Genomic DNA, 55970 nt, shown 5'->3' with positions numbered 1-55970 from the left:
ACGGGCGGGGGCATGGCCATGTCCAGCCGGAGCGTGGTGGCGAGCTCGGTGGTGGCGTGGATGGTGCCGACGGGACGCCCGGTGACCGGATTGATCTCGTGGTGCGTGAAGCGGACGACCAGCGGCAGCGCGGTCACGCCCGGCGGCCCGGCCAGCGCCAGAGGACCGCGTGCCCGTACGGTCGTCGGCGCCTGGACGACCCGGCCCTCGACGGCGCGGAACGCCCCGGCGAGAGCGGCGGCGTCCAGCGCCGGAAGGCCAGGGTCCGTGCGCAGCACCTCGGCCTTGCTGACGACGACACCGCCACCGGTCGGCCGCAGCTCCACGTCGGGCAACTGCACGGCCGACAGCGGTCCGAGCAGGGTGAATCCGCCACCGCGGGCGTCCGCCACACAGGACGGCCCCGAGGCTATGAAGCGGGCGTGCAGTCCCATGGCGTCTCCGTGGATCAGGCCTTGCGCAGGGCGTCGGGCGGTGGGGCGGGGCTCTTGACGGTGGACACGCGCGCGCCCTGGGGCGCCCCGGAGTGCGGTGACGGACGGGGCAGGGGCATCGCTTCCAGGCGCGCGGCCAGGTCGAGGGGCACGGCGCCCTGGGCCGCGCCGTCGGCCCGCAGCCCGGACAGGAGCAGCTCGGGCGTGTCCGTGGCGTTCACGAACCGCTCGCCCTGCGCCAGGGCCTTGCCCGCCTGGCGTGCGAACTCCGCCTGGTGCACCGCCAGATGGCCGTGCACCAGGTCCACGAGCGCGGCCACCAGCTCGCGCCGCATCCGGACGACGTGCGCGACGTGGCGCTCCAGCGGGTCACGGTCCTCGGGCTGGTCCGGATGCCAGGGGAAGCAGCGGTCGAGGCGCAGCGGGAACCCGGCGTCGACGTCCGCCGGGTCCGGCTGCGGGGGCACCGTCTGCCGCAGCTCGGCGCGGTACCACTCCGGGTTGGTCGTCGCGATCAGCGCGCCGAGCCGGTCCCGGCGCGGCGGCGGCAGCCTCCCGCGCCGCTGCTCCTCGGCGGTGATCTCGATCCAGCCGCGCCGCAACTCCTCCAACACCCCGGCGTGGTCGTCGAGCCGCTCCTCGTACGCGGCCCGGATCCGGTCGTGGACGAGGGCCAGGAGCGCCTCGTGGGAGGCGCGGAACGCCACCAGAAGCTCCTCGGGTCCGTCCGGAATGCCGGGCGCCGGATCGCTCTCCGCGGCGGGCTCCTGGGTGAAGAGACCGAGAAGCGCCAGCTCGTCCTGGATGTGCTGGGCGAAGTCCGCGTCGCCCTCGGTGGCGTGCGGCACCACGACCAGGTGCCGCTCCCGGTCCACCGCGGCGAACAGCTCCTTCCACTGCGGCCACGCGGCGACCGCCGTGGCGGCCTCGTCGACCAGGTACCGGCGCAGCGCGTCGTCGCCGCGCGCCCCGTCCGTGGCCCGCTCCAGGACAAGCACCTCGCGCAGCGCGGCCAGCGCCTGCCGCGTGGCGTGCAGGGCCCGTTGGATCTCCTGGTACGCGGGCGGGTACTCCACCTCCGGATACGCCGAGCGCTCCGCGGTGATCAGCGCGAGCCGGGCCCGGTCCACCGCTGCGGCCCGGCGGCGCACCGCGCTGGCCTTGAGGGTGCCGCCGTGCTCCCGGGCGTGCCCGATGAGTTCACCGCAGAGCAGCCGCAGCCCGCCGTCGTGGGCGTACTCCCGCAACGCCCGGATCAGCTGGCTGCCCGGGGCATCGGCTTCGAGCCGGTCGGCGACGCGCGCCCACAGGCCCGTCAGCGCCGGCTGCCCGGCGCCGCCGTCGGCCTCGCGCACGCGGGCGCGCGCCCCGCCCGCCCCCTCGCCGCCGAGGACGCCGGAGGCGCGCAGCGCGGCGAGGCCCACCATGGGCGAGACCAGGATGAGCTGCTTGTGCTGCCCGGCGGGCAGCAGCGACTGCGCGGCCTCGACGACGGTGTCGAGCATCGCGGTGTCCGGCTGGCCGCGCAGCCGTCGCTCCGTCAGCCGCTCGGGCGAGTCCAGGAGCGCGGCCCGCAGCCCGGCCGGGTCGTCGACCGGCAGCTGGTCGAAGCGCCCGCCCGCGACCAGGATGCTCTCGCGCAGTTCCTCGTCCGACCTGCGCTCGCGCCCGTCCGCCGTGGGCTCGCGCAGCATGTCGAAGAAGTCCTGCTCACTGCCCACGGGCCCGCGCTGGGCGTTCATCAGGACCAGCACGGTGTGGATGTCCCGCAGCTCGCGGCGGCTCAGGAACCGGTCCCGCTCACCCGACATCTGGCTGTTCAGTCCGGGGAAGTCGAGGAGCGTGAGCGCGCCGACGTCCGCCAGGTCCCACACGGCCCGCGGCACCCGCACCCGCAGCTCGATCTTCCTGATCAGCGGTACGCACGCGGCGAGCACGTCGTCCGGGATCCGGCCGCCCCGGGCCACCGTGTCGCGCCGGTCCCAGCCGCCGCCCGGGTCCGTCGGCGCGTCAGGGAGCGACATGGCCCGCTTGGCCTGCGCGTCGGACAGGTCGTAGCGCCGCCCGAGCAGTGGCGCGCCCTCTGCGTACGCCTCCTGCAGCCGTAGGGTCTCCGCGGCCACCGCGGTCATCTTCGAGCCCTGCGCGGAACGGCCGTGGCGATGACACCAGTCGACCAGCGGCTGCCATCCCTCGGCCCCCGGCCGCGCCGCGCGCAGCGCGTCGAGCTCCCGCTCGCCCAGGCCTTCCAGACCCGCCAACTCCCCGATCCTGCGGTGCAGATGCGCCATCAGCTCGGCGGTCTCGAGCCCCGTGCAGTACACGACCGAACGTTCCTGGAGGGTCGGCCCCGGCTCGTCGTCGCCCGACTGGTCGATGCGGATGGCCGTCACGTTGCCCGTGGTCGGCACATGGCTCACCGACAGGAGACCCGGCATCCCGAGCAGCGCCTCGATCAGCAGCGACTTGCCCGCGCTGAACTCGCCGACGATCCCGATCGACAGCGGATCGCGCGCCTCGCCCAGCAGATGCGCGACGGCCGAGCGGAACTCCGCCCGCCGGGAGGCGAGGGCGCCCTCGTCCCTCTCGTGCGCCGGAGCGCGCTCCAGGGCCTCGAGCATGCCGACCGCCCACTGGGCGTACGTGTCCGTGCTGGCGCCCATGACAGCGGACCTCCCCCCTGCGCCGCCCCCACGCGTGGTGCCGCAGGCCCCCTGGGTACCGCGACAAACCCGCCGCGGTCGGCGCTCAGGGCAATGTCCCGCGAAACGCCCCCGTCGGGCAACAGGATGTGTCAATTTCCCTGAATTCGCACGGAGTTGTACTCAGCGGGACTTCACCTGGCGCCCTCGGGCCATGGCCGACACCTACCTGGGGGACGCCCTCGCCCGGACCCAGGCCCAGCCCCAGGCGTGACAGCAGTGCGCACACCGACTGCCCGAGAGGGGGCAGGCCCGTCGAGCCTGCCAGTCCGTCATGCCCGCAGGTGGCGGATCACCGCGAGCACCCGACGGTTGTGGTCGTGTGACGGGGGCAGCCCCAGCTTGTCGAAGACCGACGCCACGTGCTTCTCCACCGTGCCCGCCGACACGACGAGGGCCTGCGCGATCGCCGCGTTCGACCGGCCCTCCGCCATCAGCTTCAGCACCTCCCGCTCCCGCTCGGTCAACGACGCCAGCTCCGCCGCCCGATGGCTCGCCCCCGCGAGCTGAGTGACGACCTCCGGGTCCAGGGCGGTACCGCCCGCCGCCACGCGCTCCAGGGCGTCGGTGAACTCCGCGATGTTGGCGACCCGGTCCTTGAGCAGATAGCCCACCCCCGCCGAGCCGTCCGCGAGCAGCCGCGTGGCGTACTTCGTCTCCACATACTGGGAGAAGAGCAGCACCCCGGTGCCCGGGTGGGTGCGGCGGATGTCGATGGCGGCCCGCAGGCCCTCGTCGGTGTGCGACGGCGGCATCCGGATGTCGACGACGGTGACGTCCGGCCGGTGCTCGGCCACCGCCCCGCGCAGCGCGTCCGCGTCACCGACGGTGGCACACACCTCATGGCCCCGCTCCATGAGCATCTGGGCCAGCAATTCCCGCAGTACAGCGGCGTCCTCGGCGATCACTACACGCATGGCGGCATGCTCTCACGCGTGCATCGGCAGCTCGACGACGGCTGTCGTCGGTCCGCCCTCGGGGCTGTGGACCAGCAGTCGGCCGTCGACGGGCCGTACCCGCTGGACGAGGCCGGTGAGCCCGCTGCCCGCTCCGATCGTCGCACCGCCCCGGCCGTCGTCGACGACTTGGAGCCGCAACATCCCGTCGTGGCACTCGTCCACCGTCAGGATCGCCTGCGTGGCCCCGCTGTGCTTGATCACATTGGTGAGCAGCTCGGCCGCGCAGAAGTACGCGATGGTCTCGATGGCGGGGGTGGGGCGTCGGGGCACATCGGTGGTCAGCTCGACGGGGATGCTGCTGCGGGCGGCAAGCGTGGCGAGTGCGTCCGGCAGGCCGTCGTCGAGCGCGGGCGGGTGCAGCCCCCGGGCGAGGTCGCGCAGCTCGGTGAGTGCCTCCGTGGCGTTCCGATGGGCCCCGTCCACGAGTTGCCGTACGCGGACCAGGTCGATGGAGTCGCCGTCGCCGGAGGGAGCCGGTCCGTCGTCCGTGCCCGGCGGGCCGAGGCGCTCCTTGATCATGTCGAGGCTCATGGCCACCGCGACGAGCCGGACCTGTGCCCCGTCGTGTAGGTCGCGCTCCAGGCGGCGCAGCAGCGCCACCGAGTCGTCGACCGCGAGGGCACGGGTTTCCTCCAGGTCACGCACCCGGTCGGCGAGTTGACTCGTGCCCAGCAGGGCGCGCAGCAGCCAACGGTCCGCCCCTACCACCAGACGTGTCGGCCAGGGCGCGAGCAAGAGCAGCACCACGCCGAGCGCCAGGGCCCCGAACGTCCCGGCGAAGGTGTCCACGGTGAGCCCACCGGCCGGAATGGGCGTGAGGACGGGCATGCCGTCGTCGCCGGGGCCCGGCTGCTGTCCGAAGACCGCCCACCGCAGCGGGGCCGTGACATTGACCAGACCGGTCAGCCACCACAGCACCGCGTACATCCCGAGTGCGCTCACCGGCAGCTTCACCAGGACGTAGGACACGGCCCGCCATCCCGCGCCGTCCCGCAGCCCCGCGTCGAGCCGTCCGAAGAGCCCCGTGCCCGCGAGCGGCCGCTCCAGCGTCGGCAGCCGCTCGCCGAGGAACGCGGAGGCCATGCGCCGATGCACCCCGCCGAGAGTCCGTGCCAGCCGTACCCCCGTGACGAGGATCAGGACGCCGACGACCGCGCCCAGCAGCGACACCGTCAGGCCCGCGCCCAGGGCGAGCAGCACGGTCAGGACCACCCCGCCCGCCAGACCGAGCGGGAAGGCGAGCAGGCAGTACGCGACTTCTCTCCAGGCGCGCCGGGTCAGCGGTGCCCGCAGCACCATGAGGAGGAAGGAACGCGCTGGGGTGGCGGGGGAGGGCGAGCGGGAAGGGGGCTTGCTGGAGTCGTGCATAGTGATCATTTTCCCTGTCAGGCGTCGCGTCGGGCCAGCAGCCGCGCGCCCACGCCGAGGACGACGGCTGTGTACAGACACAGAACGGCGAACCCGGTCCATGGCGCGAGCATGTCGGAGACGGGCTTGGCGACCGCCAGGGAGTTACCGGCGATCATGGTTGGGAAGTACTTGGCGACGGTGGGGCCCGATATGCCGCCGATGAGCGCGGGCAGGACGAACGTGACGCCGACGAGCGAGGCGATGGCGCTCGCGGTGTGCCGGGTGATCGCGCCGATTCCCACGCCCATCAGGCCGATCATCCCCAGATAGGCGCCGGACATCAGCACGGCCCGCAGCACCCCGGAGTCCCCGACGCCCGGACTCGGCACCCCCTCGGCGAGCGCGGCACGCCCCGCGAAGAACGTCAGGAAGGCGACGGCCTCGCCCACCAGGAGCACCACTCCGCCGTACACGGACGCCTTGGCGGTCAGCAGGAGCCGACGGTCCGGGATGGCGGCGAGCGTGGAGCGTATGGACCCGGAGGAGTACTCCCCGGTGACGATGAGGACACCGAGGACGCCGATGAGCAACTGGCCGAGGGCGACCCCCGCGAGGACATTGTTCGTCGGGTCGAACGCGGCGGCCTTGTCCGGCGACGGCGCCCTGGTGTGGGCCATGGTGACCACGCCGATCGCGACCATGCCGATCACGGTGAGCAGCAGCGCGTAGAACGTCGAGCGCAGGGTCCGCAGTTTGACCCACTCCATGCGGGCGGCCTGCCGGAAGCCGTAACGTGGGGCGACGTGGGCGGTGGTCATCGCGGGTTCCTCTCGGTGTCGGTGGGCTTGGTGACACCGCGGAACGGGTCGGGATGTGCGGGGTCGGTGGCACGCTGGTGCCGCCCGGTGACGGTGTGGGTGGTGACGCCGCGGTACTCGGCGGAGCCGCTGGTCAGCGCGAAGAATGCCTCTTCGAGCGAGTGTCCGTCCGCGGTGAGCTCCCGCACCGAGGTGTCGGCGAGGAGCCGCCCCTGCCCGATCACCACCAGGTGGTCGGCGGTGAGTGCCATCTCGCTGATGAGATGGCTCGACAGCAGGACGGTGCGGCCCTCGGCGGCCAGGGAGCGCATCAACTCCCGGATCCAGCGCACACCCTCCGGATCGAGGCCGTTCACCGGCTCGTCGAAGAGGAGGACCTCCGGATCGCCCAGGAGCGCGGCCGCGATCCCCAGCCGCTGGGCCATGCCCAGCGAGAACGTCCCCGCACGCCGCCCGGCGACCTCGCTCAGGCCGACGACACCCAGCACTTCGTCCACCCGCGTCCGCGCGATGCCACCACCCGCGGCGAGCGCCGTCAGATGCGCCCGCGCGCTGCGGCCCGGATGGAACGTGCGCGCCTCCAGGAGCGCCCCCACTTCGCGCAGGGGCCAGCTCAGCTCCTCGTACGTGCGTCCGGATATCCGGGCCCAGCCGGTGTCGGGCTTGTCCAGGCCCATGATCATGCGCATCGTGGTCGACTTGCCCGAGCCGTTCGGCCCGAGGAAGCCTGTCACGGCTCCGGGGCGCACCTCGAAACTCAAGGCGTCCACGGCAGTGGTGAGCCCGTACCGTTTGGTGAGCCCTTGGACCTCGATCATCACAACTCCTGCGGGAAGCCCGGCCTGCGCCCGGCGTGGTCAACACACCTCACGCTAGGCCGCCCACCAGCACCGCAGTAACGGTGATTTCCTCCGACTGACCTGGGGGTTTTCCCCCAGACGCCGACCACGGCGGCGGCGACCACGGCGGCGACCAGGGTGGAGCGGCGGCGACCAGGGCGGCCCCGACCACGCGCGCGGTGAGCATCGCGCCAGCGACCACCGCTGCCACCACGACGGCCGCACCCACCGACTCCGCCGTCACACCCCCCACAATCCGGCCAACGAGCCCCCTGCGCGCCGCTCCCGCTCGTGTGGGTGATGGACGGGCGTACGGCGTGGACCTCACGATCCGGAGGTGTCCGGACGAGTATCGGCGAGCACCTGGGCGTGCTCGCGGCAACGTGCTCGCGACACGAGGAGTGGAACCATGACGTACCCCAAGACCGCCCTGCGTATCGCTCTGACCTGCGTGCTCGCGCTGGGTCTCACCGGGATCGCGCAGACGGGCGGCGCGACCGGGTCGAAAGCGGCGGCCGAGGCCCGAGAACCCGCCTGTCCGCCGCCGGGCGGCGGAAGCTGCTACTTCGAGTACTACGACGACAACGGCATGCGCACCATCGAGTTCGACCCGGAGGTCGGTGCCTGCTACAACACGTCCTCGGCGGGCGCCGTCCGTGGGACGAACAAGACCAACCGCACGGTCCACCTGTGGCCCACCAGTAACTGCTCCGGCAGCGCGACCGCCCTGGTCAAGCCGGGCTTCTCCTGGAACGACCCGTCCCACCACTACTACTCGTTCCGGCCGATCCGCTGACGCCGGGACCGGGCGGGCGCGGGGCACGGCAAAAGCCGCGGCCCCGCGCCCGCCCGGGCTGTCTCAGCCGAACTGGCCGACCTGGTAGTCACCTCCAGGGTTCGCGGTGATGACGTTCAGGCGGTTGAAGGCGTTGATGAGGGCTATCTCCGCCACCAGCGCGGCCAGTTGGTCCTCGTCGTAGTGCTTGGCCGCGTTGGCCCAGGCCTCGTCGGTGACCCCGCCCGCCGCGTCGGCGATGCGGGTGCCCTGCTCCGCGAGCTCCAGGGCGGCACGCTCAGCCTCGGTGTACACCGAGGCGTCCCGCCAGGTCGCGAGCAGGTTGAGGCGCGTGGGGGTCTCCCCGGCGTGCGTGGCCTCCTTGGTGTGGATGTCGGCGCAGAAGCCGCAGCCGTTGATCTGGCTGGCGCGCAGTGCCACCAGCTCGCGGGTCGCGGCGGGCAGTGCCGAGTCGGCGAGCGCCCTGCCCGCCGCGGAGAGGTGCTTGAGGGCTTTGCCCGAGATCGGGTTGGTGAGGAAGTTGAGACGGGGTTCCATGGTGATCTCCTGGGTAGGCGCGGCCGAGGCATGGCCGCGCTGAGTCGATGAGCCGCAGCTCACGGGACCGAACGCGTCCCGCGGAGACGAGCCGTGCTCGCTCCACACCTCCGACGAGGCAGCCCCTGGAAATGTCAGGCCCCGAGCCGATCTCACATTTCGACGTGCTGTTTCGTCGTATGGATGACAGCGGAGACGGCCAAAGGAGCGGCGACACCATGAGCACCCCGAGCAGCCAGAGCAGCGACACCACGGGGACCCCGTACGCGTCCCAGGACGACCGGCTTGACCCGGGCTTGAGCGCGATCATGAGCGAGCGGCGTCAGCTGATCAATGTCGCGTACCGGTTGCTCGGCTCCCTCGCCGACGCCGAGGACGTCGTACAGGAGACGTACGCCCGCTGGTACGCGATGTCACGGGAGCAGCGGGACGAGATCGCGTCGCCCGGGGGCTGGCTGACGAGGGTCGCGAGCCGCATCTGCCTCGATCTGCTCGGCTCGGCGCGGGCCCGGCGCGAGAGCTATGTGGGCCAGTGGCTTCCGGAGCCGGTGCCGGACCACAGGGAGTGGGCGGACGCGCGGTCAGGCAGCAGGGCGGCCGATCCGGCCGACCGGGTCACCCTCGACGAGTCGGTGAACATGGCGTTCCTCGTGGTCCTGGAGTCGATGACTCCGGCCGAGCGCGTGGCGTTCATCCTGCACGACGTCTTCCGCTACTCCTTCGCCGAGGTTTCCGAGATCGTCGGCAGGACACCGGCGGCGTGCCGCCAGCTGGCCTCGTCGGCCCGTCGCCGCATCCGCGCCGCGGACGCGCCCACGCCGACCCCGGCCGCACAACGCGCGGCCGTCGTCAGGAGCTTCAAGGAAGCCTGGGAGGCCAAGGACATCGGCGCCCTCGTCGGGCTCCTTGACCCCGACGCCGTGGGTGTCGCCGACGGCGGAGGCCTGGTCAGCGCCCTGCCGCTCACCGTGGGGAGCGAACACGTCGCGCGTCAGCTCGTCATGATCATCAACCGGGCGCCGGACCTGACGATCCTGGAGCGGACGGTCAACGGCGAGCCCGGCCTGGTCATCGAACACGAAGGCGCCGTCGCGTCGGTGGTGGCGTTCGACTTCGCGGGCGACCGGATCCGGCGCTTCTGGTCGGTGCGGAACCCCGAGAAGCTCCGGCCCTGGACGACGGGCTGAGGCAGGCGGGCGCCCGGCGGCGGCTCCGCGCTCGGTCAGGCTCAGGGCTCGGTCAGGCTCAGGGCTCGATTGAGCTCAGTGCTCGATCGAGTCGATCAGCTCTCGCGCCCCCTGCCGCAGCAGGGTCACGGCCACCGAGGTGCCGAGCGTCGCGGGGTCGAGGGGGCCCGCCCACTCGTGGGCGTTGAGGACCCGCTTGCCGTCGGGGGTGAAGACCCGTGCGCGCAGCGACAGTTCGCCTCCCGCGTCGCAGCGGGCGTATCCGGCGATCGGCGAGTTGCAGTGCCCCTGGAGGACGTGCAGGAACATCCGCTCGGCCGTGGCCTCGCGCCAGGCGTCACGGTCCCCGAGCCCGCTCACCAGGTCGATGGTCGCGACGTCGTCCTCGCGGCACTGGAGCGCGAGGATCCCGGCGCCGATCGGCGGGCACATCGTCTCCACGGACAGCACCTCGGACGCCAGGTGCATCGAGTCCAGCCGCTCCAGGCCGGACACGGCGAGCATCAGGGCGTCGGCCTCGCCCGCCGCGAGCTTCTGCAGCCGACGGCCCGCGTTGCCGCGCATCGGTACGCACGTCAGATGCGGGTGGGACGCGGCGAGCTGGGCGATGCGGCGCACCGACGACGTGCCGATGCGGCTGCCCTGCGGCAGTTGGTCGAGCGTGAGCCCGTCCGGGTGGATGAGCGCGTCGCGGATGTCGTCGCGCTTGAGGAACGCGGCGAACGTCGTGCCCTGCGGCAGCGGCCGGTCCGCGGGCACGTCCTTCACACAGTGCACGGCGAGGTCCGCCTCACCGGCAAGCAGCGCCGCGTCGACCTCCTTGGTGAACGCGCCCTTCCCGCCGAGCTGTGCGAGGTCGCCCATCCAGCGGTCCCCGGAGGTGGTCACGGGCAGGACCTCGGTACGGACTCCGGGGTGCAGGGCGGCGAGTTCGGTGCGTACGCGCTCGACCTGGGCCAGGGCCATGGGGGAGGAGCGGGAGACGATGCGGATCAGCTCGGGAGCGGACATGACGTACACGATAGGCCCTCGTGGACACGCCCCCGGCACCGGCGCGTCATCTAACTGGGCTACGGCACCTGGCGATTGACGGACGCGAACCGTCCGCTCTCGCGGTGCCGGGCGCCCGGACCCGGCCACTTTGAGGGCCGGGCCCCGCGCCGAAGAACCATCCAGGTGGCGGACAGGTCCGGCGCCGTGGGGACGCGGCCCGCGACGCCCCCAAGGAGGCCGGTGGCTCGGCCCCGTAGTCATAAGGGAAGTCGGCAAGGGAAGCCCGCGAGGCCCCTCCGCCCGCCGTCGGGGAAGGCCGGGACCTCGCCGTCCCGCGCGATCTCTGTCCGGATCCCGTACGCGGTTCGGTGTCAGCCGCCCGTCTCACGTGCGCCGTGCCCGTCGCCCTCGCCGCCGCACACGCCCGGCTCCAGCGGGGGTGCCGACACCGCTACATTGGCCTTGCAGTGCGGTGCGTTGCCCGCCTCGGCGTGCCAGTCCGCGGGGCGCGGCCGGACGAAGGCCACCGCCGCGAGCGCCGCGAGGACGAAGAGGCCCGCGCAGCCCCACGCCGCCTTGCCGAAGGCCGTGTCCAGCGCGTCGGGATCCGTGTACGCCGTGCCGCTCAGGCCCACGGCGAGCGGCAGGGCCGCGACCACGAGGAGTTGGGCGATGCGCGCGGCCGTGTTGTTGACGCCGCTGGCGAGCCCGGCCCGGGAGGCGTCGACCGAGGCGAGGACCGTCGCCGTCAGGGGCGCCACGAACACGCTCATGCCCACGCCGAGGACGACGACCGCGGGCAGCACGTCGGTGGCGTACGAGGAGTGGGGGCCGATCCGCAGCATCAGCAGGACCCCGGCGGCCGCGACGAGCGGGCCCAGGGTGAGGGGCAGGCGCGGTCCGACGCGCCGGGCCAGGTCGCCTGCCGACGCCGAGAGGAGCAGCATCAGGACGGTGATGGGCAGCGTCGCCGTGCCCGCCTGCAACGCGTCGTAGCCGAGCGTCGTCTGGAGTTGGACGGGCAGCAGGAACAGGATGCCGCCGATGGCGGCGTACAGGCACAGCGTCATGACGTTCGCCGCCGAGAACAGGCCGGAGCGGAACAGGCCGAGCGGCAGCATCGGGTCGCGGCGCCGGTGCTCGACGGCGAGGAAGGCGGCGCCCGCGAGCAGGCCGCCGATCCCCGGCAGGACGGTGGCGGCGACCGACGCGTCGCCCGACGCGCCGATGAGCGCGAAGCTCACGCCCGCCAGGAACAGCGCCGCGAGCACGGCGCCCGGCACGTCGAACCGCTGGGTGGCGGTGTGCTCGTCGCGGCTCTCCGGCACGTGCCGGGCCGCCAGGAGGACCACGACGGCCAGGGGAATGTTGATGAGGAAGATCCAGCGCCAGCCCGGCCCGTCGATCAGCCAGCCGCCGAGGAAGGGGCCCACCGCCCCGGCGACGCCGCCGAGGCCCGACCAGGCGCCCACCGCCTTGGCCTGGTCGTCGGGCCGGAACGAGGAGCGCACCAGGGCGAGGGAGCCGGGAGTGAGCAGGGCGCCGCCCACGCCTTGCAGGGCGCGCGCGGCGATCAGCGTGCCCGCGTCCTGGGCGAGCCCGCACAGCGCGGAGGCCAGCGCGAACCACACCACGCCGATGACGAGCGTGCGCCGGCGCCCGATGCGGTCGCCGAGCGCGCCGCCGAGGAGCAGCAGCGCGGACAGCGTGAGCATGTAGGCGTTGACCACCCACTGGAGGCTGGAGATCGACGCGTCCAGGTCGCGGCCGAGGGTGGGCAGGGCGACGTTGACGACCGTGCCGTCGAGCATCGCCATCCCGGAGGCAAGGACCGCGCACGCGAGGACCCAGCGGCCGCGCGGCGAGGCCAGGGCCACACCGGCGTTGTCGTCCGCGGAGGGCTCGGAGGCAGGCGGCCTCGCGGAGGGGCCGGGCGAGGAAGGCCCACGGGAGGAAGGCTCACGGGAGAAGGGCTCACGGGAGGAGGACGCCGTCATCGCTCACCCTTTACTCCGCTCATCGGTGCCCGTTCACATGTGGACCGCGCCTTCGCTCAGGTGCCCGCCCGCGGGGCGGCCCCTGCGGTACAGGACGAACGTAACGACCAGCCCGATGGCGAAGAAGAGGGCCGACCACCAGTACGCGGTCTCGTAGCTGTGCATCTGCGCCTGGGCCTGGACGGCGGGCGTCGGCTTCCTGCCGGTCAGATAGTTGGTCGCGGCGCTGGTGGCGAGGGTGTTGAGCAGCGCGGTGCCGATGGAGCCGCCCACCTGCTGGGTGGTGTTGACCATCGCGGAGGCCACGCCCGCGTCGTGCGCGGCGACGCCGGAGGTGGCCATGCTCATCGCCGGGGCGAAGACGAGGCCGAGGCCGAGCCCCATGACCAGGAGCGGCGGCAGCACGTGCGCGCCGTAGCCACTGGTCGTGTCGAGCGCCGTCAGCCAGACCATGCTCGCCGCCGCGAGGCCCATGCCGAGCGGCACGATGGGCTTGGCGCCGAACCGTGGCACGAGGACGTTGGTGGTGAGGACGGACACCACGACCATCACCGCGACCATCGGCAGGAACGCGAGACCGGTCTTGATGGGTGTGTAGCCGAGGATCTGCTGCATGTAGTACGTGAGGAACAGGAACACGCCGAACATGCCCGCGCCGGAGATGAACATGGCGAGGAACGACGCGCCGCGGTCCCGGTCGAGCACCACCCGCAGCGGCAGCAGGGGATGCGCGGCCCGCGTCTGCCACCAGGCGAACGCGGCGACCAGGACGGCGCCGATGACGAGGAAGCCCCAGGTCATCCAGTCGCCCCAGGCGTGCGTCTCGGCGTTGGAGAAGCCGTACACGATGCAGAACAGGCCCGCGGAGACCAGCAGCGTGCCGGGCACGTCCAGCTTCGGCCGGTCCGGCGGCGCCCCCGGGTGCAGCAGCCGGGCGCCGCCGACGATGGCGACCGCGGCGAAGGCCAGGTTCACGTACAGGCACCAGCGCCAGTCCAGGTACTCCGTCAGGACGCCGCCGAGCAGCAGCCCCACCGCCGCGCCCGACCCGGCGACGGCGCCGTAGATGCCGAAGGCCTTGGCGCGCTCGCGCGGGTCCGTGAACGTGGTGGTGAGCAGCGAGAGCGCGGCGGGCGCGAGCAGCGCGCCGAAGACACCCTGGAGGGCGCGGGCGAGCACCAGCATGGTGAAGCTGGTCGCGGCGCCGCCGAGCGCGGAGGCGAGCGCGAACCCGGCGAGCCCCGCGATGAACACGGCCTTGCGGCCCACCAGGTCCGCGATGCGCCCGCCGAGCAGCAGCAGGCTGCCGAAGGCGAGGGCGTAGGCGGTGACGATCCACTGCCGGTTGCCGTCGGTGAAGCCCAGGTCGCGCTGGGCGGACGGCAGCGCGATGTTCACGATCGTCGCGTCCAGGACCACCATGAGCTGCGCGATGGCGATGACCGCGAGGATCAGCCACCGGTGCTCGTGCTTGCCGCCCGTGTGGTACGCGGTGTGCGCCGGGGGCGGGACGGCCGCCTGCGGCCTCGGGTCCGCCGTGTGGGCGATCGGCTCCGCCCCGTGAGGTATCGGGTCCGGGGTGTCCCGCGGCGCGGGCTCGGGGCCGGGCGTGTGGTCCATGGTGGCCTCCAGACCCCCCGCCTCGAAAGACACCCCCGTCACACGCTAAGCGCCCCGTGCGGGCGCCGCGACCTGGGCGGGAAGGGGGCCGGGAGCGCCCGCGCGGCGTGCCGGGACCGCCGCCGTGGCCGGGGCGGCACACGCCCCGGCCACGGCGACGGGCTCGTCGAGCGGCGCTCAGTCCACGTCGATGACCTCGGAGGCGCGCGGCTCGGCCGCCGGGGCGCGCTCGTCGGACCTTTCGGCCGGGGCGCACTCCCGCTCCCGCACCTGGTCGTCCCGGCGCCGGGACAGGCCGCCCGCGAAGGCGGCGATGGGCTCCACGAAGCGGGCCGTGAGCGGCCCCGCCACCACCAGGATCAGGACGTACGCCGTGGCCAGCGGGCCGAGCGACGGCTCGATGCCCGCGGAGACCGCGAGCCCCGCGATCACGATGGAGAACTCGCCGCGCGCCACGAGCGCGCCGCCCGCCCGCCAGCGTCCCTTGACGGAGATGCCCGCGCGCCGCGCGGCCCAGTACCCCGTGGCGATCTTCGTACAGGCGGTGACGACAGCGAGCGCAAGCGCGGGAAGGAGCACCGGAGGGATGCTCGCCGGATCGGTGTGCAGGCCGAAGAAGACGAAGAACACGGCGGCGAACAGGTCGCGCAGCGGCGCGAGGAGAGTGTGCGCGCCCTCGGCGGCCTCGCCGGACAGCGCGATGCCGACGAGGAACGCGCCGACGGCGGCGGACACCTGCAACTGCTGTGCGATGCCCGCGACGAGGATGGTCAGACCGAGGACGACAAGGAGCAGCTTCTCCGGGTCGTCGCTGGAGACGAAGCGCGAGATGAGGCGGCCGTAGCGCACCGCGACGAAGAGCACGGCGCCCGCCGCGCCGAGGGCGATCGCGAGGGTGAGACTGCCCGCGGCCCAGCCGACCCCGGCGAGCAGGGCCGTGATGATGGGCAGATAGACGGCCATGGCGAGGTCTTCGAGGACCAGGATGCTCAGGATCACCGGGGTCTCCCGGTTGCCGAGGCGCCCCAGGTCGCCGAGCACCTTGGCGATGACGCCCGAGGACGAGATCCAGGTGACTCCGGCGAGGACGACCGCGGCGACCGGACCCCACCCCATCAGGAGGGCGGCGGCCGCCCCCGGCACCGCGTTGAGCGCGCAGTCGACGATCCCGGCCGGGTACTGCGTCTTGAGATTGCTGACGAGATCGCTGGCCGTGTACTCCAGGCCGAGCATCAGGAGCAGCAGGATGACGCCGATCTCGGCGCCGATGGCGACGAACTCCTCGCTGGCGCCGAGCGGCAGCACACCGCCGGTGCCGAACGCGAGCCCGGCGAGGAGGTACAGCGGGATGGGGGAGAACTGGAACCGCCCGGCGACCCGCCCGAGCAGGCCGAGCGCGAGGATGATGGCGCCGAACTCGATCAGCAGGACAGCAGAATGCACGCGCTCACTCCCTGCCGAGTATCGTCGCGGCGCTCTCCACACCCTCGCGGGTGCCGATCACGATGAGCGTGTCCCCGCCCGCGAGCCGGAAGTCCGGCGTGGGCGACGGAATGGCCTCCGCCCGGCGCAGCACCGCCACGACCGACGTGCCGGTCGCGGTGCGCAGCCGGGTGTCGCCGAGCACCCGCCCGTTCCAGTGCGAGCTGCCCGCGATCTCGACGCGCTCGGCGACCAGGCCGAGGTCGGTGGTGTGCAGCACCGTGGAGCACTGCGGCGCGGGAAGGAGCGCGTCACCGAGCGCCGCCGCCTCGCCCGCGGTGAGCCGGAGCGACAGCGCGCAGGCGTCCGGGTCGTCGGACCGGTAGGCGCTGAGCGTGCGCCCGCCGTCCCGGTGCGCCACGACGGACAGCCGTCGCTGCTCACGCGTGGCGAGGTCGTAGCGCGTACCGATGCCGGGCAACGGGGTGCGGCTCAAACGTGAAGCGGACACAGCTCTCCCTTGGCGCTGGTGGGTGACTTCGTGTTCATGCCACCCTATCGGTCCGAATTTTGCCGATCCTTGGCCGGTCCTTGGTGGTACGTGGAGAGAGGCTGTGGGCGGTGGCACGGGTGCGTGGGGCCACGTGGTCCCCGGGGCCCCGGCCTCCGGTGGGCGCCCACGCGCCGGCCTTCCGTGAGCGCCCCACGCGTCGGCGTCCGGCGGGCGCCTACGCGTCGGCGGATACCACGCTGTCGTACGGCTCCGCCGCGACCACCAGCACGCCCCGCTCCCCGCCGACCGGCAGCGACGCCCGCCGGATCAGCGGCTCCCACTCCGAGGGCCACACGGTGGCCGCGTCCCACTTGATGCCCTCCAGCTGTACGCCGTCCAGCCGGGCGCCCCGCAGATCGGCCCCGACGAAGTCCGTGCAGGCCCGTTCCACGTCACTGATCGCGCGGCAGAGGGTCACGGCCTGGTCATGGGCGTCGGCCAGGTCGTCCACGAGGTCCTGCGCCACGACGTCGGCGCCGAGTGGATAGCCGGGTACGGCGGCATGCTCACCGGCCCTGTCCCCTTCGTCCGGCCCGTCCCGCTCCTCCGGCCCGTCCGTGAGGCAGGGCGCGAGCTCCTCGTCGAGCAGCAGCCGTACCTCCCGTACCGCCCGGACGAGTTGTTCGGCCCCCGGCGCGAGGAAGTCCTCCACGGCGGCCAGATAGCTCCGGCCGATCACGGGCGAGGCGCGGCGCCGGGGCGTCGGCGGGAGCCGCACCTGGGCCAGGCGCGCGTCCAGGCGGCGGACGGACTCGTGCGCCCCGGCGGGCGCCGTGTCCGCCTCCAGGAGCTCCGCGAGGCACCGTGCCTCGCGCAGCGCGGCCCGCAGGGAGTCCAGGAGACCCACGGGGCCGAAGGAGTGGGCGATGCGCAGCGCCTCCAGGCGGTACTTCAGGCGCACCGCCGCGGGTCGCCGCAGCAACGCGTGGTCGGCGGGCGCCTGGGGCCCCTGTGCCGCCCTCGGCTCCCCGGCGGCCTCGCTCTCCCGGTCGAGCCGCGTGGTGACGGCGAGTTCGGTCTGCCGGTACGTGGTGGCGAGCATCCGGTCCAGGGCGAGGTCGGGGTCGCGGAGCTCGGGCGGGCCGCCCTGCCCCATGATCCGGTCGTGCACGGCGACGCCGACGCGGCGGTGCGCGGCGGCCAGCAGGGCGTCGAGCGCGCGGTCGGCCGCGCGCGTGTCCTCGTGGCCGGGGCCTTGCGAGGACTCCCGGTCGCGGCTCGGCGTACCCCCGTCGTGGCTCATCGCTGCCCCTTGTGCACGTCGCCCACGCCGGGACCCGCCAGGCCGAGGCCCACCCGCAGCGCGGCCCTGGCCCGCGCGAGGTTCTGCCGGACGGCGGCCTGGGTCGTCCCCATCGCCCGAGCGCTCTCCTGCGTGGTGAACCCGTCGAGGTGCCAGGCCATGGCGGCCCGCTGCTTGACGGGCAGGCCGAGCAGGAGGGCGGTGACGTGCCGGGCCTCCTCGCCGAGCTCCGCCGCGTGCGCGGGCGTCTGCCACCGCACGAGCACGCGCGGCTCCGGCGGCTCCGCGCAGCTGTCCTCCAGGCTGACCTGCTGCGCCACCCACGAGCGCCAGGCCACCGTGCGCAGCCAGGCCTTGGGGTAGCGGATGGCCACGCCCGGCGCGCACATCTGCGTGAACGCGTCCTGCGCGGCGTCCTGCGCCTCGCTCCAGGAAGCCCCGTGGAACAGCAGGAACCGCACCAGGGCCGGGTACTCGGTCTCGTGCAGCTCCTCGGCCAGCTCCCGGCCGGGCAGCGCGACCGTATCGGCCTCCAGCGGCCGTGGCGGACTCAGCTCAGCGCCGGCGGCTTCCTCCACGACGGCCACCCCCGATCGCCGGGGCCGAGGGAAGGCCGGGGCGGGCCGCCGCGCGGCCGGGTGCCCGTCGCGCCGCGGCGACGACCTGGACGTGATGGCCGTCGCGGGACTCCCGCAGCGACGCCCACGGGGCGGTGCAGCGCACCCGCTCGGTCAGGGCCTCGTGGGTGATGCGTGCCAGCTCCACCTCCCTGCCGAGCCACTGGCGGACTATCTTCACCACGCCGCTGACGACACTGACGAGCACCGTCGCCACTGTCCCGGCCACCACAGGATCCACTCGCGTGCCCCTTCTCGTCTCCGCACCGCCACCGCGCGGCGCCGCACGCTCAACAGTGGCGCTGTAGCGGGGAGTTGTGACATGACGCTGGTCACCTGGCAGCGACGGGCGAAGCTGGGCACAGCACGACGCGGCGCCCCGGTTCCCCGGGGCGCCGCGTCGTCACGCGCGGGAGGTCTAGAGGGCGCCCGCGCCCTTCGCTACCTCGCCGACCTTGCCTGCGGCCCTGGTGGCGTCGGCCTTCTTCAGCTTCCCCGCGGTCTCGTCCACGGTGCCGACGACCTTCTTCACGTCGACGGCGTCGAGCGGGGTCTTGTTCCCGGTGACGGCGGTGTCCAGCAACTGCTGTCCTCCGCCCAGCGGTTCGGCGGCGACGGCGGGAGTGACGGCCCCGAGGGCCATCGCGACGCCGACGACACCGAAGGCGGCCTTGGCGATCTTCACGGTCGTTCTTCCTTCCCGGCAGGGGCGGCCTGCGGAACGCGACGGCCATGCCGTCGGAGCGTCGAGGTCGGACACTCATCTCGCCCTGCCGCAACCCGTAACCGTTCCTCGGCCGGAAAGGTGACCGTTCGTCACCCGTTTGGCTCCGTTCCGCCGCTGAGCGGCTCGTAGGCGCTGATGACGTACAGGGCCTCGTCGTCGATCGCCTCCTTCTCCCAGTCCAGGGTGATCCGCGCCGGGTGTCCGTCGGCCGCGTACTCGGTCTCGGCCGTGTGCGCCTTCTCGCGCCTGGCCTGCTCGACCTCGTCCAACAGCTCGCCGATGGTGGGCACGTGCCCGGGCAGCTCCTTGACGACGCGGCGCCCGCTGTCGTCCAGGCCGACCGCCTCGCTCACCTTCCCGTCGCGCACCGTCACACGGAAGGTCCCGATCAGCGCGCGCTCGCCCGCACCCGACCTCAGCGTGTACGCGTACGAGGACGGCTCCTGCCAGCCGCCCGCGGGCCCCGCCTTCTCGACGAGCGCGGCGGGTTCGTCCCCACAGGCGGCGGCCGTGCCCGACACCCCCACGACCAGGACGACGGAAGCCAGGAAGCGGACGGGAACACGAGGACGCGCGACGGTCATGTCGGCCCTTTCGACGACGGATACCGCTGTGACGCATCCGGGGTCAGGAACGTTCGCGTCCGACATCGGCGACCAGCGTGGCGCAGTCCTTCCGCTGCACGCCGCCGCAGGCCCCCGGGAGGACTCCGGCGGCGGGCCGGAGCGGGCAAGCCCGGCATGCGGCGGTGACCGGGCGCCGCCCGGTCACCGCCCTGCACGCCGTGTCCGCTGCCGCCGACGTCATTTCCTCGCGCGGTCAGGGCCCCAGCACCTGTAGGCGACCCGGGCCACACGAGCGCGGTGGCGGCGAGCGGGGGTGACGGCGCGGCTGTGCTGCCGTCCGCAACCACTCGAAACTGACAGCCGTATACCTTTCTACCGGCCCGGCAGGGAGGAGACCGTGCCCGCGAGGGGGCTTTCTCTGACCGGTTCTGACTGGGAGAGCGCTCTCATCCCCGGTGTTCAGAGGGGTGGCGGGAGCTGTGCCGGAGCGGTCCCGTGCCCGTTCCGGGCGCCGAGTCCGCCCGTATCGCGCCCGCCTGCCGATGCCATGACATCGTGGTGCCATGGTCATCAAGGTGCGTCCGGCGTCCGTGTACGAGGACGTCCGCACGCTGGTCGGTCCGAAGGCGCCGGGGGCGAACGTCTGCTGGTGCCTGAGCTATCGGATCCCGGCCAAGCTCAACAACGAACTCCGCGGGCCCGCCCGGGGCGAGTACGTCGCCGAGCTGTGCCGCGCCGACCCGCCGCCCGGGGTGATCGCCTACGACGGCGAGGAGGCGGTCGGCTGGGCCGCCGTGGCACCACGCGCCGACACCTCGTTCGCCCGCAGCCGGAAGATCCCGCACGTCGACGACCTGCCGGTGTGGTCGCTGTGGTGCCTGCGCGTCCGCCCCGGCCACCGCAAGCAGGGCATCTCGCACGCCCTGATCGCCGGTGCCGTCGCGTTCGCCCGCGACCAGGGAGCTCCGGCGATCGAGGCGTATCCGCTCGACAACGGCGACGCGCGGGTCGACCTCACGATGGCCTACGCGGGGATCCGCCGGAACTTCGAACGCGCCGGGTTCACCCACGCCGCCGACACCACCTCGGTGCTCGCCGGGCACCCCCGGGTCGTCATGCGGCTCGACCTGCGCTGAGGGGCCGGCCGCGACCGCAGGGGATTCGGTCATTTGCCTGGCGCGATGACGTTGTTTCGGGGGAGTTGACGGAGCGGCGTCGAGAGCTGGTTAGGATCACGGCGTGGTTACGGCTTGGTCACCCCGGCGCATGGCGCGGGGCCGTGCTGGCGCGGAATCCCGTGGTACGACGGGTTCGCTGCCGCGGCTCCTGGCGCTCGCCGCGCTGCTGTTCGCCGTGGCCCTCGCGCACGGGGCGAGCCCCGACAACGCCGGGGCGCACCTGGCCACCAGCGCCGTGTCCGTGACGGGCACCGCCGCACAAGCGCCCGCGAGCGAGTCCGAGGCGGCCGCCCTGGCCGCGGACGACGGCTGCCACGGGGAGCACGGCTCCGTGCACCCGGACGAGCAGTGCGCCTCCGGACAGCCCGCACAGGGACCGGCCCTCGGCGCGCCCGGCCTGGCCGCGTCGGTCGGGCAGCAGGGTGCTCCCGGGCGCCCGCCCGCACGCCGCGCCTCCGGCGCGTACGCCTACGCGCTGACCCCCGCCGTGGCCCTCAAGTCATCCGTGGTCCAACAGGTCTAACCCGCGACGCCCGGCCCCGGCCCGCCCTCCGCCCGTCCGCCCGCACGCCCGGCTGTCCGTGGACGGCGGGAGCGGCCGTCGCCGGAGGCCGATCGTTCCCCACACCCCCCACTCACATCCGTCGTCGCCCCCCTCACGGCCGCCGCCGTCGAGGAGGCGCACGACCGGAGGACCCGTGTCCGTATTCCCCCGCGTGCCCGCCTGCCCCCGAGGGCGGCGCACACCGTGGCGGCGCAGGATCGCCGTGCTCGTGCGCGGCACCCTGCTCGCCGTCATGGTGCTGTGCGCGCTCGTCCACGGACCGCTCGACGAGTACCACGGGCCCCAGCGCCCGCCCGTCGCGGTCACCACCGCCGTTCCCAGCGCGGAGGACGCCGCCCCGCACGGCCCCCACCAGCACCACGGATCCGAGGAGTGCGCCCCGGACGGCCCCCTGCGCACCCCCGCCGCCCCGGCGGCGGACCCCCCGCCCGCCGGAGCGGGAGCCCTCACCGCCGCGGCGGCCGTCGTGGTGCTCGGAGCGCCGAGGCCCCGCGCGGCACACCGGCGGCGACGAACACGAACCGGCCGGACGACTCTCGTCCGCACGGCCCGGTGGCGCATCTAGACCGCTCGCCCGCAGCCGCGCCCCCGGCTGCCGCGCCCGCGGCCCCGCGGACACGGACCCCCGTCCGCCGCGAGACCGCGACGCGAGATGAACACGCACCGCGCATTCGTCGAGCGAGAGCGAAAGAGATGCAGTCACCGATGAACATCGCCAGGACAACCGACCGTTCCGCCCTGTCGGCCCTCGTGGGGGACACACCGCTGCTGCGCGTGTCCGAGCCCCTCACGCCCGCAGGACACGGCTTCTGGGCGAAGCTGGAAGGCTTCAACCCCGGAGGCATCAAGGACCGGCCCGGCCTGCACATGGTGGAGCGGGCCCGCGCCCGGGGCGAACTGCGCCCCGGCGGCCGGATCATCGAGTCCACCAGCGGCACCCTCGGCCTGGGCCTCGCCCTGGCCGGAATGGTCCACGGCCACCCCGTCACCCTCGTCACCGACCCCGGCCTCGAACCGTCCATGACGCGCCTGCTCACCGCCTATGGAGCGAGCGTCGACATCGTCGCGGAGCCGCACCCCACCGGCGGCTGGCAGCAGGCCCGCCGCGACCGCGTCACCGAACTGCTGCGCGCCCGCCCCGGCTCGTGGTGCCCCGACCAGTACAACAACCCCGACAACACCAGCGCGTACACCCCGCTCGGCCTCGAACTGGCCGCCCAGCTAGGCCACATCGACGTCCTCGTGTGCAGCGTCGGCACCGGCGGCCACTCCGCGGGAGTCGGCCGGGTCCTGCGCCAGCTGTACCCGGACATCGACATCGTCGGCGTCGACACCATCGGCTCGACCATCTTCGGCCAGCCCGCCCGGACCCGCGTCATGCGCGGCCTCGGCTCCAGCATCTACCCCCGCAACGTCGCCTACGACACCTTCCGCGAGGTCCACTGGGTCGCCCCGCACGAGGCCGTGTGGACCTGCCGCCGCCTCGCCGCCTCCCACTACGCCACCGGCGGCTGGAGCGTCGGCGCCGTCGCGCTCGTCGCGGGCTGGCTCGCCCGCACCCTGCCCGCCGACACCCGCATCGCCGCGATCTTCCCCGACGGACCGCAGCGCTACCTCAGCACCGTCTACGACGACGACTACTGCGCGCGGCACGGCCTTCTCGACAGCCCGCCGCCCGCCGAACCGGAGGTCATCGGCCGCGCCGACGAGAAGGAGGTGCACCGCTGGACCCGGTGCGCCGAGGTCGTCGACCCGCTGACCCTGACCGCCAAGACGGAGGCGAGCCGGTGAAAGCCACCCTCGTCCAGCTGCGGTCCTACGAGCGCAGCGTCCAGCTGCTGATGGTGAATCAGTTCACCATCAACCTCGGCTTCTACATGCTGATGCCCTATCTGGCCGCCCACCTCTCCGGCACGCTGGGCCTGGCGGGCTGGCTCGTCGGACTGGTCCTCGGCGTACGCAACTTCAGCCAGCAGGGCATGTTCCTGGTCGGCGGCACGCTCGCCGACCGGTTCGGCTACAAACCCCTGATCGTCGCGGGCTGCGTCCTGCGGACGGTGGGCTTCGCGACGCTCGGCCTGGTCGACTCGCTGCCCGCGCTGCTCGCCGCGTCGGCCGCCACCGGTCTCGCGGGCGCGCTGTTCAACCCGGCGGTGCGCGCCTACCTCGCGGTGGACGCGGGGGAGCGCAGGGTCGAGGCGTTCGCGCTGTTCAACGTCTTCTACCAGGCCGGGATCCTGCTGGGCCCGCTGGTCGGCATGGTCCTCACCGGGGTCGACTTCCGCATCACCTGCCTGGTGGCGGCCGCGATCTTCGCCCTGCTCTCCGTGGTGCAGATCCGCGCCCTGCCGGTCCGCGGCGGACAGCGCGCCCAGGGCACGGGAGAGCGCGTGCTCACCCAGTGGCGGGGCATCCTCACCAACCGGCCGTTCCTGCTGTTCTCCACCGCCATGATCGGCTCGTACGTCCTGTCCTTCCAGGTCTATCTGGCGCTGCCCCTGGACGTGCGCAGGCTCGGCGGGGACGGGCAGTTCGGCACCGTGGCGGTGGCCGCGCTCTTCGCCGTCAGCGGACTGAGCACCATCGTCGGCCAGACCAAGGTCACCGCCTGGTGCAAGGCCCGCTATGAACCCGGTGAGGCCCTGGTGCGGGGACTCGCGGTGATGGGCGTCGCCTTCGTGCCGCTGCTCCTCGCCACCGCGCTGCCCGTGCCCACCTCGCGCGTCGGGCTCTGGGCCCTGGCCGCCGTGCCGCCCGCGCTCGCGGCGCTGCTCCTGGCCCTGGGCACGATGATCGCCTACCCCTTCGAGATGGACACCATCGTCCGCCTCTGCGGCGATCGCCTCGTCGCCACCCACTACGGCCTCTACAACACGGTCTGCGGAGTGGGCATCACGCTCGGGAACCTCCTCACCGGCGCCGCGCTGGACGCCGCCCGCGAGGCGGGGCTCCCCGCGCTGCCCTGGGCCGCGCTGCTCGCACTCGGCCTCGGCTGCGCGAGCGCGCTGTACGGCCTGCACCGCACTGGCCGATTGGCGCCGCCCGCGCCGCGGCCCGCGACGGCCTGACCCACTGACCCGTGGCGGACGGGGGCAGGCGTCGTCTGACGCCTGCCCCCGGCAGGCCGCGCCATCCCACAGGAGTGCCCCATGTCCACCTCCGACCCGACCGTGCCCGGCCCGACTCCACCGCGCCTGCGCCCCTTCCGGGCCGTGCGCTACGACGAGGACCGCGCCGGTGACCTGTCCGCTCTCGTGGCCCCGCCCCACGACGACCTCGAACCGGCGCACGCGCGTTCCCAGCGCGTGCGCCCGCACCACATCGCCCGCCTGATCTACGCGTCCGACCCGCAGGCCGCGGCGGGACAGCTCCAGCGCTGGCTGCGACGCGGCGTACTGCGGCGCGACGAACACCCCGCCCTGTACGTGTACCAGCAGCAACGCGGCGCCCGGATCCTGCAGCGCGGAGTGATCGGCGAACTGCCGATCCCCCGCCCGCGGGGCACCGCCCGGGACCTGCTGCCGCACGAGGACGTGTCCGCCCACGTCGTACGCCAGCGGGCCGCGCACATGGCGGGCCTGCGCGCCCAACTGGAGCCGCTGCTCCTGACGTACCGCGGCACGCGGTCGACGGCCACGCAGATCACCCACCACATCACCCGGCGCACCCCGACGGCCGTGGCCCGCGTCGGCGACACCACCCACCTGGTGTGGGCGTGCCACGACGAGGCCGAGACGGCCCTGCTGAGCGCGGGCGTGGGGACCGGTCAGGCCCTCATCGCCGACGGCCACCACCGCCACGCCGCCTGTCTGCGCCTGGGCGCGGACCGGAGCAGCCCCTGGGCCAGCAGTCTGGCCCTGTTCGTGGACACCGTCGCGTATCCGCCGCGGCTCGCCGCGATCCACCGGGTGCTCCCCGGGCTCGATCCGGAGAAGGCGGCGGCCGTGGCCGCCCAGGTCGCCCGCGTCCGGCGGCTGCCGCAGGGGCCGCGCCCGCCCGGGCCCGACGAGATGGTCCTCGTCGGCGGAGGCGGGGCCTGGACCGTCAGCGATCCGGAACCCGGCGCCCTGCGCGACGCCCTCGCCGGGCGGCCGCCGCAGTGGGCCGCGCTGCCCTCGGCCGTCAGCGACCATCTGCTCATCGGCGCCGCGTGGTCGGTGCCGGAGCTGCCCGGCGCCGTACGCCACCACCACGACGCGGCCGGGGCCGTCGCGGCGGTGGCCGCGCCGGGCCGGGGCAGCGCCGTGCTGCTGCCCGCGCTCGGGGAGGAGCGGGTGCGGGAGTTGGCGCGGGCCGGGGTGCTGCTGCCGCGCAAGTCCACGTCGTTCGGCCCGAAACCGGCGATCGGCCTGGCCCTGCGGGTGCTCGGCCTGTCGTGACGGCTGCCCTTCAGCCGCTCCCCGCACCTGTCCGCCGAGCCGTGGCACAGCCCGTACGCGGACGTCATGGCTCCAGCACACGGGCTGGCCAAGCTGGCGGCAGGACGGCGACGGCACCGGCTGCGCGCCGGACGCGGGGGGCGGCGTGAAGGACGGACACATGCCTCGACGGCGAGGGCCGCGGGGGCGATGACCCCGAGGTGACGACGAGAGGCGCGACCTGATGCCCGACCGTGGGGGACACGGTCGGGCATCGTCGCGCCGGGACCGTGCCGGGAGCTATCGCGCGTCGACCAGTACGCGGCCGTCGGTGGGCGTGTGCGCTGCCGCGCCGCTGCGGTACGCGGCTTCGACCCGGGCCTGTTCGGCCTCGTCGGGAACCGCGTTCTTGCAGGAGACCCCGCCGGTGGAGCCCGACATCAACTGCGAGCACGGGCCGGGCTTGGTGTCGGGAAGGCCCAGGTTGTGGCCGATCTCATGGGCGGCGATGCGGGTCTTGTCGTAGCCCTGGGTGACGGCTTCCTGGCCGAGTTGGACGACGCCACGGCCGCCGGGGCGGACCGGGCCGAGGGTGGCCTGCGGCCAGCCGCTGGTGGCCACGATCTGGATCTCGGCACGGGTGCCGGGCGCGGCCTTGACCAGCTTGACGTTGTCGACGTGGGAGTTCCAGGAGGCGACTCCGGCCGTGATCGCGGCCTCCCAGCCCGCGGCCCGGGTGTCGTCGTAGCGGAGCGTCACCACAAGGGACGCCGTGCTCGTGCGGGCGGGCTCCGGGGTGGCCAGAGCGTGGGCCGTCGGTAACGCCGTGAGGACGACCGCCGCCGCGGTACCGGCTATTCCCAGCCGTATGTAATGCCGCATTGCTGTCCCTTCATTCGTGAGGCCGGCTCCCTCGGGAGCCGGAACTGTGGGGGGTGTGGACAGGCTGTACGCGGTGTTGATGGCAAGGGGTGGGTCAGCGACGGACGCCGTCTGGAGTGCATCCGATCGGGGGGCCGGACATGCGCCGCTCCCTTCCACGCCACCGGACTTCGACCGAGACGGTACAGCGCCGAGCGCGCGCGCAACAGCAGTCACAGGCATGTGAAATTCCGCAGGGCCGCCCCTCAACTCCCCGTCAGCGCTGGGGAAGCGCCGTTTCACGTCACGCGGCCTTGGCCCCCGCGGCGAGGGCGAGGACCGCGTCGAGCAGGGCGGCGGTCAGGGTGGGGAGCCGGTCGGGGGACTCGGACAGCAGGAACAGCCAGGCGAAGACGGGGCCGACCAGGAGGGCGTTGAGGGCGGCCAGGTCGGGGCGGGCGGCGAGTTCGCCGCGCGCGACCGCGCGGTCCAGGATCTCCGTGAGGGTCCGGCGCTGGGCTCCCAGGTACTTCTCGTCGAACCGCTCGTGCAGGGCCGGGTCGGCGTGGAGGTCGGCGAGCAGGCCGGGAACCGTCCCTGGCGGCGGAGCGGTCATGGCGTCCGCGACCTCGTCGAGCACGGCGGCCAGGTCGGCGCGGAGGGAACCGAGGTCGGGTGCCACGGCCAGGAACTGGTCCGGCAGCAGCACGTCGAAGATCATCTCTTGTTTGGTGGCGTGGCGGCGGTAGATCGCCGCCTTGCCCACCCCGGCCCGCGCGGCCACCTCGGCCATCGTGAGCCGCGTGTACCCCACCTCGCCCAGGAGTTGAAGGACGGCGGGGGCGATGGCGTCGTCGACGCGGCTGTCCCGGGGGCGGCCCCCCGGGTTGCGGGCTTGCTTTCGAGCGGACATGAGCGCATCATACGGAACTAGAAGTAACGATACCAGTGGTTCCGGAACTGGCGGATCCATTTCCCTGGTACGGGATGACCGACGGCACCGTCGCCGCGTCCCCCGTGCCACCGACAGAGCACACCGGGCACACCGGCTTGGAAGGAATGACCGATGCGCATCCCGAAAGCCGCCCACATCGCACAGCCGTGGCGGATACACGAGTTCACCCAGGACTTCCGGATCGAAGATGTGTGGTCCTTCCGCGCCCCCGACGCCGGTCCCGACGACTTCCCCGTGATGGTCAAGGCGCTGAAGACGGCGTACGACATCCGCGAGGAACCCGCCGCGGTCCGGTTCCTGTTCGCGGTGCGCTGGAAGCTCGGCGGCCTGCTCGGCTGGGACTCCGAGCGGGCGGGCCTGGGCGGCCGGGTCGCCTCGCTGCGCGACCGCCTCCCGGCCGACCTGGCCCGGACCGCGAGCGACGCCGTCCCCTGCACCGACCCGTTCTCCGAGGTGTACCAGCTCGACAACGAGGCGGCCCGTGAACTGGGCAACAAGACCGTCCACGCCATCATGCACGTGGGCTGGGTGCGGACCGACGAGGGCGAATACGAACTGCGCATGGCGGCCCTGGTCAAGCCCAACGGGCGGTTCGGGCGGATCTACATGGCCTGCATCCTCCCGTTCCGCTACCTCATCGTCTATCCGGTGCTGACCCGCCAGTGGGAGCGCGCCTGGCTCGACCACGGCCGCCCCAACCGGCGCGGCAAGACCACCGACGCGGGCTGACGCGCGTCGCGGCCGCCCTCGGCCAAAGGGCGCTCACACCTGGTGCTGCTCCAGGGCCGTGGCCACGGTGTCCGCGTCCGTCGGCCGCTTGTCCTCGCGGTACCGGACGACCCGGGCGAACCGCAGCGTGACGCCGGCCGGATAGCGCGAGGACTTCTGCAGGCCGTCGTAGGCGATCTCCACGACCAGTTCGGGGCGGACGGTCACGACGAAGCCGTCGTCGCTGACGGCCAGTTCCCGCAGGCGCTCGGTCTGCCAGGCGAGCATCGCGTCCGTCATGCCCTTGAAGGTCTTGCCGAGCATCGCGAACGTACCGTCGGGGAGACGGGCGCCCAGATGGAGGTTGGAGAGCTTGCCGGTGCGCCGCCCGTGGCCCCACTCGGCCGCCAGGACCACCAGGTCGAGGGTGTGCACGGGCTTGACCTTCAGCCACGAGGCGCCGCGGCGGCCCGCGCTGTAGGCGGCGTCAAGGCCCTTGAGGACGACGCCCTCGTGGCCGCGCGCGAGGGTCGCGGCGAAGAAGTCGTCGGCGGCGCGGCGGGCCGCCTCGTCGGCCGGGTCCTCGACGACGAGGCGGCGCACCCGCATCGGTGCGGGCACGAGCCGGGCGAGCACCTCGTGCCGCTCCCGCAGCGGGAGTTCGAGGAGGTCCTGGCCGTCGACGGACAGCGCGTCGAAGAAGACCGGGGACAGGGGCAGTTCCGCCGCCGCGGCGGCCACGTCGAGACGGGAACCGACGCGCCCGGCGATCTCCTGGAACGACCGGGGCCGCCCGGCCGCGTCGAGCGCGATGACCTCGCCGTCGAGAATGAACCGCGCCCCCCGCAACGCGCCCGCGAGGGCTGTCAGCTCGGGCAGCCGGTCCGTGATGTCGTCCAGGGTGCGCGTGTAGACGCGTACGTCGTCGGCGTCGCGGTGCACCTGGACGCGGATGCCGTCCAGCTTCTCCTCGACCGCGCACGGCCCGAGCTTGTCGATCCCCTCGCCGACGGACGGCGCGCTGTGCGCGAGCATCGGCTGGACGGGGCGGCCGACGGTGAGCCGGAAGTCCGCGAGGCCCGCCACGCCGCCTTCGAGCACCGCTCGGGCCACGGGGGTGAGGTCGCCCGCCAGCATCACGGCCCGCCGGACCTCGGCCGCCGGGGCTCCGGTGGCCCGCGCGAGCCCCTCCACGGCGACCGCGTCGAGGGCTCCCTGGCGTACCTCGCCGGTGAGCAGGCCGAACAGCAGCTTCTGCTCGTCCGCCGTGGCCGCGCCCAGCAACTCCTGGACGAGGCGTCGCCGTTCCGCCTGCGCTCCGGCGCCCGCGACGGCGGCCAGCACGGTGAGCGCCGCGTCCACGTCCGCCACCGCGAGCGTCGGCTCGGCCGCCGGGGCGACGGGATCCTTCAGCGCGTTCCAGCCCACCCCGATCCGCCCCTGGGGGAGCCGTCCCGCCAGGTAGGGGATGACCAACGGCACGTCGGCGGGTTCGGCGGCCCGGAACAGGTCGGACAGCAGGGCGACCTTCCGCGACCGCGCCGCCGTCGCCGCCACCTCCTTGGACACCTCCGCGACCCTGGCGAACAGCATGCGGCCATCCTGCAACGCGAGGTCTGATCCCGCACGGCGGGCCGCACGGCGTCGCGCCCCGGGCGGGTGGCCCGTAGCGGTACGCGCCCGGCACTGCGCGCAGTGCTGTGCTCGGTCCTCTACTCAGTGCTCGTACTCAGTGCTCGACGATGCCGCGCACCACGTCCAGGTCGACCAAGTCCTGAGGGCGGAGCCGCAGTTCGTCCGCGAGAGCGGGCACCTCCGCGCGCGGACGCTTGAGGATGGCGGCCGCCGCCTCGGGCGCGATCACGGAGAAATAGCTGTCCGGGGTCGCCCAGGTGCGGCCGGGGGCGGCCAGGGCGAGGGCGCCGCCGGAGCCGCCCTCGCCGATGACCAGGCTGGTGACGGGGGTGCGCGCGGCGGCCACCGCCGCGAAGACGTCCGCGATCGCGGCGCCCGCCCCCGCCCGTTCCGCCTCGGCGTCGTTCGCGGCGCCGGGCGTGTCGATCAGGGTGAGCGCGGGCACGCCGAGGCGGTCGGCGAGGCGGATGAGCCGGGCCGCCGTACGGTACCCGGCGGGGCGCGTCGCGGTGCCGCACTGGGCCACGTACGCGACCGTCCGGCCGTCCCGCAGCCCGAACCCGCACAGCAGGCCCGCGTCCGTGCCGCCGCACCGGTCCCCGCTGATCTCCTCCCGCGCGGAGAAGTACGCGTCGAGGTAGGCCTCCGCGCGCGGCCGCTCCGGAGCGCGGGCCCGGAGCACGGCCTCCCAGCCCGTGCCGGACGGTTGCGGGTGCCCGAGGGCGCGCGGCGGCGCGACGGGCCCCCGCGCGGGCGAGGTCAGCAACCGCAGCCAGCGCCCGAGGCGGGCGCGCAGCCGCTCCTGCGGCACGACCGCGTCGACGGCGCCCGCCGCCAGCTGGGCCTCGGCGGTGTACGCCGCTGGGTCCGCGTCCGGCGGCCGGACCCGGGAGCCCGCGAAGCCCACCTGCGCGCCCGGCAGCGCGAGCACGACGTCGGCGCCCGCGCCCAGGGTCGCCCAGCCGCCTCCTGTCGTCGGGTCGCGCACCACGGCGATCTGCGGCAGCCCGGCCGCGCGGTTGAGCGCCGCCTGGGCCGCCACGCGCTGGAGTTGGGACAGGGCCCGCATGCCCTCCTGCATCCGGCTGCCCCCGGTCGCGACGAGCGTGACGAGCGGCAGCCGGTGCGTACGGGCCGCCGCGTACGCCGCCTCCAAGCGGTCGCCCGTCCGCTCGCCGAGCGAACCGCCCAGATAGCGGAACTCGAAGGAGACCAGAACGGCACGCACCCCCTCGACGACGGCCGTGCCGCACACCACGGACTCCCTCTCGCCGGTGCGCTCGTACGCCGCCGCACGCGCGTCGTCGTACCCGGACCAGGAGAGCGGTCCGTCGGGCCGCACCGCGCTCGGCGGCTCGGGGAGTTCGGTGAAGTCGGCGGTGACGGCGGCGATGGCCTCGCGTGCGGAGACGCGGTCGGCGGAACGATGCGCATGAGGTGAGGACACGCCTCGTACTCCTACCCTGCGCCGTCCCGTCCCGTCGAGCACCGACCTGCCGGGCGGCCGTCTACAACTGGTCTAGGGGCGGTGGCAGATGTAGAGGGGGCCCGCCCAGTGCTCGCAGACCGGGCCGGTGGTGGGCGGCGGTGTCGGCTCGGGGGGAGGGGTGGGTTCGACCGGCGTCGGCGTCGGAGTCGGTGTGGGATCCGGAGGCAAGGTGGGCGTGGGCGTCGGGGTGGGTGTGGGTGCCGGGGGTTGCGTGGGGGGCGGCGTCGGCGTGGGTGTTGGCGTAGGCGACGGCGAGGCAGGCTCTGTCGGAGTCGGAGTCGGAGTCGGAGTCGGAGTCGGAGTCGGAGTCGGAGTCGGAGTCGGAGTCGGAGTCGGAGTCGGCGGAGGCGTCGGTGTGGGTGTGGGCGCCGGAGCCAGCGGCGACTCCGGCGGGCGCGGCGGCTCCGGTCGCGTCACAGGCGGGACAGGCCGCGTCTGCTCGGGTCGCGCGGCCGGGGCCGGAGCCGGGGCCTGGGGCTGGTCGGCAGGCTGCTCGGCGGGCCCCTCGGGCCGCGCCTGCGGAGGCACCGGGGCCTCGGGCCGCCCCGGCGCCGCGCCCCCGGGCGCGTTCGGCTTCGCCGCGGTACCCGGCCGGGGCGCGGGCACGGTGACGTCCGGCACCCCGTCGGACGCCTTCTCCGGCTCCCCGCCCGGCGCGTCCGCGGGACGGGACGCCGCGCCGCTCTCCGCCGTCACGGCGCGGGCGGGGGCCGCCGAGTGACCCGGGCCGCTCAGGACGAGGCCCGCGGCGACGGCGGCTCCGGCCACTGTCGTGCCGACGGCCCCGACGACGGCCACGGGCAGCTTGCCGCCCGCCGTGAGGGCGTGGCGCAGGCCGTGCAGCAGCCCGCCGGAACCGGGCGCGCTCCCGCCGGACGACGCGGCGGCCGCGGCACCGGCCCCGGCGCCCGCCCCGGCCGCGAGCGGCACCAGGAACTTGCCCGCGCCTCCGAGGACGAAGAGCAGCAGGGCGGGTCCCACGAGGGCGGGCAGCCGGTGGTTGGCGCGGGTCAGCAGGGCGAGGCGGCCCCGGCAGTCGGGGCAGCCGCCGAGGTGGGCGACCAGCGTCTCGGACTGCCGGGGCGAGGCCTCGCCGCGTATGTGCGCGGGCATGCGGTCCCAGTGGGTCTCGCAGGCCGGGTTCTCGGGCGCACCGGGGTGGGCGCGCAGGAAGGCCTGGCGCATGCCCTCGCGGGCCCGGTGAAGCAGCACCGCCGTGGCGCCGCGGCCCGCGCCGATGCTCCGGCCGATCGCGTCGAGCGGCTGGCCCTCCGCCTCGGCGAGCCACAGCGCCTTCACCCAGCGCTCGGGCAGTTGGCCGAGGACCCGCGTCAGCAGGTCCACGGAGGACACCCGCGCCGCCGGGTCGCCCTCGCCGTCGGCGACGGTGGTGACGTCGACGACCTCGGGCGCCCACGGGGCCTGCGGGTCGTGCGGCGTCTCCTTCGCGGCGGCCCGGCCCACCGACACCGCGAGGTGCCGCACGGTCGTCATGAGGTACGCCGCCACGTTCTCGATCTCGTGCCCTGCGGCCAGGCGCCGCCAGACGCGGAAGTGCGCCTCGGCGACCAGGTCGTCGGCGACCCAGGCGTTGCCGGTCAGGGAGCGCGCGTACGCGACGAGACGCGGATGCTCGGCCTCGTAGACGCGCGCGTACGCGGCGGTCGCCGCCCCGGACGCGGCAGCGGCGAGCTCGGGCGGACCGTCGGCGGGAACCTCAGGGGGGACGTCGGCCGGGACGTCGGACATGACAGGACACTCCTGTCCCACTGCGGGGGTGGTGGGTGAGGTCGAAAGACTAGGTGAGAAATATCGGACATATCAGGGATAGGTGACGCAGGTCACAGTGAACTCTTCATGCACTCCCGTAATGCGGGCACCCGCTACCGGGTCGTAGGGGTAAGGAACCGGCAGAAGTGGAGCTCGACCATGGCCGTCACGCTCGAACAGTCCGCCCGCGCTCGTCTGATCACCCCCGAGGGCCGTGAGCGTCCGATCTCCGCGACGCTGCGCTATGCGGCGAGCGATCCGCTGGCGGTGCAGGTGACCTTTCCGTCCGAGGTGTCCCTGGATGGCGCCGAGGTCACCTGGGTCTTCGCCCGCCGCCTGCTGGAAGACGGCCTGAGCGCCCCGGCGGGCACGGGGGACGTGCACGTCTGGCCGTGCGGGCGCGCGCGTACCGTCCTGGAGTTCCACGCCCCGCACGGCCTCGCGCTCGTGCAGTTCGACCGGGGTGCGCTGCGGCGCTTCCTGATGCGTACGTACGCCGTGGTGGGTGCGGACGGCGAGGAGGTGGGGCTCGACCTGGACCGCGGTCTGACGAAGCTCCTCGGTGGAGTCTGAACCGGCGGATCCCTCCCCGCACGCCGACGAGCCCGTCTGGGTATAGGTTAGGCTTACCTAACCTCGATCGCGTACGCGCGGTGTTCCACGTGAAACGTGAAACGGGCGGATCAGGATCTCAGGGGAGGAGACCGGGGTGGGTCACGGCTGGGAAGGCGTCGTCCTCAAGCTGTTCCGAGGCAAGGACTTCCGGTTCACGGTGACCGGTGCCGAGGACGTGACGGAACACTACCGTCGCCTGCACGTCACCGACGGCGGCATGCTCGCGCGGACCGGGGTGCACCCGACGATGTGGGTGCGGCTGTGGTTCGACAACGCGGGCAAACCCCATCAGCGCGCCTACACCCTCGTCGACCCCGATCCCGAGGCGGGCACGTTCAGCCTGGAGTTCGCGCTGCACGACGGCTGCGCGAGCGAGTGGGCGCGCAAGGCCGGGCCCGGCGACACCATCGAGGCGACCGTGCAGGGCACCGGCTTCGACCTGCCACAGCCCGAGCCGTCGCGGCTGCTCGTCATCGGCGACGCGGCGTCGCTGCCCGCGGTGAACTCCCTCATCGAAGCGATGCCGGGCATCCCCGCGACGATCTGGTTCGAGACGCAGCACGCCTCGGACCGCGAACTGCCCCTGGGTGTCGACCCGGCACTCCACGACGTGCACTGGATCGACCGGCAGACCTCCGGCGCCGAACTGGTGCGGCAGGCCAAGGCGGGTCTCGCCGAAGCCGTCGAGAGCACCGCCGACACCTATGTGTGGATCACCTGCGACACGACGACCACCCGCACGCTCGCGGCGTACGTACGCAAGGAACTGGCGCTGCCCAAGAACCGCGTCCACGCGCTCGGCTACTGGCGGCCGGGGCGCGGCTGACGGCCGGGAAGTCCGGCGCCGCGCGGGCGCTCAGGGCCGCTCGGCCAGCTCCACGGCGACCCGCCGCCCGGAGTCCAGCGCCCGTACGCCCGCGTCGGCGACGGCCGCCGCCGCGTATCCGTCCCAGGCGCCCGGGCCCGCCGACCGCCCCTCGGCCGCCGCCCGCACCCAGGCCCTGACCTCGCGGTCGTAGGCGTCGGCGAAGCGCACCAGATAGTCCTGCGCGATGTCCTGGCGCGCGCCGCCCCGGGACCGCACGACCATCGCGTGCTCGTCGCCGACGCGGGCGGTGCCGTGCTCGCACACCGCCTCGCACGTCACCTCGTAGCCGAAGCCGCAGTTGACGAAGACCTCCACGTCGACCAGGGCGCCGCCGTCCGTCTCGAAGAGCACCAACTGGGGGTCGAGCAGCCCGGCGGGCGCCCCCGACGACGGCCGGGGCCGGACCACGGTCACCGCCGTGATCTCCTGGCCGAGCAGCCAGCGCGCCGCGTCGATCTCGTGCGCCACCGAACTGCCGATGAGCATCGCGGACGTGAAGTGCGGGGGAGAGGACACGTTGCGGTGGCGGCAGTGCAGCATCAACGGCCTGCCCAGGTCATCGGCGTCCAGCAGCGCCTTGAGCCGCCGGTACGCGGCGTCGTAGCGGCGCATGAACCCCACCTGGATCAGGGGGCGCCCGGCCCGTGCCTCCGCCTCGACGATCCGCAGCGCCGCCCGCGGATCCGGCGCGAGGGGCTTCTCGCACAGCACCGGCAGGCCCCGCGCGACGGCGGCGAGCAGCGCCTGTTCGTGCGCGGCGTCCGGGGACGCCACCACCACGGCCCGCACGTCCGGCCGGTGGAGGGCGTCGAGGGCGTCGGCGTGCACGTCCGCGCCCGCGATCCCGGCCGCGGCCTGCTCGGCCCGCCCCGTGTCCGGGTCCGCGACCGCCACCACGCGTGCCCCGGCCGTCCGCGCGAGACGGCGCACGTGGTCGGCGCCCATGTGGCCCGCGCCCAGGACGGCCACCCCCAGCGGCTCGCTCACTCCACGAACTCCCCTCCCGCGCCCGGCCGTCGGGCCACCGTAGCCGCACGCCGCCGCACGATCACCACGCACCCGGCGACGAGCACCGCCGCGCCCGCCCCGACCAGGACGAGGGCGGGCCAGGCGGAGCCGTCGTCGGCATCCGCGTCCGGCTCCGGCGCGAACGCGGGCGCCGCGGCGGCGGCGTGCCGGGCCCGGTCCGGCGCCGTACGGGGCTTCGCGGGCAGCAGCGAGCCGACCGGCCGCACCCGGCCCGCCGCCGCGAAGCCCCAGTCGAGCAGCCGCCTGGCCTCCTCGTACACGGCGTAGCCGCCGTTCTGGGGGTTCATCACCGTCACCACGAGCGTGCGCGCGCCCCGGTGGGCGGCGGCGATGAGGGTGTTCCCGGCCCGGCTGGTGTAGCCGTTCTTGACGCCGATCAGACCGGGGTAGCGGGTGACGCCGTCCGCGCCGGTGAGCAGCCGGTTGGTGTTCTGGATGGGGTACGACCAGCCGCCCGCGGGGAAGGAGGCGACCGCCGTCGAGCAGTAGCGGGCGAACTGCGGGTCCGCGAGGCCCGCCCGGCCGAACACCGCCAGGTCGTACGCCGAGGAGACCTGGCCCGTGGCGTCGTAGCCGTCCGGCGAGACCACCTGTGTGTCGCGGGCGCCGAGCGCCCGGGCCTTGGCGCGCATCTGCCGGATCGTGCGGTCCATGCCGCCGTTCATCGCGGCGAGCACGTGCACGGCGTCGTTGCCGGAGCTGAGGAACACGCCGCGCCACAGGTCGGCCACGCGGTAGCTGCGGCCCGCCGAGACGCCCACCAGACTGCTGCCGCCGCCGACGCGGGCGAGTTCGGCCTCGGTGACCGTGTGCCGCGTGTCCGGGTGCAGCCGGGGCAGGGCCGCGAGGGCGAACAGCGACTTGAGCGTGGAGGCGGGCGGCAGGCGGCGGTGCGCGTCGCGGGCAGCGAGCACCTCGCCGGTGCGCGCGTCGGCCACCACCCAGGACAGGGCCGAGACCCCGGCGGGCAGCGGCGGTGCCGCCGATCCCGGCCGCACCTGCGTGCCGGGCCGGTCCAGGAGCGAGGAGGTGTACACGGGCTGCCGCACGGGCGGCGTGGGCTCGGCACACGCGGCGGTGCCGGTGAGGCAGACCAACGCCCCGGTGGTGAGGGCCGACGTGCGAAGGAGCGAGCGGCGCAGGGCGGCCGACAGAAATCTGATGGTCATTCAGCCACCGTAGGAGCGGGCTCCGGACGGCGCAGATCGGCTTGGCCCGGCCGGGGGCATCGGGCGGCCGCACTCCGCCAGTCGGGCGGTGCGCACGGCCCGCGCGCCCGGCGGCGGCGCGGCCGGAAGTCGACGACGGCGTCCGGGGGCCGGGGAGGAGGTCAGGCCTCGACGCTGGCGATGAGGTGGTCGATGACGTCCACGGGGTTCTCGCGCCGCCGGTACGCGGCGCGCTGACGGTCGGCGCCGCTGCCGTCGGCCTGGAGCCGGGACCAGGCGGCGTGCACCAGCGGAAGGTCACCGTGGCGTTCGAGGGCGGGCCGCGCCCGGCTCAACAGGCGCGCGGCCTGGGTGGCCGCGGGGGCCAGGCGCCTGGTGGACAGGTCGATGCCCGCGCCGCCGAGCCCGTCGCGCGCGGCCCGCCAGCAGGCGGCCCGCAGCAGCTCCGGCGGCGGGCGGAACGGGGGCGCCCCGGCCTCGATGGCCCGCAGCGCGTCGCAGGCCAGCGCCCGGACGACACCGGCCAGCAGGACCACGTCGCTCACCGTGGACGCCGCGTCCGCGACCCGGACCTCCACCGTGGGCACGTGGTGCGAGGGCCGGATGTCCCAGTACAGGCCGCCCCGGTCCAGGAGCGTGTCGGTGGCCACCAGATCGTCCACGAGGTCCTCGAAGTGGCTCTGGGACTCGAAGTACGGCGGCGGCCCCGACACCGGCCAGCGCCCCCAGACCAAGGTGCGCCAGCTGGCGTAGCCGGTGTCCTCCCCGTACCAGTAAGGGGAGTTGGCCGCAAGCGCCACGAGCGCGGGGAGCCACGGACGCAGATGGTTGCTCACGCGCAGCGCGGTGGGCAGATCCGGAATCCCCACGTGGATGTGGCAGGCGCAGGTGCTCTGCTCGTAGTCCAGGGCACGGAACCGCGCGAGGCTCTTCACGTAGCGCGGCGTGCTGGTGAACGCCGGTGGCACGGGGTGCCCGAGGACCGGGGTGCCGCTGGAGATGAGCCGCAGCCCCTGCCGGGCCGCGGCCCGTGCGATGCCGCCGCGCGTGGCCCGGAGCTGGTCGGCCAGCTCCGCCAGCTCGGTGTGCGGGTCGGTGCGCCCCTCGACCTGATAGCGCGTGATCTCCGTGGTGACCCGGTCCCCCAGCTCCCCGGCGGCGTCGGCCACGACCTTGTCGGCACTGGGGCTCAGCTCCCGGGTGACCGGATCGACCAGCAGGTACTCCTCCTCGACCCCCACCGTGACGAGCGCCGCCGACCCTGCCGTGTCCCCGGGGTTTCCCATAGGGGCCATGGTGACACCCGCAGGAAAGCCCGGATCTGACGGAATATCGCCAATTACGCCGTGCGGCGCGAGGGCCCCGGTCGGCACGTCGCCGGGGCCCTCGCCCGCTGTCAGCCGCCGACCGCGGCCCGGAAGCGGGCGGTGGTCGCGTCCCCGTCGCAGCGGCGCAGCCCGGCCTTCTCCAGGACGCGGACCGACGCCGGGTTGGACAGCTCCACGGTCGCGTACACGGCGTGGACGTCGGGGGAGCTCAGGGCGAACTCGACGACGGCGCGGGTGGCTTCAGAGGCGTAGCCCCGGCCCCGGCGGGACGGCACGACGCCGTAACCCACCTCCAGGACGCCCTCGGCGGGCGGCCAGAACAGGCCGATCGAGCCGACGACGAGACCGCTGCCGCGCTCGACGACCAACCGGTGGCCGTACGCGTGCAGGCCCTCGGGGTGGTCGGCGAGGAACCCCGCGATGACGCCGTCGCCGTCGGCGGGGAAGTCCTCCGCCCAGTCCGCAAGCCGTGTGTCGGCCACGACGGCGGCGAGCTCGGCGGACGACCACGTGCGCAGCACGAGCCGGTCCGTGGCCAGGTCCGCCCCCGTCAGCGAGAAGGACGCGAAGGCGGGGGAGGGAGAAGCCGCAGGGACATCAGGGGAGAGCGGGAAAGAGGAGAAAGACACGTGGGACTCCTGGTCGTTCGGACGACCGGGCCGCTCACTGTCCTTGCGCGGCCCGGACTTGGGCATGCCGATGACGGGCCTGGCAGGCCATAGTCATCAACCTCCCTCGTTGGAACGGCAGTCGTGGGCGGGCGCGGAGGCCGCGCGCGCCGGGTGATCATAGCAAGGGGACTCGGTGGCCGGTGCCGGGGCGGGAGGCCGCGGCTGAGCGGGTTCGCGCAGGGGGCGCAGGAGCAGCCAGCCGATGGCGGGCAGCACGATCAGCGGCGCCAGGGCGGTGCGCAGGGACGTGGCGTCGGCGAGGGTGCCGATGAGCGGGCTGGCGACGCCGCCGATGCTGACGGTCAGGCCCAGCGTGACCCCGCTCGCGGTGCCGACGCGGCTCGGCAGATAGTCCTGGCCGAGGGTGACGTGCAGGGAGAAGGGCACGTACAGGCCCGCCGACGTGAGCGCCACGCACCCGTAGAGCAGCGGTCCAGGGACCAGGACGACACCGGCGACGGCGAGCACGCTCACGGCGTACGACCACCGCACCACCGTGACGCGGCTGTAGCGGGTGGCGAGGCGACCGCCGATCACCGTGCCGACGGCGCCGCCGATGTAGAGCACGAACAGACCCGCCGTACCGGCGACTTCACCGCCGCCGACGCGCTCGCGCACGTACAGCGCGATGAACGCGCTCAACCCGACGAACACGATCGAGCGGCACACGATCGCGCCGGAGAGGCGCAGGAACGAGGCCCAGTCGTCGGCGCCGGTGCCCTTGGCCGCGCGGGCGGCCGCCGCCGTGGCCGCGAGGGGCGCCTTGACCTCGCGCAGCGCCGCCGCGCACAGGACCGCACCGGCGAGCGCGGGGACGACCAGGAGCGGCGAGGCCCGCAGCCCGCCGGTGGCGATGACAGCGGCGACGAGCAGCGGGGCCGTGGCGAAGCCGATGTTGCCGCCGAGGGAGAACCAGCCCATCCCCGTGTGGCTGCCGCGGCTGGCGACGCGCGCCACCCGCGCGGCCTCGGGGTGGTAGGCGGCGACACCGACACCGGACACGGCGACCACCACCAGCGTGAGGGCGTAGGAGTCGAAGACGCCGCTGAGCGCGACACCGGCACCGCCGACGACCGTGCTCACCGGCAGCAGCCACGGCATCGCCCACCGGTCGGTGAGCGCCCCGAACAGCGGCTGCACCACCGACGACAGGAGCGACGCGGCCAGGACGATGCCGGAGGCGGCGGCGTAGGTATACGCCCGCTCGGACACGAAGTACGGGACCAGGGCGGCCACGGCTCCCTGGTAGACATCCACACAGGTGTGGCCGAAGGACATCAGGGTCAGGGGCCTGTTGCGAGGTGAGGGCTTGGACACGGACCGATCGTCGCCCCGCCGCGCCCTGTCGGGCTTCCGATAAAATGCCAAGGTCTGCCGATTTTCCGCCACCCTGGCGAACGCCGTACGGAGAGGCTCCCCGCATGCCGGAAGGTGAGGCCCTGCCGGAACGGGAGCCCGTCCGCTACACCCCCGTGGCCCCGACCCACGTCAGGGTCCTCGCCCCGGGGGACCGCATCGACGCGCACCGGCACGACGACCACCAGATCGCCTACGCGGGCTCCGGGGTCGTCGCCGTCACCACGGACGCCGGTACGTGGTACGCGCCCGGCACCCGCGCCATCTGGGTGCCCGCGGGCACCGTCCACTCCCACCGGGCCTACGGCCACCTGGAGATGTACTTCGTCGGCCTGCCCGCCGACGACAACCCGCTGCACCTGGACGAGCCGACCGTCCTCGCCGTCAGCCCGCTGCTGCGCGAGCTGATCATCGAGTACGCCCGCGGGCCCAAGGACGGCAGCGCGGAGCGCCGTCGGCTGCGCGCGGTCCTGCGCGACCAGCTGCGCGCGTCCCCGCAGCAGCCGGTGCGGCTGCCCACGCCCGCGGACCCGCGCCTGGTGGCGGTCTGCGCGCTCGTCCACGGGGACCCCGCCGATCCGCGCACCCTCGCCGAGCTCGGCGCCGCGACCGGGGTCGGCGAGCGCACCCTCAGCCGTCTCTTCCGCGCCGAACTCGGCATGACCTTCCCGCAGTGGCGCACCCAGTCGCGGCTGTACCACGCGCTGCGGATGCTCGGCGACGGCCTGCCCGTCACCGCCGTCGCGCACCGCTGCGGCTGGTCCTCGACGAGCGCGTTCATCGACGTCTTCCGGCGCTCGTTCGGCTATACGCCGGGCACCCACCAGCGGCGCGCCTGAGCCGCGCGCACCGGCGCGCTGCTCCGTACGCCCCGCTTGTGGGGGATCGCGACACACCGAGCGGATCAACAAACCTGGGGGTACCACGGCCCGCGTGCCACCGTTCCGTTGGCTGCGGCCCGCGGACGGGCGGGCTCCAGAACGGAGGATCGGCATGCGCAAGGTGAAGACGATGAGGACGAGGCTCTCCGCGCTGTTCGTCGCGGCGGCCGCCACGGCTGTCACGGCGGCCCCGGTCTCCACGGCCCACGCGGCCGACGGCTACGACCGGTGCCCCGCCGGTTTCTACTGCATGTTCTCGGGGCTCGACGGGACCGGCGAGATGATCAAGCTCAGCGGAAACACCCCGGACCTCGCCCCGCTCGGCATGGACGACCACGCCAAGTCGGACTGGAACCGGACGTCGTCGACCATCTACCTCTGGTCCGAAGCGAACTACTCCGGCTGCACGGCCGTGACCTCCTCGGGCCCGACCGGCAAGGGCAACTTCTTCCCCGCCTACCGTGACTTCTTCAGCTCGGTGCAGTTCGACGGCCCCGGAGGCCCGAGCTGCGGGACGCCGCCCGGCGAGGACGGCTAGCCCCCGGGGCCTTCCGGGGCGGGGACGCCCGGGCTGCGGGGCGGAGGTCCGGGGCGCGACCGGCGGTTCTAGGATGCCGTCATGGCTGATCCGGACCCTTCGACCCGTACGTCCTCCAGGGACCCGGAGCTCGGTTTTCCACCCCCCGGCGCCGTGCTGCACCGGCTGCGCACCCAACGGGGCATGTCGCTGCGTCAGGTGGCCGCGGAGTGCGGCCTGTCCGTGTCCTTCCTCGCCTCCCTGGAGCGCGGCGAGACCGACATCGCCCTGGAGCGGCTCGGGCGCCTGGCCAAGGTCTTCGGCCACGACGTCGGCTCGTTCCTCGGCTTCTCCCGGGGCCGCGCCACGCCCTCGGTGTACCCGAGGGAGGAACAGGAGACCCTGAACCGCGCCCCGGGGGTCGTCTATCGCGTGCTGCGCGCCCCCGAGCTCGGCTACCAGGTCGTCACGGGGGACTTCGCACCGCACAGCGGCCTGGTCGAGGACCTCCAGCACGAGGGCACCGACCTGGTGACGGTCACCCGCGGCACGCTCGTGGCCCGCTACGACGGCGTCGACCACGTCCTGCGCGCCGGGGACTGCATCCAGTGGGCCGCGGGCCGTCCGCACACCTTCCGCAACGACGGTGACGAGCCCGCGCAGATGGTCGTGGTGCTGTTCTCCAGCCTGTACTGACGCTCGGGCCGGGGCGCGCCGGGCCGGGGCGCGCCGGGCCGGGAAGGCGGCGGGTCCGGGCCGCGGTGCGCCCGGACCCGCCTGAGGCTCACCTAGCGGCGTGCGGCCGCCGCGGGCTTGGGCAGGGTGCAGCCCGGCCGGTTCAGGTCGATCTTGTTGCCGGTGCCGACGCAGGGGACGACGATGTAGGTCTGCTGGGCGTATCCGATGTTGGGGCGAACGGTGACGTTGCCGTTCTGGTCGACCTCACAGGGGTTGTTGTCGGTGCAGCGCTGGCCGTCCTCGTTGATGGTGTTGTTGACGGCCACGACCTTGCCGGTCTGGTCGTCGATCACCGGTGAGCCGGAGGTGCCGCCGATGACCTGGCAGGGCTGGGTGTAGCGCAGCGAGTCCTTCCAGGTCCAGCGCCCCTCTTTGAGGCGGTACGCGAAGCCGTCGACGTTGCACTTGTACATCCGCTTCCAGTAGCCGGACGCGACGGTGATGGCACGACCGGCCTGCGGGTGCGCGGCATCGATGTCGAGGGCCTTGATGCCGTAGCGGGTCTCTATGTCGCGGTAGGTGCTGGTGAGTTCGTACAGCGAGACGTCCGTGTCGGTCATCGTGCCGTACGCGATTTTGCTGGCGCGTACGGTGCCCGCGTTGCCGCCGCTCGAATTGAGGAGCGTGAAGCTGCGGGTCGACGGCCGGTCGACGATGACCTGGCCCGGGCCGGGGAAGCCGGTCTCCAGGCAGTGGCCGTTGGACAGGACGAGCGCGCGGTCGGTGGGCTGCGAGCTGGGCACGCGCACGACGGAGCCGGAGCAGTTGCTGAGCGCCACGGTGCCCGCGAAGGTCACGGCCTTGGTCTTGACCTTGGTCTTGGCGGCGGGCTGCGTCCGTACCACCTGCTTGTCGGCCGTCGGCGCCTCGTTGCTGACGGCGGCCGCGGGCAGTGCCGTCGCGCCGAGCAGGAGCGCGGTGAAGACGGCACCGACGAGAGGCTTGTTCATGTGGGGGTCCCCTCTGATGGCTGTGTGACCGAAGGTGCTTCGGTTTTGTCATGCGCATCCTTGAGGGATCCCGCCGCCAGGACAAGACCGCGGACGGTCAAGTGCAGGGAAGACGCCGTGGGTTGTGGGCCCATGCGGCCCGGCGGGCCCGGCCGCTTCCGAACCAGCTGATGCCGTAAGGCACTTCAGCATTCCCGTGGCGAACGATATTCTGTTCTAGCATACGATTTAACGTACGAGCTTCGCGTGGGACGCACACGCGGGGCCGAGGAGCGACGACTTCGGGAGGACAGTGTGGTTCCGGAACTTGTCAGGACCTGGGCGCTGGGCTGGGCGGTGTCGAGGAGTACGCCGCCGCCGGTGGAGCGGCCCTGGGGGCTCTCCCTCGACGTGGGCGTCGCCGGTCAGGTTGCGCGGCACGTGCTGCCGTACGCCACCGAGTCCGTCGTACGCGCGGCGGCGGCCTCGGTGAGCGTGCCGGACACCTGGCTCAAGGTGCCCGGGGAGCCGGAGGACGTCGAACCCTGGCTGCCCGAGGGCTGGGTGGTCGACAAGGAGGAGTCCGGCTACTTGATGTCCGTGACCCTGCGGGCCACGGCTCCAGCCGTACCGGACGGCTACAGCGTGTCGGTGCGGACGCGCGACGGTGTCACCTTCGTGTGCCTGCATGACCGGGCGGGTGCCCTCGCCGCCCGGGGGCAGATGGCCGTCCTCGGTGAGGCCGCCGTCGTGGACCGCGTCGTCACGGAGGAAGCGCACCGCCGTCGGGGCCTCGGCAGTCACGTGATGCGCGTCCTCGCCGACGAGGCGCTCGCGCGCGGCGCGGGCCTCGGCGTCCTGGGCGCGACCGACGACGGCCGCGCCCTGTACGAGGTCCTTGGCTGGAAGCTCAACGCTCCGCTGGCGGCGTGCATCTACCGGCCGTGAGCCGCACGCCGCCGCTTCCGGCGGGAATCGGGCTCCGATGTGGTCACTCGTGAGGGTGTGGGCGGGCCCCTGTCCACACCCTCACGAGGTCTCCGCTCAGGCGGCGGCCCGCTCCACGGGAATCCACAGCTTCGCGTCCGCCCGCGCCTGGTCCGCCGAGACGTCCACCTGGAGGATCTCGGGGCCCGGCCTGCTCCGGTAGGGGTTCGACGGGAACCACTGCGTGAACACGTCCCGCCACAGGTGCTGGAGCGCCTGCGGGAACGGGCCGGAGTTCTCGAAGACGGCCCACGCGCCCGGGGGAACGGTGAGGACGTCCAGGTCCTTTGGCGCCTCGGCGCCCGTCACCACGCCGTGGTAGTAGTCGAGTTCGGTCCCCTCGGCCCGGCTGGGGTCGAGCTGGTCGCTGACCCCGACGATCCCCGCCGGCTCCTGGTCCGACAGCGCGGTGACGCGCCGCAGGGTCTCCGCGTCGATGCCGCGGATGAACTCGGCGATCGCGGGGTTGGCCCCTTCGTGGACGAGCGGGACGCGGGCCTTCTTGCCCACCACGCGGAACTCGTCCTTGTCCACGATCCGGTATCGCATACTGCTGCTCCCTTCGACGATGAGGCGGAAGGACATCCGTGGCTGGGAGCGCAGCGCCGCACCGGTGCGGCGGGCCTCGCTCGGCCCCACCCCGTGGACGGAGCGGAAGGCACGCGCGAAGGCCTCGCCCGAGCCGTAGCCGTAGCGCACCGCGATGTCGAGCAGGGTGTGCTCACCGGCGAGCACCTCGGCGCCCGCCGTGGACAGCCGCCGCAGGCGGATGTACTCGGACAGCGGGACCCCCGCCAGCGCCGAGAACAGCCGCCGGAAGTGGTACTCCGACGTCATGGCGATGCGCGCGAGCTCGCTCACCTCGATCGGCTCGCCGAGATGTGCCTCGATGTGTTCCATGGCCTCGTTGAGCCGCTCCAGCACCCGGATCTCCTTCCCTTTCGCTCCCTCACGTTAGGGAGGAGTCACCCTGCCCGACCCGACACTCTGTGCCCGGTGCGGTCGGGTCCGGCGCGCGCAGCGCGTCCAGCACGGCGCGCACCGCGGCGCGCTGCGGTGCGCCGCGCCGGACCGCCGCCGTGATGGTGCGCGTCACGGGCGTCGCGAGCTCGCTCGTGGCGACGCGATAGCGGCGGTCCACCGCCAGGCCGGGAAGCAGGGCGATCGACAGACCCGCCTCGACGTGCTGGAGGGCCAGCATGTAGTTGCTGAACCGGCACACCACCCGCGGCTCGAACCGGGCCTGGCGGCACAGGCGCAGCGCGAGGTTCGCCATGTACGACTGCGGCATGTCGAAGGCCCACGCCTCGTCCGCGAGGGACGCCAGTTCCACGGCGCCGCGCCCGGCCGCCGGATGCCCGCAGGGCACCACGAGCAGGATCGAGTCCGTGGCCAGCGGCACGAGGTCGAGGTCGGGCCCCAGGGGCAGCTCGTCGAAGTCCGTGGTCGTGATGATGAGGTCCGCGTCGCCGCCCCGCAGCGCGGGCATGCTCTCGTGCGGCTCCAGCTGGAGCACCTCGACTTCAAGGTGCGGATGCTCCCGCGCGAGCCGGGTCACCGCCGGTACGGCCATGGTGTGGACCGCGCTCTGGAACGCCCCGAGGCGCACGAGCCCGGCCGGTTCCTCGCCGAACCCGCGCAGCTCGGCCTCGACGCTGTCCATGTGGTCGAGGATCGCCCGGGCCCGCCGCGCCAGGATCAGTCCGGCCGAGGTCAGGCGCACCCGGCGCCCCGTCCGTTCGATCAGCTGGGTGCGGGTCTCGGATTCGAGCACGGCGAGCTGCTGGGACACGCTCGACGGGCTCAGGCTGGCGGCCTGGGCGACCGCCCGGACGGTCCCGAGGGTGTCGAGCTGGGTGAGCAGGCGCAGTCTCCAGGGGTTCATCACCTCACGATTATTGTTCGGTTCGTCCGAACAGGAAAGGCAGAATTGTGAGATGGACGTGCCGCTCGGGCGCCGCCTAACGTCGGTGGCATGGCTCCTTCGACCACCCCTCCGTCCCCGGCCGCTCCGGCGACCACCGCCCCCGGGCCGTCCCCTGCGTCGCCCGCGTCGGCCACGTCGGCACTGTCATGCCTGACGTCACCGTCGTCAGCGTCGTCTTCGGAGGGCTTCTGGGCCGACGCCGAGCGGCATCTCGTCCGGTACGGCGGCGCGTTCACGCGCGAGATCATCGACCGCGCCGCGGGCAGCTTCGTGTACACCGCGGACGGCCGGAAGATCCTCGACTTCACCTCCGGCCAGATGAGCGCCATCCTCGGCCACTCGCACCCGGAGATCGTCGCGACCGTCCAGCACGGGATCGCGACGCTCGACCACCTCTTCAGCGGCATGCTCAGCCGCCCGGTCGTCGACCTCGCCCGGCGCCTCGCCGAGACCCTGCCCGCGCCGCTGGAGAAGGCGCTGCTCCTGACGACCGGCGCCGAGTCGAACGAGGCGGCCGTGCGGATGGCCAAGCTCGTCACCGGCAAACACGAGATCGTCTCGTTCGCGCGGTCCTGGCACGGCATGACGCAGGCCGCGGCGTCCGCCACGTACAGCGCGGGCCGCAAGGGCTACGGCCCGGGCGCGCCCGGCAACTTCGCCATCCCCGTGCCGAACGCCTACCGGCCCGACTTCACCACGCCCGACGGCGCCCTCGACTGGCGCCGCCAGCTGGACTTCGCCTTCGAGCTGATCGACGCCCAGTCGACCGGCAGCCTCGCCGCGTGCCTCGTCGAGCCGATCCTCAGCTCCGGCGGCATCATCGAGCCGCCGCCCGGGTACGTCGCGGCCCTGCGGGACAAGTGCCGGGAACGCGGCATGCTGCTGATCCTCGACGAGGCCCAGACCGGCCTGTGCCGCACCGGGACCTGGTACGCCTTCGAGCGCGACGGCGTCGTGCCCGACATGCTCACGCTCTCCAAGACGCTCGGCGCCGGGCTTCCCCTCGCGGCCGTGGTCACCAGCGCCGAGATCGAGCAGGAGGCGTACGAGCGCGGGTACCTGTTCTTCACCACGCACGTGGCCGACCCGCTGGTGGCCGCGGTCGGCAACACCGTCCTGGACGTCCTGGTCCGCGACCGGCTCGACGAGCGGGCACGGTCCCTCGGCGCCTTCCTCCGCCAGGGCCTCACGGACATCGCCGAACGGCACGAGGTCGTCGGTGACATCCGGGGCCGGGGCCTGCTGGCCGGGCTTGAGTTCGCCGTCGACCCGGAGAGCGGGCGGAGCTCCAGCGAGCTGGGCGCACGCGTCACCCGGCGCTGCCTCGAACTGGGCCTGCACATGAACATCGTCCAGCTGCCGGGCATGGGCGGCGTCCTGCGGATGGCGCCGCCGCTGACCGCCACCGAGGACGAGCTGTCCCTCGGCCTGACGATCCTCGACCAGGCGATCAGCGAGGCCCGCGCCGGGCTCTGAGGGCGACACCAGGCCTCGGCCGAAACCCGCTGGCGCGTGCGGGCCGTCACGGACGATCATCGAGCACATGAGCGATCACCCCGCACGCTGGAGCCAGGCCACCGTCCATCCCGACATGTGGACGGACCCGGGCGACGACCCCCGTGAAGGAGCCATGCCGGAGGGCGAACTCGCGACGCTGCGGGACTTCCTCACGAACTACCGCCACACCCTGCGGATGAAGTGCGAGGGCCTGGACGCGGAGCAGCTGGCCCGCCGGTCGGTGCCGCCGTCGACGATGTCGCTGCTCGGCCTGGTGCGCCACCTCGCCGAGGTGGAGCGGGACTGGCGCGGCTGGCTCGGCGCGGGCGACCCGCCGCCGAAGCTGTACGGCGTGCGGGACGGGGACTTCGACGGCGCGGTCGCCGACCAGGCCGTCGTCGACGCCTCGTACGCCGACCTGGAGCGCGAGCAGGCGAAGACCGACGCCGCGCTGGCCGCGTACGAGGACCTGGGCGAGCGCGTGGGCAAGGACAACGTCTCGATACGGGAGCTGCTGGTGCACCGCGTGGAGGAGTACGCCCGCCACTGCGGACACGCCGACCTGCTGCGCGAGTGCGTGGACGGACGGGTCGGCCAGTGACCGCGTGACGCGGCCCCCGCACCACGGCCGGTGGACATCCGCCTCCCACCGGCCGCGGCGGCCGGACCGTCAGGCGGGCAGTGCCGCCTCGACGGCGGCCACGACCTCGGCCGCGTCGGGCTCGGTCTGCGGGGCGAAGCGCGCGACGACCGTGCCGTCGGCGCCGATCAGGAACTTCTCGAAGTTCCAGCGGATGTCGCCGGTGTGGCCCTCGGCGTCCGCCGCCGTGACCAGGTGCTGGTACAGCGGGTGCCGCTGCGCGCCGTTGACGTCGACCTTCTCCGTCATGGGGAACGTCACGCCGTACGTCGCCGAGCAGAACTCGGCGATCTCCTCGGACGTGCCGGGCTCCTGGCCCATGAACTGGTTGCACGGCACCCCGAGGACGGTGAAGCCCCGGGCGGCGTACTGCTCGTGCAGCCGCTCCAGGCCCGCGTACTGCGGGGTGAGGCCGCACTTGGAGGCGACGTTGACGATGAGGACGGCCTTGCCCAGGTACTGGGACAGGTCCGCGGGGCCGCCCTGGAGGCTCTCGATCTCTACTGCGTCGTAGACAGACATGCTGCGGAGCCTACGCTCCGGCCGTGCCCGGCGCGGAGCCGGGCCGGGCGGCCCGCGGCGGCTCGTCGCGGTGCAGCCTGCCGCGGGCGACCAGCTCGATGGCGACGGCCGTGGCGATGGCCTGCACCGCCATCAGGGCGATGAGGACGAACAGCTGCACCGCGCCCGCTTGCACGGGTGAGGCGCCGCCGAGCAGCATGCCGACGAACGCGCCGGGAAGCGTGACCAGGCCGACCGTGCGGGTCTGGTCGAGCCCGGGCAGCAGGGCGTCGGACGCGGCCGGGCGGCAGACCTCCAGACGCGCGTCGTGCGGGAGCAGACCGAGGGCCAGACCCGCCTCGAACTCGCCGAAGCGGGTGTGAAGTTCGTCCAGGGCGCGGCGCCCGGCGAGCACCGTGGCCGTGAGCGCGCCGCCGATGAGGATGCCCGTGACCGGGATCATGGCGATGCCCCGCACCGGGACGAGCCCGGTCAGGGTGAGCACGCAGACGACCGGTACGACGGGCGTCGCCAGGGGCACGGCCGCCCACCACCAGGTGCCGTTCGGGGTGACGCGGCGCCCCGCCGTGCGCGTGGCCACGGCGAGCATGAGCAGCAGAAACGCGAACAGGGCCGCCGTGTGGTGGACCACCCAGCCGATGAGCAAGGAGACCGCGGTCAGTTGGGCCGTCGCCCGCACACCGGCCACGGCGACCTCCCGGGCCCGGCCGCGCGACCCGTCCGGCGAGAGCCGAAACACCGCCGCCACCGCGGCCGCCGCGAGGAGCAGGACCAGCAGGACGACACCGAGGGTCACATTGGCGGGCAGCAGCGTCTGAGCAGCGAGTACACGCACGGACCCACCCTAGGCGCGGGGGCCGTAGGCTCCTTCCTACCGACGCGTTCGCCCCAGAGTGGGCCCGAATGCGCCGGACGGACGTACGCAGCGACAGAAGGGCGACCAGTCATGGCGCAGCAAGTGCGGGGCGTGATCGCACGCGCGAAGGGCGAGCCGGTACGGATCGAGACGATCACCGTGCCGGATCCGGGGCCTGGGGAAGCCGTGGTGCAGGTCCAGGCGTGCGGGGTCTGCCACACCGACCTGCACTATCGCGAAGGCGGCATCAACGACGACTTCCCGTTCCTGCTCGGCCATGAGGCGGCGGGCGTCGTGGAGTCGGTGGGCGAGGGCGTCACCGAGGTCGCGCCGGGCGACTTCGTGATCCTCAACTGGCGCGCGGTGTGCGGCCAGTGCCGCGCCTGTCAGCGGGGCCGCTCCCAGTACTGCTTCAACACGCACAACGCGCGGCAGAAGATGACCCTCGCCGACGGCACCGAGCTCTCGCCCGCGCTCGGCATCGGCGCGTTCGCGGAGAAGACCCTCGTCGCGGCCGGGCAGTGCACCAAGGTCGACCCGGCCGCGTCCCCGGCCGCCGCGGGGCTGCTCGGCTGCGGTGTGATGGCCGGGCTCGGCGCGGCCATCAACACCGGCGGGGTGACCCGCGGCGACTCGGTGGCCGTCATCGGCTGCGGCGGCGTCGGCAACGCGGCGGTCGTCGGGGCCCGGCTCGCCGGCGCCGCGAAGATCATCGCGGTCGACATCGACGACCGGAAGCTGGAGACCGCCCGCGGCCTCGGTGCGACCGACACCGTCAACTCCCGCTCGGCCGACCCCGTCGAGGCGGTCCGGGAGCTGACCGGCGGCTTCGGCGCCGACGTCGTCATCGACGCCGTCGGCCGCCCGGAGACGTACGAGCAGGCCTTCTACGCCCGTGACCTCGCGGGCACGGTCGTCCTGGTGGGCGTGCCGACCCCGGACATGCGCCTCGACCTGCCGCTGCTCGACGTCTTCGGGCGCGGCGGCGCGCTCAAGTCGAGCTGGTACGGCGACTGCCTGCCCTCGCGGGACTTCCCCATGCTCATCGACCTCTACCGGCAGGGGCGGCTCGACCTCGACGCGTTCGTGACCGAGACGATCGCGCTCGACGAGGTGGAGAAGGCCTTCGAGCGGATGCACCACGGCGACGTGTTGCGCTCGGTGGTGGTCTTCTGATGGCCCCCGCGACCGCGGGCCCCGTCCGCGTCGAACACCTCGTCACCTCCGGCACGTTCTCCCTCGACGGCGGCACGTGGGACGTGGACAACAACGTCTGGATCGTCGGTGACGACCGTGAGGTCCTGGTCATCGACGCCGCACACGACGCCGATGCCATCGCCGAGGCCGTGGGCGACCGGCGCGTCGTCGCCATCGTGTGCACCCACGCCCACGACGACCACGTCGACGCCGCCCCCGCGCTCGCCGAGCGCACCGGCGCGCCGGTCCTGCTGCACCCGGACGACCTGGAGCTGTGGAAGCTGACCCACCCGGACCGGGCGCCGGACGGTGACCTCTCCGACCGCCAGGAACTGGACGTGGCCGGCACGACCCTGACGGTCCTGCACACCCCGGGCCACTGCCGGGGCGCGGTCAGTCTGCACGCGCCCGAGCTGGGCACGGTGTTCACCGGGGACACGCTGTTCGCGGGCGGTCCGGGCGCCACAGGGCGGTCCTTCAGCGACTTCCCGACGATCGTCGAGTCGATCCGTGAGCGGCTCCTGACGCTGCCGCCGGAGACGGTGGTGCGCACCGGCCACGGCGACAACACGACGATCGGCGCGGAGTCCGGTCACGTTCAGGAGTGGATCGCGCGCGGCCACTGAGCGGACGGATCCCCCGGGAAAGCCACCTGCGGACATCCCCGCGGGTGGCTTTTCCACGCTGCTAACCTGTAGTAGGTGAACACACATACTGACCCTTACGCCGTGCGTGCCGAGACGCCCTCCGTCGAGACCTACCTCCAGCTGCGCGCCGCCTCCGGGCTGAGCCCCCGCACGGTCGAGCAGGCCGCGGCCGGACTGCCCCACACCTGGCACGCGGTCACCGCGTACGCCGGGGACGAGCCGGTCGGCATGGGGCGCGTCGTCGGCGACGGCGGGTGCGTCTTCCAGATCGTCGACATGGCCGTCCTGCCCGCGCATCAGGGGCGGGGTCTTGGCAAGCAGATCATGGCCGCGCTCGTCGACGCACTGGAGCGCCGCGCGCCCGAGGGGGCGTACGTCTCGCTCATCGCGGACGGCGACGCGCGCTTCCTGTACGAGAAGTTCGGCTTCCGCGACACGGCGCCCGCCTCCATCGGGATGCACCGCTGGACCTGACGGGACGCATGAGGGCGGCGCGTCGCAGGTCACGCGTGCTGGCAGCCCTCCCCGATCTCCGATAAGTTAGGCAAGGCTTACCTAATGGAGGTTGAGGATGGGTGTCCGACACATCAGCACGACCATGCCCGCGGCGGCGGCGCGCGCCCGCTCCGTGCTCGCCACCGCCTGGTCCTGCGCGGTGACCACGGAGATCGGCAGCGACGAACTCCTCGGCGCCCACAGCGTCACCGAGCGGGGCGCCGTACGCCTCGATCCCCCGGAGGACAGCGCCCTCGCGGCCGCCCTCATCTGCGCGCCGCGCGGCGCGCCGTCCACCCTCCTGGAGTTCGCGGACGTCTCGCCGGTGCCGGTGCGGGACCGGGTGCGCAGCAGGCTGTGGCTCTCGGGCTCGCTCACGGCCACGCGCGACGAGCTCCTCTTCGAGCCGACCAGCGTCGTCCTGCACGACGGCCACGGCCGCACCGGCATCGACCTCGAAGAGTTCGCGCTCGCCGACCCCGACCCACTCGCCCACGCCGAGTCCCGGCTGCTCACCCATCTCGCGGACTCCCACCCCGACGCCGTCGAGCAGCTCACCCGGCTCATCGCCGCGGAGAGCCTGAGCGGCGTCGTGAACGTCAAACCGGTGGCCGTCGACCGCTACGGCCTCACCCTGCGCCTCGAACGCGTCAGCAGTCAGGCCGACGTGCGCCTGCCCTTCCATGCGCCCGTCGAGGACCTGGGCCAGGTCACCGAGCGGATGCACGCCCTGCTCACGAAGGCGCGCCTGCTGCGCCGCCCCGCACTGCGCCCGGCGCCGCCGGAGTCCTGAGGGCCGTCGGCGGCCGAACCGCTGTTCCCCGTGGGGGAGATGAGGTTGTCGTCGAGCCAGGGGCGGTTACCGTTCGCCGGAGTGATCCAGGCATGATGGGCACCATGAGCGCGCAGAGTAAGTCTTTGCCCAACGATCCGGTGGAACCGGTTCAGGCCCTGATCGTCGTCGACATGCAGTCCGCCTTCGTCTCCGGCGACGACGCCATCCCTCACGTCGAGCGTGTGCTCCAGCGCACCGAACAGCTCATCGCCAAGGCCCGCGCGGCCGACGCCCTCGTCGTCCAGCTCCAGAACGACGGCCCGGAAGGCGCCACCGACGAGCCGGGCACGCCCGGCTGGCGGCTCCACCTGCCCGTGGACGCCGACCGCGGCGAGGTCGTGATCCGCAAGGAGTACGACGACGGCTTCGAGGAGACCGAACTGGAGGAACTCCTGCGCGAGGAGGGTGTCACCTCACTGGCCATCTGCGGCGTCATGTCGGAGATGTGCGTCAGTGCCACCGCGCGCACCGCGCTCGACCTGGACTTCCGCGTGGTCATGCCGCACGACGCCCACGGGACGTACGACATCCCGGCGGCCGAGGGCATCAGCGACGCCGTACCGGCGGCGACGGTGTCGCGCGTCGCCGAGTGGGCCCTCGGCGACGAGGTCGAGGTCGTGGCGAGCGCCGATGACGTGAGCTTCACCGCGTCCTGAGGCGCGCCCATGCGAGGGGCTGTCCGCCCGCCCGTGCGGCGGGCGGGCGGACAGCGGGCGCCGAGGGGGCGGCGCGTGTCACTCGCCGGTCGAACCGGCCCGCGCCGCGAGGACCCCGGCCACCTCGTACAGATAGCGGTTGACCGGGGTCGGCGTCCCGGTGCGCTCGCCGAGCCGGACCACCGAGCCGTTCCAGGCGTCCAGTTCGGACGGACGGCCGGACAGGATGTCGCGCTGGAGCGACGAGGTGCCCTCTGCGGGCTGCTGGTCGATGAAGTCCAGCGTCCTCGCCACGATGTCCTCCGGCAGCGGCACGTCGTGGGCCGCGGCCAACCGCTGGATCTCGGTCATGCCCTCGACCAGCAGCCGCCGCGTCCCGGGCCGGGAGCGCAGCACGCCGAACGGCGCGTCCGTCACCGTGCCGAGCCCGCCGAACGGCACCACGAACAGGAACTTGGCCCACAGTTCCGCCCAGATGTCGTCCGGCACGGCGGCGGCCACGGACGCGCCCGTGAGCGCGGACACCAGGCGCGTCACGCGCTCGGACACGCCGTTGTCCCACTCCGCGAACGCCAGCGCCGCGGGCCCGCCCACGTGGCGCACGCGCCCCGGCCCGTCGAGATGCGCGATGATCTTCGCGGTGCCGGGCAGGACCGCGCCGCGGCCGACCTCCTGAGCCACCTGCTCGGGGGCCTCCACGCCGTTCTGGAACGTCACGACGGCCGTGTCGGAGCCGACGAGCGGCTTCAGCGCGGCGATGGCGGAGGGCAGTTGCCAGGTCTTGACGCACAGCAGGACGTAGTCGACCTCGCCGATGTCGCGGGTGTCGTCGGTCGCCCGCACCGGCGCCACGGCGAAGCTCCCGGCCGTGCTGTCCACGCGCAGGCCGTCGCGCCGCAGGGCCTCCAGATGGGCGCCCCGCGCCACGAAGCGCACGTCGTGCCCGGCGGCGGCGAGCCGCCCGCCGAAGTACCCGCCGATCCCGCCGGTACCGATCACCGCGACGCGCACCTGTTCCGCCGCTGCCTTCCCCACCATGGAGAACCCCCTTGTACTGCCGGTCGTCACACCGGGCGGCCACGGCCCGGATCAGGACACCCTATGCCGCCGCCGCGGGCCGGGCGCTCACCCCCTCACAGGGGCAGCGCGCACACCGCCATGGGTGCCGCGAACGGCTCTCCGGTCAAAGTGAGTTCCCCCGTGCCCGCGTCGACGCGGAAGACGCTCACCGAGCCGGAGCGCTGGTTGCTGGCGAACAGCAGCCGCTGGGAGGGGGAGAAGGCGAGGTGCCGGGGGAAGTCCCCGCCCGCGGGCGTCGTGCCGAGGAGGCGGAGCCGGGCCCCGCTCTGCTCGACGGCGTACCGCGCCAGGGAGTTGTGCCCCCGGTTGGCGACGTACGCGAAGCAGCCGTCGCGGGTCACGAGAGGCTGCGCCGGATAGTTCGTGAGGCCGGACGGCGTGCCCGTGGACTGCGGCTCACCGGGGGTCACACGCCCCGTCGTGGGGTCGTAGGCGCAGACCACGACCGTGTTGTCGAGCTCGTTGGCCACGTACGCGAAGCGCCCCGAGGGGTGGAACGCGAGGTGCCGAGGTCCCGCGCCCGCCCGCAGCGTGACCCGGGTGACCGGGCGCAGCGTGCCCGCCTCCGTGTCGAGGCGGTACGTGTACACGGTGTCGGTCCCGAGGTCGACGGCCAGGACGTGGCGGCCGTCCGGGGACGTCACGACCTGGTGGGCGTGCGGGCCCTGCTGCCCGGGGCCCGGCTGCGGCTCGGTGTGCCGGACGAGGCCGGTGCGTGCGCCGAGCGCGCCGGAGTCCTCGATGGGGTGCACGGCCACGCTGCCGGAGGAGTAGTTGGCGCTGAGCAGCCAGCGGCCGCTCGGGTGCACGGACAGGTGACAGGGGCCGTCGCCCCCGGTGTCGCGGGTTCCGAGCACCCGGTGGGCGCCGTCGGGGGAGAGCGCGACGGCGGTCACGCCGCCCGGCGACCGCTCGTTGACGCAGTACAGCGTCCGCCCCGAGGGATGGGCCACCAGATAGGACGGGTCGAGCACCCCGGTGAGCGTCCCGGCACCCGTGATGCGGCCCGTCGTGTCGTCGTACGTGGCCAGGCCGATGCCGGAGCCGCCGCCCGGCTCGGAGGTGTAGGTGCCGAGGAAGAGGGGGCGCCCGCCGCTCCCGCTGCTGGGGAGGGGCGCGGCCCCGGCGGACGTGGTGGTGACGGCCCCGGCCGCGGCCGCGGCGAGTGTCGTAGCGATGAACCGGCGTCTGTCCATGCTGCACCTCGTGTGTCAGAAGTGACGGTCGTGGCGATGTGGCAGCCACCTTGGACCCTGGTCCGTTGAACAGGCAATAGTCGCAACATGAGTTGCATCATGTGCAACGGGTAAGAGGGGCGGCGATCGACGCCCGCCGCCCTCCTTTTGAGCAGTGACTTCCGTCTTTGCCGTCCCGCCCCTGTGTGTTTGCCAACGCATCCACGCACTCGCCGACGAGCCGTTTGACGCGCGGCCGGACCTGCTGATCGCTCATGCCGAGGGCGTTCGCGACCGTGTACTCGGGAATGGCTGGCGCGGACGGCGACCCACCTCGCCCGGCCCAGGTGGCGCACCCGGGCCGGGGGGGGGGGGGGGGGCCGCGCGCCCGCGGGGCGCCGCGGCCCCCCCCCGGCCGGGGGCCGGCGCCGCGGGGCGCGGGCGGGACTGCCACGAGGAGCCCGGGAACCGGGGCC

Annotated in this window: 55 protein-coding genes and 1 pseudogene (1 of these 56 running past the window's edge); 22 read left to right on the top strand and 34 right to left on the bottom strand. The window is 73.6% G+C overall.

The features are described 5' to 3' along the window. From ACIG3E_RS27295 to ACIG3E_RS27270, 6 genes and pseudogenes are all read right to left on the bottom strand, one after another. Window positions 1-434: the beginning of a hypothetical protein gene (locus tag ACIG3E_RS27295; RefSeq protein ID WP_399621599.1), read on the bottom strand. It extends 3073 nt beyond the left edge of the window; 434 of the gene's 3507 nt are visible here — the first part of the coding sequence; the start codon lies at window positions 432-434; its stop codon lies beyond the left edge, outside the window. A 14-nt stretch (window positions 435-448) separates the two neighbouring features. Further along, on the bottom strand, window positions 449-3097 hold the full coding sequence (locus tag ACIG3E_RS27290; protein WP_399621597.1) for a dynamin family protein: 2649 nt from the start codon (window positions 3095-3097) through the stop codon (window positions 449-451). 311 nt (window positions 3098-3408) lie between these two features. Next, a complete protein-coding gene (locus tag ACIG3E_RS27285; protein WP_242728219.1) occupies window positions 3409-4053 on the bottom strand; it encodes a response regulator transcription factor in 645 nt (214 codons plus the stop codon). A gap of 12 nt (window positions 4054-4065) precedes the next feature. Then, a complete protein-coding gene (locus ACIG3E_RS27280; protein ID WP_399621594.1) occupies window positions 4066-5463 on the bottom strand; it encodes a sensor histidine kinase in 1398 nt (465 codons plus the stop codon). A gap of 17 nt (window positions 5464-5480) precedes the next feature. Continuing rightward, window positions 5481-6263, bottom strand: coding sequence for an ABC transporter permease (locus ACIG3E_RS27275; RefSeq protein WP_399621591.1), 783 nt, complete (start codon window positions 6261-6263; stop codon window positions 5481-5483). Window positions 6264-6433: 170 nt separating this feature from the next. Beyond that, window positions 6434-7081, bottom strand: a pseudogene (locus ACIG3E_RS27270) (ATP-binding cassette domain-containing protein); the annotation flags it as partial. A gap of 430 nt (window positions 7082-7511) precedes the next feature. Here ACIG3E_RS27270 and ACIG3E_RS27265 point away from each other — a divergent pair. Further along, window positions 7512-7898: a hypothetical protein gene (locus ACIG3E_RS27265; RefSeq protein ID WP_399621587.1), complete on the top strand. Its 387-nt coding sequence runs from the start codon at window positions 7512-7514 to the stop codon at window positions 7896-7898. Between the two features lie 63 nt (window positions 7899-7961). Here ACIG3E_RS27265 and ACIG3E_RS27260 read toward each other — a convergent pair whose 3' ends face one another. Beyond that, a complete protein-coding gene (locus ACIG3E_RS27260; RefSeq protein WP_399621584.1) occupies window positions 7962-8435 on the bottom strand; it encodes a carboxymuconolactone decarboxylase family protein in 474 nt (157 codons plus the stop codon). Between the two features lie 218 nt (window positions 8436-8653). Here ACIG3E_RS27260 and sigJ point away from each other — a divergent pair, with 218 nt between their 5' ends. Next, on the top strand, window positions 8654-9622 hold the full coding sequence (sigJ, locus tag ACIG3E_RS27255; RefSeq protein ID WP_399621581.1) for an RNA polymerase sigma factor SigJ: 969 nt from the start codon (window positions 8654-8656) through the stop codon (window positions 9620-9622). Between the two features lie 75 nt (window positions 9623-9697). Here the strand turns inward: sigJ and hemC are convergent, their stop codons facing one another. From hemC to ACIG3E_RS27205, 10 genes are all read right to left on the bottom strand, one after another. Then, on the bottom strand, window positions 9698-10633 hold the full coding sequence (gene hemC, locus ACIG3E_RS27250) for a hydroxymethylbilane synthase (protein ID WP_399621578.1): 936 nt from the start codon (window positions 10631-10633) through the stop codon (window positions 9698-9700). Window positions 10634-10986: 353 nt separating this feature from the next. Continuing rightward, the gene (locus tag ACIG3E_RS27245; protein WP_399621575.1) at window positions 10987-12612 is read right to left on the bottom strand and encodes an MFS transporter; all 1626 of its coding nucleotides are present in this window, start codon (window positions 12610-12612) and stop codon (window positions 10987-10989) included. A 33-nt stretch (window positions 12613-12645) separates the two neighbouring features. Continuing rightward, window positions 12646-14232: an MFS transporter gene (locus ACIG3E_RS27240; protein ID WP_399621572.1), complete on the bottom strand. Its 1587-nt coding sequence runs from the start codon at window positions 14230-14232 to the stop codon at window positions 12646-12648. A gap of 177 nt (window positions 14233-14409) precedes the next feature. Beyond that, window positions 14410-15675, bottom strand: a complete 1266-nt coding sequence (locus ACIG3E_RS27235; RefSeq protein ID WP_399621570.1) for a cation:proton antiporter — start codon at window positions 15673-15675, stop codon at window positions 14410-14412. Between the two features lie 4 nt (window positions 15676-15679). Continuing rightward, a complete protein-coding gene (locus ACIG3E_RS27230) occupies window positions 15680-16165 on the bottom strand; it encodes a cation:proton antiporter regulatory subunit (protein WP_399621567.1) in 486 nt (161 codons plus the stop codon). Between the two features lie 217 nt (window positions 16166-16382). Further along, on the bottom strand, window positions 16383-17450 hold the full coding sequence (locus tag ACIG3E_RS27225; protein ID WP_399621565.1) for a hypothetical protein: 1068 nt from the start codon (window positions 17448-17450) through the stop codon (window positions 16383-16385). Beyond that, on the bottom strand, window positions 17447-18028 hold the full coding sequence (locus ACIG3E_RS27220; RefSeq protein WP_399621563.1) for an RNA polymerase sigma factor: 582 nt from the start codon (window positions 18026-18028) through the stop codon (window positions 17447-17449). Before ACIG3E_RS27220 ends, ACIG3E_RS27225 begins: the two co-directional genes overlap by 4 nt. Beyond that, entirely contained in the window at window positions 18006-18308 is a 303-nt protein-coding gene (locus ACIG3E_RS27215; protein WP_399621560.1) for a hypothetical protein, read from the bottom strand. Before ACIG3E_RS27215 ends, ACIG3E_RS27220 begins: the two co-directional genes overlap by 23 nt. A gap of 177 nt (window positions 18309-18485) precedes the next feature. Next, a complete protein-coding gene (locus ACIG3E_RS27210) occupies window positions 18486-18752 on the bottom strand; it encodes a hypothetical protein (RefSeq protein ID WP_138965182.1) in 267 nt (88 codons plus the stop codon). A 131-nt stretch (window positions 18753-18883) separates the two neighbouring features. After that, window positions 18884-19378 (bottom strand): DUF6174 domain-containing protein, encoded by a 495-nt coding sequence (locus ACIG3E_RS27205; protein WP_399621557.1) that lies wholly within the window; start codon window positions 19376-19378, stop codon window positions 18884-18886. Window positions 19379-19923: 545 nt separating this feature from the next. Here ACIG3E_RS27205 and ACIG3E_RS27200 point away from each other — a divergent pair. From ACIG3E_RS27200 to ACIG3E_RS27175, 6 genes are all read left to right on the top strand, one after another. Next, window positions 19924-20496, top strand: a complete 573-nt coding sequence (locus tag ACIG3E_RS27200) for a GNAT family N-acetyltransferase (RefSeq protein ID WP_399621554.1) — start codon at window positions 19924-19926, stop codon at window positions 20494-20496. 103 nt (window positions 20497-20599) lie between these two features. After that, window positions 20600-21061 carry a hypothetical protein gene (locus tag ACIG3E_RS27195; protein WP_399621550.1) on the top strand — a complete coding sequence of 154 codons (462 nt, stop codon included), beginning with the start codon at window positions 20600-20602 and terminating at the stop codon, window positions 21059-21061. A 175-nt stretch (window positions 21062-21236) separates the two neighbouring features. Beyond that, entirely contained in the window at window positions 21237-21668 is a 432-nt protein-coding gene (locus ACIG3E_RS27190) for a hypothetical protein (RefSeq protein ID WP_399621547.1), read from the top strand. A gap of 140 nt (window positions 21669-21808) precedes the next feature. Beyond that, window positions 21809-22894, top strand: coding sequence for a PLP-dependent cysteine synthase family protein (locus ACIG3E_RS27185; protein ID WP_399621544.1), 1086 nt, complete (start codon window positions 21809-21811; stop codon window positions 22892-22894). Continuing rightward, a complete protein-coding gene (locus ACIG3E_RS27180) occupies window positions 22891-24171 on the top strand; it encodes an MFS transporter (RefSeq protein WP_399621542.1) in 1281 nt (426 codons plus the stop codon). The genes ACIG3E_RS27185 and ACIG3E_RS27180 overlap by 4 nt, the downstream gene beginning before the upstream one ends. Window positions 24172-24252: 81 nt before the next feature. Continuing rightward, window positions 24253-25482, top strand: coding sequence for a DUF1015 domain-containing protein (locus ACIG3E_RS27175; protein ID WP_399621540.1), 1230 nt, complete (start codon window positions 24253-24255; stop codon window positions 25480-25482). Between the two features lie 279 nt (window positions 25483-25761). Here ACIG3E_RS27175 and ACIG3E_RS27170 read toward each other — a convergent pair whose 3' ends face one another. Next, on the bottom strand, window positions 25762-26343 hold the full coding sequence (locus tag ACIG3E_RS27170; protein ID WP_399621537.1) for a snapalysin family zinc-dependent metalloprotease: 582 nt from the start codon (window positions 26341-26343) through the stop codon (window positions 25762-25764). A gap of 283 nt (window positions 26344-26626) precedes the next feature. Next, on the bottom strand, window positions 26627-27235 hold the full coding sequence (locus tag ACIG3E_RS27165) for a TetR/AcrR family transcriptional regulator (protein WP_399621535.1): 609 nt from the start codon (window positions 27233-27235) through the stop codon (window positions 26627-26629). 153 nt (window positions 27236-27388) lie between these two features. Between ACIG3E_RS27165 and ACIG3E_RS27160 the strand changes: the two genes are divergently transcribed. Next, on the top strand, window positions 27389-28006 hold the full coding sequence (locus ACIG3E_RS27160; RefSeq protein WP_399621533.1) for a DUF2867 domain-containing protein: 618 nt from the start codon (window positions 27389-27391) through the stop codon (window positions 28004-28006). 33 nt (window positions 28007-28039) lie between these two features. Here the strand turns inward: ACIG3E_RS27160 and ACIG3E_RS27155 are convergent, their stop codons facing one another. The 3 genes from ACIG3E_RS27155 to ACIG3E_RS27145 all read right to left on the bottom strand — a co-directional run bounded on the left by ACIG3E_RS27155 (window position 28040) and on the right by ACIG3E_RS27145 (window position 32858). Beyond that, window positions 28040-29578, bottom strand: a complete 1539-nt coding sequence (locus ACIG3E_RS27155; RefSeq protein ID WP_399621531.1) for an ATP-dependent DNA ligase — start codon at window positions 29576-29578, stop codon at window positions 28040-28042. 136 nt (window positions 29579-29714) lie between these two features. Then, window positions 29715-31067 carry a carboxyl transferase domain-containing protein gene (locus ACIG3E_RS27150; RefSeq protein ID WP_399621528.1) on the bottom strand — a complete coding sequence of 451 codons (1353 nt, stop codon included), beginning with the start codon at window positions 31065-31067 and terminating at the stop codon, window positions 29715-29717. Between the two features lie 72 nt (window positions 31068-31139). Then, window positions 31140-32858, bottom strand: coding sequence for a sigma factor (locus tag ACIG3E_RS27145; RefSeq protein WP_399621525.1), 1719 nt, complete (start codon window positions 32856-32858; stop codon window positions 31140-31142). A 180-nt stretch (window positions 32859-33038) separates the two neighbouring features. Here ACIG3E_RS27145 and ACIG3E_RS27140 point away from each other — a divergent pair, with 180 nt between their 5' ends. Both ACIG3E_RS27140 and ACIG3E_RS27135 read left to right on the top strand, forming a co-directional pair. Further along, window positions 33039-33452, top strand: a complete 414-nt coding sequence (locus ACIG3E_RS27140; RefSeq protein WP_399622216.1) for an SsgA family sporulation/cell division regulator — start codon at window positions 33039-33041, stop codon at window positions 33450-33452. 136 nt (window positions 33453-33588) lie between these two features. Continuing rightward, a complete protein-coding gene (locus tag ACIG3E_RS27135; RefSeq protein WP_399621522.1) occupies window positions 33589-34320 on the top strand; it encodes a siderophore-interacting protein in 732 nt (243 codons plus the stop codon). Between the two features lie 30 nt (window positions 34321-34350). Here ACIG3E_RS27135 and ACIG3E_RS27130 read toward each other — a convergent pair whose 3' ends face one another. The 5 genes from ACIG3E_RS27130 to ACIG3E_RS27110 form a co-directional block, all read right to left on the bottom strand. Next, complete coding sequence (locus tag ACIG3E_RS27130; protein ID WP_399621519.1) at window positions 34351-35349, bottom strand: Gfo/Idh/MocA family protein; 999 nt, start codon at window positions 35347-35349, stop codon at window positions 34351-34353. Then, window positions 35346-36560, bottom strand: a complete 1215-nt coding sequence (locus ACIG3E_RS27125; protein ID WP_399621517.1) for a D-alanyl-D-alanine carboxypeptidase family protein — start codon at window positions 36558-36560, stop codon at window positions 35346-35348. The genes ACIG3E_RS27130 and ACIG3E_RS27125 overlap by 4 nt, the downstream gene beginning before the upstream one ends. 161 nt (window positions 36561-36721) lie before the next feature. Continuing rightward, window positions 36722-37846, bottom strand: coding sequence for a glutamate--cysteine ligase (locus tag ACIG3E_RS27120; RefSeq protein WP_399621514.1), 1125 nt, complete (start codon window positions 37844-37846; stop codon window positions 36722-36724). A gap of 110 nt (window positions 37847-37956) precedes the next feature. Then, window positions 37957-38442: a GNAT family N-acetyltransferase gene (locus tag ACIG3E_RS27115; protein WP_399622214.1), complete on the bottom strand. Its 486-nt coding sequence runs from the start codon at window positions 38440-38442 to the stop codon at window positions 37957-37959. 171 nt (window positions 38443-38613) lie between these two features. Further along, window positions 38614-39837, bottom strand: a complete 1224-nt coding sequence (locus tag ACIG3E_RS27110) for an MFS transporter (protein WP_399622212.1) — start codon at window positions 39835-39837, stop codon at window positions 38614-38616. 143 nt (window positions 39838-39980) lie between these two features. Here ACIG3E_RS27110 and ACIG3E_RS27105 point away from each other — a divergent pair, with 143 nt between their 5' ends. The 3 genes from ACIG3E_RS27105 (at window position 39981) to ACIG3E_RS27095 (ending at window position 42009) form a co-directional block, all read left to right on the top strand. Next, complete coding sequence (locus tag ACIG3E_RS27105; RefSeq protein WP_399621511.1) at window positions 39981-40754, top strand: AraC family transcriptional regulator; 774 nt, start codon at window positions 39981-39983, stop codon at window positions 40752-40754. 172 nt (window positions 40755-40926) lie between these two features. Beyond that, window positions 40927-41334 (top strand): peptidase inhibitor family I36 protein, encoded by a 408-nt coding sequence (locus ACIG3E_RS27100; RefSeq protein WP_399621508.1) that lies wholly within the window; start codon window positions 40927-40929, stop codon window positions 41332-41334. A gap of 81 nt (window positions 41335-41415) precedes the next feature. Further along, window positions 41416-42009, top strand: coding sequence for a helix-turn-helix domain-containing protein (locus tag ACIG3E_RS27095; RefSeq protein WP_399621506.1), 594 nt, complete (start codon window positions 41416-41418; stop codon window positions 42007-42009). Window positions 42010-42101: 92 nt separating this feature from the next. Here the strand turns inward: ACIG3E_RS27095 and ACIG3E_RS27090 are convergent, their stop codons facing one another. Then, window positions 42102-43001, bottom strand: coding sequence for a serine protease (locus ACIG3E_RS27090; protein ID WP_399621503.1), 900 nt, complete (start codon window positions 42999-43001; stop codon window positions 42102-42104). 294 nt (window positions 43002-43295) lie between these two features. Here ACIG3E_RS27090 and ACIG3E_RS27085 point away from each other — a divergent pair, with 294 nt between their 5' ends. Beyond that, the gene (locus ACIG3E_RS27085) at window positions 43296-43928 is read left to right on the top strand and encodes a GNAT family N-acetyltransferase (protein ID WP_399621500.1); all 633 of its coding nucleotides are present in this window, start codon (window positions 43296-43298) and stop codon (window positions 43926-43928) included. Window positions 43929-44024: 96 nt separating this feature from the next. On the opposite strand, the gene ACIG3E_RS27080 is transcribed toward ACIG3E_RS27085, so the two are convergent. After that, entirely contained in the window at window positions 44025-44891 is an 867-nt protein-coding gene (locus ACIG3E_RS27080) for a GyrI-like domain-containing protein (RefSeq protein ID WP_399621498.1), read from the bottom strand. Window positions 44892-44916: 25 nt separating this feature from the next. After that, window positions 44917-45852 carry a LysR substrate-binding domain-containing protein gene (locus tag ACIG3E_RS27075; protein WP_399621496.1) on the bottom strand — a complete coding sequence of 312 codons (936 nt, stop codon included), beginning with the start codon at window positions 45850-45852 and terminating at the stop codon, window positions 44917-44919. A gap of 90 nt (window positions 45853-45942) precedes the next feature. Between ACIG3E_RS27075 and ACIG3E_RS27070 the strand changes: the two genes are divergently transcribed. Both ACIG3E_RS27070 and ACIG3E_RS27065 read left to right on the top strand, forming a co-directional pair. Continuing rightward, window positions 45943-47370 (top strand): aspartate aminotransferase family protein, encoded by a 1428-nt coding sequence (locus tag ACIG3E_RS27070; protein ID WP_399621493.1) that lies wholly within the window; start codon window positions 45943-45945, stop codon window positions 47368-47370. 67 nt (window positions 47371-47437) lie between these two features. Then, entirely contained in the window at window positions 47438-47992 is a 555-nt protein-coding gene (locus ACIG3E_RS27065; RefSeq protein ID WP_399621490.1) for a DinB family protein, read from the top strand. A gap of 69 nt (window positions 47993-48061) precedes the next feature. On the opposite strand, the gene ACIG3E_RS27060 is transcribed toward ACIG3E_RS27065, so the two are convergent. Together ACIG3E_RS27060 and ACIG3E_RS27055 are read right to left on the bottom strand one after the other, a co-directional pair. Further along, entirely contained in the window at window positions 48062-48553 is a 492-nt protein-coding gene (locus tag ACIG3E_RS27060) for a glutathione peroxidase (protein WP_399621486.1), read from the bottom strand. Window positions 48554-48563: 10 nt separating this feature from the next. Next, a complete protein-coding gene (locus tag ACIG3E_RS27055) occupies window positions 48564-49388 on the bottom strand; it encodes an ABC transporter permease (RefSeq protein ID WP_399621484.1) in 825 nt (274 codons plus the stop codon). 111 nt (window positions 49389-49499) lie between these two features. Here ACIG3E_RS27055 and ACIG3E_RS27050 point away from each other — a divergent pair, with 111 nt between their 5' ends. The 5 genes from ACIG3E_RS27050 to ACIG3E_RS27030 all read left to right on the top strand — a co-directional run bounded on the left by ACIG3E_RS27050 (window position 49500) and on the right by ACIG3E_RS27030 (window position 53239). Beyond that, window positions 49500-50585 carry an S-(hydroxymethyl)mycothiol dehydrogenase gene (locus ACIG3E_RS27050; RefSeq protein ID WP_399621481.1) on the top strand — a complete coding sequence of 362 codons (1086 nt, stop codon included), beginning with the start codon at window positions 49500-49502 and terminating at the stop codon, window positions 50583-50585. Next, window positions 50585-51232 carry an MBL fold metallo-hydrolase gene (locus tag ACIG3E_RS27045; RefSeq protein WP_399621478.1) on the top strand — a complete coding sequence of 216 codons (648 nt, stop codon included), beginning with the start codon at window positions 50585-50587 and terminating at the stop codon, window positions 51230-51232. Before ACIG3E_RS27050 ends, ACIG3E_RS27045 begins: the two co-directional genes overlap by 1 nt. Before the next feature lie 75 nt (window positions 51233-51307). Then, on the top strand, window positions 51308-51727 hold the full coding sequence (locus ACIG3E_RS27040) for a GNAT family N-acetyltransferase (protein ID WP_399621476.1): 420 nt from the start codon (window positions 51308-51310) through the stop codon (window positions 51725-51727). A 97-nt stretch (window positions 51728-51824) separates the two neighbouring features. Next, window positions 51825-52541: a DUF2470 domain-containing protein gene (locus ACIG3E_RS27035; protein WP_399621473.1), complete on the top strand. Its 717-nt coding sequence runs from the start codon at window positions 51825-51827 to the stop codon at window positions 52539-52541. Between the two features lie 104 nt (window positions 52542-52645). Further along, on the top strand, window positions 52646-53239 hold the full coding sequence (locus tag ACIG3E_RS27030; RefSeq protein WP_399621472.1) for an isochorismatase family protein: 594 nt from the start codon (window positions 52646-52648) through the stop codon (window positions 53237-53239). Between the two features lie 78 nt (window positions 53240-53317). Here the strand turns inward: ACIG3E_RS27030 and ACIG3E_RS27025 are convergent, their stop codons facing one another. Beyond that, on the bottom strand, window positions 53318-54277 hold the full coding sequence (locus tag ACIG3E_RS27025) for a 2-dehydropantoate 2-reductase (protein WP_399621469.1): 960 nt from the start codon (window positions 54275-54277) through the stop codon (window positions 53318-53320). Between the two features lie 95 nt (window positions 54278-54372). Beyond that, a complete protein-coding gene (locus tag ACIG3E_RS27020; protein ID WP_399621467.1) occupies window positions 54373-55515 on the bottom strand; it encodes a lactonase family protein in 1143 nt (380 codons plus the stop codon). Between the last annotated feature and the right edge of the window lie 455 nt (window positions 55516-55970).

The sequence above is a fragment of the Streptomyces sp. NPDC053474 genome (assembly GCF_044544845.1).
GTDB lineage: Bacteria > Actinomycetota > Actinomycetes > Streptomycetales > Streptomycetaceae > Streptomyces.
Note: the sequence above shows the minus strand (reverse complement) of the source record. Positions and strands in the feature narration are given on the sequence as shown.

Bases quoted from the DNA above. Each gene is read 5' to 3' on its own strand.
- ACIG3E_RS27290 (WP_399621597.1), bottom strand. From the start codon at position 3,097: ATGGGCGCCAGCACGGACACGTACGCCCAGTGGGCGGTCGGCATGCTC.
- ACIG3E_RS27285 (WP_242728219.1), bottom strand. From the start codon at position 4,053: ATGCGTGTAGTGATCGCCGAGGACGCCGCTGTACTGCGGGAATTGCTG.
- ACIG3E_RS27280 (WP_399621594.1), bottom strand. From the start codon at position 5,463: ATGCACGACTCCAGCAAGCCCCCTTCCCGCTCGCCCTCCCCCGCCACC.
- ACIG3E_RS27275 (WP_399621591.1), bottom strand. From the start codon at position 6,263: ATGACCACCGCCCACGTCGCCCCACGTTACGGCTTCCGGCAGGCCGCC.
- ACIG3E_RS27265 (WP_399621587.1), top strand. From the start codon at position 7,512: ATGACGTACCCCAAGACCGCCCTGCGTATCGCTCTGACCTGCGTGCTC.
- ACIG3E_RS27260 (WP_399621584.1), bottom strand. From the start codon at position 8,435: ATGGAACCCCGTCTCAACTTCCTCACCAACCCGATCTCGGGCAAAGCC.
- sigJ (WP_399621581.1), top strand. From the start codon at position 8,654: ATGAGCACCCCGAGCAGCCAGAGCAGCGACACCACGGGGACCCCGTAC.
- hemC (WP_399621578.1), bottom strand. From the start codon at position 10,633: ATGTCCGCTCCCGAGCTGATCCGCATCGTCTCCCGCTCCTCCCCCATG.
- ACIG3E_RS27245 (WP_399621575.1), bottom strand. From the start codon at position 12,612: ATGACGGCGTCCTCCTCCCGTGAGCCCTTCTCCCGTGAGCCTTCCTCC.
- ACIG3E_RS27240 (WP_399621572.1), bottom strand. From the start codon at position 14,232: ATGGACCACACGCCCGGCCCCGAGCCCGCGCCGCGGGACACCCCGGAC.
- ACIG3E_RS27225 (WP_399621565.1), bottom strand. From the start codon at position 17,450: ATGAGCCACGACGGGGGTACGCCGAGCCGCGACCGGGAGTCCTCGCAA.
- ACIG3E_RS27205 (WP_399621557.1), bottom strand. From the start codon at position 19,378: ATGACCGTCGCGCGTCCTCGTGTTCCCGTCCGCTTCCTGGCTTCCGTC.
- ACIG3E_RS27200 (WP_399621554.1), top strand. From the start codon at position 19,924: ATGGTCATCAAGGTGCGTCCGGCGTCCGTGTACGAGGACGTCCGCACG.
- ACIG3E_RS27185 (WP_399621544.1), top strand. From the start codon at position 21,809: ATGAACATCGCCAGGACAACCGACCGTTCCGCCCTGTCGGCCCTCGTG.
- ACIG3E_RS27175 (WP_399621540.1), top strand. From the start codon at position 24,253: ATGTCCACCTCCGACCCGACCGTGCCCGGCCCGACTCCACCGCGCCTG.
- ACIG3E_RS27170 (WP_399621537.1), bottom strand. From the start codon at position 26,343: ATGCGGCATTACATACGGCTGGGAATAGCCGGTACCGCGGCGGCGGTC.
- ACIG3E_RS27165 (WP_399621535.1), bottom strand. From the start codon at position 27,235: ATGTCCGCTCGAAAGCAAGCCCGCAACCCGGGGGGCCGCCCCCGGGAC.
- ACIG3E_RS27160 (WP_399621533.1), top strand. From the start codon at position 27,389: ATGCGCATCCCGAAAGCCGCCCACATCGCACAGCCGTGGCGGATACAC.
- ACIG3E_RS27155 (WP_399621531.1), bottom strand. From the start codon at position 29,578: ATGCTGTTCGCCAGGGTCGCGGAGGTGTCCAAGGAGGTGGCGGCGACG.
- ACIG3E_RS27145 (WP_399621525.1), bottom strand. From the start codon at position 32,858: ATGTCCGACGTCCCGGCCGACGTCCCCCCTGAGGTTCCCGCCGACGGT.
- ACIG3E_RS27140 (WP_399622216.1), top strand. From the start codon at position 33,039: ATGGCCGTCACGCTCGAACAGTCCGCCCGCGCTCGTCTGATCACCCCC.
- ACIG3E_RS27125 (WP_399621517.1), bottom strand. From the start codon at position 36,560: ATGACCATCAGATTTCTGTCGGCCGCCCTGCGCCGCTCGCTCCTTCGC.
- ACIG3E_RS27120 (WP_399621514.1), bottom strand. From the start codon at position 37,846: ATGGGAAACCCCGGGGACACGGCAGGGTCGGCGGCGCTCGTCACGGTG.
- ACIG3E_RS27110 (WP_399622212.1), bottom strand. From the start codon at position 39,837: ATGTCCTTCGGCCACACCTGTGTGGATGTCTACCAGGGAGCCGTGGCC.
- ACIG3E_RS27105 (WP_399621511.1), top strand. From the start codon at position 39,981: ATGCCGGAAGGTGAGGCCCTGCCGGAACGGGAGCCCGTCCGCTACACC.
- ACIG3E_RS27100 (WP_399621508.1), top strand. From the start codon at position 40,927: ATGAGGACGAGGCTCTCCGCGCTGTTCGTCGCGGCGGCCGCCACGGCT.
- ACIG3E_RS27095 (WP_399621506.1), top strand. From the start codon at position 41,416: ATGGCTGATCCGGACCCTTCGACCCGTACGTCCTCCAGGGACCCGGAG.
- ACIG3E_RS27090 (WP_399621503.1), bottom strand. From the start codon at position 43,001: ATGAACAAGCCTCTCGTCGGTGCCGTCTTCACCGCGCTCCTGCTCGGC.
- ACIG3E_RS27075 (WP_399621496.1), bottom strand. From the start codon at position 45,852: ATGAACCCCTGGAGACTGCGCCTGCTCACCCAGCTCGACACCCTCGGG.
- ACIG3E_RS27070 (WP_399621493.1), top strand. From the start codon at position 45,943: ATGGCTCCTTCGACCACCCCTCCGTCCCCGGCCGCTCCGGCGACCACC.
- ACIG3E_RS27065 (WP_399621490.1), top strand. From the start codon at position 47,438: ATGAGCGATCACCCCGCACGCTGGAGCCAGGCCACCGTCCATCCCGAC.
- ACIG3E_RS27060 (WP_399621486.1), bottom strand. From the start codon at position 48,553: ATGTCTGTCTACGACGCAGTAGAGATCGAGAGCCTCCAGGGCGGCCCC.
- ACIG3E_RS27050 (WP_399621481.1), top strand. From the start codon at position 49,500: ATGGCGCAGCAAGTGCGGGGCGTGATCGCACGCGCGAAGGGCGAGCCG.
- ACIG3E_RS27045 (WP_399621478.1), top strand. From the start codon at position 50,585: ATGGCCCCCGCGACCGCGGGCCCCGTCCGCGTCGAACACCTCGTCACC.
- ACIG3E_RS27035 (WP_399621473.1), top strand. From the start codon at position 51,825: ATGGGTGTCCGACACATCAGCACGACCATGCCCGCGGCGGCGGCGCGC.
- ACIG3E_RS27030 (WP_399621472.1), top strand. From the start codon at position 52,646: ATGAGCGCGCAGAGTAAGTCTTTGCCCAACGATCCGGTGGAACCGGTT.
- ACIG3E_RS27025 (WP_399621469.1), bottom strand. From the start codon at position 54,277: ATGGTGGGGAAGGCAGCGGCGGAACAGGTGCGCGTCGCGGTGATCGGT.
- ACIG3E_RS27020 (WP_399621467.1), bottom strand. From the start codon at position 55,515: ATGGACAGACGCCGGTTCATCGCTACGACACTCGCCGCGGCCGCGGCC.